This window comes from Shewanella piezotolerans WP3 (genome assembly GCF_000014885.1).
Lineage (GTDB): Bacteria > Pseudomonadota > Gammaproteobacteria > Enterobacterales > Shewanellaceae > Shewanella > Shewanella piezotolerans.
This window is the reverse complement of the sequence record NC_011566.1, coordinates 3,548,599-3,606,269: the sequence shown is the minus strand read 5'-3', so window position 1 is coordinate 3,606,269 and position 57,671 is coordinate 3,548,599. Positions and strand designations below refer to the sequence as shown.

Annotated in this window: 45 protein-coding genes and 4 pseudogenes (2 of these 49 only partly in view); 33 read left to right on the top strand and 16 right to left on the bottom strand. The window is 43.4% G+C overall.

Annotated features, from left to right (window positions below; translation table 11 throughout):
• Positions 1-333: the 3' portion of a hypothetical protein gene (locus SWP_RS15305; protein ID WP_020913465.1), read on the top strand. Its footprint begins 48 nt before the window's first position; 333 of the gene's 381 nt are visible here — the last part of the coding sequence; its start codon lies off the left edge, out of view; its stop codon occupies positions 331-333.
• A gap of 128 nt (positions 334-461) precedes the next feature.
• On the opposite strand, the gene SWP_RS15300 is transcribed toward SWP_RS15305, so the two are convergent.
• The 4 genes from SWP_RS15300 to SWP_RS15285 all read right to left on the bottom strand — a co-directional run bounded on the left by SWP_RS15300 (position 462) and on the right by SWP_RS15285 (position 3,714).
• Positions 462-956 (bottom strand): hypothetical protein, encoded by a 495-nt coding sequence (locus SWP_RS15300; protein WP_020913464.1) that lies wholly within the window; start codon positions 954-956, stop codon positions 462-464.
• Positions 957-1,439: 483 nt separating this feature from the next.
• Positions 1,440-1,772 (bottom strand): DUF3325 domain-containing protein, encoded by a 333-nt coding sequence (locus SWP_RS15295; RefSeq protein ID WP_020913463.1) that lies wholly within the window; start codon positions 1,770-1,772, stop codon positions 1,440-1,442.
• 5 nt (positions 1,773-1,777) lie between these two features.
• Entirely contained in the window at positions 1,778-3,412 is a 1,635-nt protein-coding gene (locus tag SWP_RS15290; RefSeq protein WP_079891952.1) for a PepSY-associated TM helix domain-containing protein, read from the bottom strand.
• Between the two features lie 2 nt (positions 3,413-3,414).
• A complete protein-coding gene (locus SWP_RS15285) occupies positions 3,415-3,714 on the bottom strand; it encodes a hypothetical protein (protein WP_228371072.1) in 300 nt (99 codons plus the stop codon).
• Positions 3,715-4,118: 404 nt separating this feature from the next.
• Here SWP_RS15285 and SWP_RS15280 point away from each other — a divergent pair, with 404 nt between their 5' ends.
• The 3 genes from SWP_RS15280 to hpf all read left to right on the top strand — a co-directional run bounded on the left by SWP_RS15280 (position 4,119) and on the right by hpf (position 12,220).
• Positions 4,119-7,055 carry a TonB-dependent receptor gene (locus tag SWP_RS15280; RefSeq protein ID WP_020913460.1) on the top strand — a complete coding sequence of 979 codons (2,937 nt, stop codon included), beginning with the start codon at positions 4,119-4,121 and terminating at the stop codon, positions 7,053-7,055.
• A gap of 105 nt (positions 7,056-7,160) precedes the next feature.
• On the top strand, positions 7,161-11,495 hold the full coding sequence (locus SWP_RS15275) for an alpha-1,6-glucosidase domain-containing protein (protein WP_020913459.1): 4,335 nt from the start codon (positions 7,161-7,163) through the stop codon (positions 11,493-11,495).
• 368 nt (positions 11,496-11,863) lie between these two features.
• Positions 11,864-12,220 (top strand): ribosome hibernation-promoting factor, HPF/YfiA family, encoded by a 357-nt coding sequence (gene hpf / locus SWP_RS15270; RefSeq protein WP_020913457.1) that lies wholly within the window; start codon positions 11,864-11,866, stop codon positions 12,218-12,220.
• A 233-nt stretch (positions 12,221-12,453) separates the two neighbouring features.
• Here hpf and SWP_RS15265 read toward each other — a convergent pair whose 3' ends face one another.
• The 3 genes from SWP_RS15265 to SWP_RS15255 all read right to left on the bottom strand — a co-directional run bounded on the left by SWP_RS15265 (position 12,454) and on the right by SWP_RS15255 (position 15,921).
• On the bottom strand, positions 12,454-14,394 hold the full coding sequence (locus tag SWP_RS15265) for a monovalent cation:proton antiporter-2 (CPA2) family protein (RefSeq protein ID WP_020913456.1): 1,941 nt from the start codon (positions 14,392-14,394) through the stop codon (positions 12,454-12,456).
• A 2-nt stretch (positions 14,395-14,396) separates the two neighbouring features.
• Positions 14,397-15,014: an NAD(P)H-dependent oxidoreductase gene (locus SWP_RS15260; protein WP_020913455.1), complete on the bottom strand. Its 618-nt coding sequence runs from the start codon at positions 15,012-15,014 to the stop codon at positions 14,397-14,399.
• A gap of 727 nt (positions 15,015-15,741) precedes the next feature.
• A complete protein-coding gene (locus tag SWP_RS15255; protein ID WP_020913454.1) occupies positions 15,742-15,921 on the bottom strand; it encodes a carbon storage regulator in 180 nt (59 codons plus the stop codon).
• 378 nt (positions 15,922-16,299) lie between these two features.
• Here SWP_RS15255 and SWP_RS15250 point away from each other — a divergent pair, with 378 nt between their 5' ends.
• Positions 16,300-17,511, top strand: coding sequence for an NnrS family protein (locus SWP_RS15250; protein WP_020913453.1), 1,212 nt, complete (start codon positions 16,300-16,302; stop codon positions 17,509-17,511).
• A gap of 86 nt (positions 17,512-17,597) precedes the next feature.
• Positions 17,598-18,989, top strand: a complete 1,392-nt coding sequence (locus SWP_RS15245) for an ammonia-forming cytochrome c nitrite reductase subunit c552 (protein ID WP_020913452.1) — start codon at positions 17,598-17,600, stop codon at positions 18,987-18,989.
• A gap of 81 nt (positions 18,990-19,070) precedes the next feature.
• Here SWP_RS15245 and SWP_RS15240 read toward each other — a convergent pair whose 3' ends face one another.
• Positions 19,071-19,952 carry a 1,4-dihydroxy-2-naphthoate polyprenyltransferase gene (locus tag SWP_RS15240; RefSeq protein WP_020913451.1) on the bottom strand — a complete coding sequence of 294 codons (882 nt, stop codon included), beginning with the start codon at positions 19,950-19,952 and terminating at the stop codon, positions 19,071-19,073.
• Between the two features lie 453 nt (positions 19,953-20,405).
• Between SWP_RS15240 and SWP_RS15235 the strand changes: the two genes are divergently transcribed.
• The 6 genes from SWP_RS15235 to ompW all read left to right on the top strand — a co-directional run bounded on the left by SWP_RS15235 (position 20,406) and on the right by ompW (position 24,533).
• Positions 20,406-21,305, top strand: coding sequence for an SDR family NAD(P)-dependent oxidoreductase (locus tag SWP_RS15235; protein WP_044555978.1), 900 nt, complete (start codon positions 20,406-20,408; stop codon positions 21,303-21,305).
• Between the two features lie 63 nt (positions 21,306-21,368).
• Positions 21,369-22,238, top strand: a complete 870-nt coding sequence (gene tesB, locus SWP_RS15230) for an acyl-CoA thioesterase II (protein ID WP_020913449.1) — start codon at positions 21,369-21,371, stop codon at positions 22,236-22,238.
• A gap of 37 nt (positions 22,239-22,275) precedes the next feature.
• The gene (locus SWP_RS15225; RefSeq protein ID WP_020913448.1) at positions 22,276-22,677 is read left to right on the top strand and encodes a YbaY family lipoprotein; all 402 of its coding nucleotides are present in this window, start codon (positions 22,276-22,278) and stop codon (positions 22,675-22,677) included.
• Between the two features lie 369 nt (positions 22,678-23,046).
• On the top strand, positions 23,047-23,187 hold the full coding sequence (locus SWP_RS24770; protein WP_020913447.1) for a nucleotidyltransferase family protein: 141 nt from the start codon (positions 23,047-23,049) through the stop codon (positions 23,185-23,187).
• The gene (locus SWP_RS15220) at positions 23,162-23,596 is read left to right on the top strand and encodes a nucleotidyltransferase family protein (protein WP_020913446.1); all 435 of its coding nucleotides are present in this window, start codon (positions 23,162-23,164) and stop codon (positions 23,594-23,596) included. The genes SWP_RS24770 and SWP_RS15220 overlap by 26 nt, the downstream gene beginning before the upstream one ends.
• Before the next feature lie 286 nt (positions 23,597-23,882).
• Complete coding sequence (ompW, locus tag SWP_RS15215; protein WP_044555977.1) at positions 23,883-24,533, top strand: outer membrane protein OmpW; 651 nt, start codon at positions 23,883-23,885, stop codon at positions 24,531-24,533.
• Between the two features lie 89 nt (positions 24,534-24,622).
• Here the strand turns inward: ompW and SWP_RS15210 are convergent, their stop codons facing one another.
• On the bottom strand, positions 24,623-25,390 hold the full coding sequence (locus SWP_RS15210; RefSeq protein WP_020913444.1) for an SDR family NAD(P)-dependent oxidoreductase: 768 nt from the start codon (positions 25,388-25,390) through the stop codon (positions 24,623-24,625).
• A 216-nt stretch (positions 25,391-25,606) separates the two neighbouring features.
• Between SWP_RS15210 and SWP_RS15205 the strand changes: the two genes are divergently transcribed.
• Both SWP_RS15205 and metA read left to right on the top strand, forming a co-directional pair.
• Entirely contained in the window at positions 25,607-26,008 is a 402-nt protein-coding gene (locus tag SWP_RS15205; protein WP_020913443.1) for a YbaY family lipoprotein, read from the top strand.
• Between the two features lie 72 nt (positions 26,009-26,080).
• Entirely contained in the window at positions 26,081-27,028 is a 948-nt protein-coding gene (metA, locus tag SWP_RS15200) for a homoserine O-acetyltransferase MetA (RefSeq protein ID WP_020913442.1), read from the top strand.
• Positions 27,029-27,499: 471 nt separating this feature from the next.
• Here metA and SWP_RS15195 read toward each other — a convergent pair whose 3' ends face one another.
• Complete coding sequence (locus SWP_RS15195; protein ID WP_020913441.1) at positions 27,500-30,547, bottom strand: TonB-dependent receptor; 3,048 nt, start codon at positions 30,545-30,547, stop codon at positions 27,500-27,502.
• Between the two features lie 1,463 nt (positions 30,548-32,010).
• Here SWP_RS15195 and SWP_RS15190 point away from each other — a divergent pair.
• From SWP_RS15190 to SWP_RS15150, 9 genes are all read left to right on the top strand, one after another.
• Positions 32,011-33,201: an acetyl-CoA C-acyltransferase gene (locus SWP_RS15190; protein ID WP_020913437.1), complete on the top strand. Its 1,191-nt coding sequence runs from the start codon at positions 32,011-32,013 to the stop codon at positions 33,199-33,201.
• A gap of 177 nt (positions 33,202-33,378) precedes the next feature.
• Complete coding sequence (locus tag SWP_RS15185) at positions 33,379-34,878, top strand: CoA-acylating methylmalonate-semialdehyde dehydrogenase (RefSeq protein ID WP_020913436.1); 1,500 nt, start codon at positions 33,379-33,381, stop codon at positions 34,876-34,878.
• 208 nt (positions 34,879-35,086) lie between these two features.
• Positions 35,087-36,244, top strand: a complete 1,158-nt coding sequence (locus SWP_RS15180; protein WP_020913435.1) for an acyl-CoA dehydrogenase family protein — start codon at positions 35,087-35,089, stop codon at positions 36,242-36,244.
• 47 nt (positions 36,245-36,291) lie between these two features.
• Positions 36,292-37,065, top strand: coding sequence for an enoyl-CoA hydratase (locus tag SWP_RS15175; protein ID WP_020913434.1), 774 nt, complete (start codon positions 36,292-36,294; stop codon positions 37,063-37,065).
• The gene (locus SWP_RS15170; RefSeq protein WP_020913433.1) at positions 37,065-38,216 is read left to right on the top strand and encodes an enoyl-CoA hydratase/isomerase family protein; all 1,152 of its coding nucleotides are present in this window, start codon (positions 37,065-37,067) and stop codon (positions 38,214-38,216) included. Before SWP_RS15175 ends, SWP_RS15170 begins: the two co-directional genes overlap by 1 nt.
• Before the next feature lie 55 nt (positions 38,217-38,271).
• Positions 38,272-39,177, top strand: a complete 906-nt coding sequence (gene mmsB / locus SWP_RS15165; RefSeq protein WP_020913432.1) for a 3-hydroxyisobutyrate dehydrogenase — start codon at positions 38,272-38,274, stop codon at positions 39,175-39,177.
• 29 nt (positions 39,178-39,206) lie between these two features.
• Positions 39,207-39,965: an SDR family oxidoreductase gene (locus tag SWP_RS15160; RefSeq protein WP_020913431.1), complete on the top strand. Its 759-nt coding sequence runs from the start codon at positions 39,207-39,209 to the stop codon at positions 39,963-39,965.
• A 141-nt stretch (positions 39,966-40,106) separates the two neighbouring features.
• Positions 40,107-40,340 carry a hypothetical protein gene (locus tag SWP_RS15155; RefSeq protein WP_020913430.1) on the top strand — a complete coding sequence of 78 codons (234 nt, stop codon included), beginning with the start codon at positions 40,107-40,109 and terminating at the stop codon, positions 40,338-40,340.
• Positions 40,341-40,511: 171 nt separating this feature from the next.
• Complete coding sequence (locus SWP_RS15150; protein WP_020913429.1) at positions 40,512-42,548, top strand: S9 family peptidase; 2,037 nt, start codon at positions 40,512-40,514, stop codon at positions 42,546-42,548.
• 16 nt (positions 42,549-42,564) lie between these two features.
• On the opposite strand, the gene cueR is transcribed toward SWP_RS15150, so the two are convergent.
• Positions 42,565-42,954, bottom strand: a complete 390-nt coding sequence (cueR, locus tag SWP_RS15145; RefSeq protein ID WP_020913428.1) for a Cu(I)-responsive transcriptional regulator — start codon at positions 42,952-42,954, stop codon at positions 42,565-42,567.
• Positions 42,955-43,064: 110 nt separating this feature from the next.
• Between cueR and SWP_RS15140 the strand changes: the two genes are divergently transcribed.
• From SWP_RS15140 to SWP_RS15120, 4 genes are all read left to right on the top strand, one after another.
• Positions 43,065-45,308 (top strand): heavy metal translocating P-type ATPase, encoded by a 2,244-nt coding sequence (locus SWP_RS15140; protein ID WP_020913427.1) that lies wholly within the window; start codon positions 43,065-43,067, stop codon positions 45,306-45,308.
• A 243-nt stretch (positions 45,309-45,551) separates the two neighbouring features.
• Complete coding sequence (locus tag SWP_RS15135) at positions 45,552-47,147, top strand: ABC-F family ATPase (protein ID WP_020913426.1); 1,596 nt, start codon at positions 45,552-45,554, stop codon at positions 47,145-47,147.
• A gap of 978 nt (positions 47,148-48,125) precedes the next feature.
• Positions 48,126-48,575: a DUF4265 domain-containing protein gene (locus SWP_RS15125; RefSeq protein ID WP_020913425.1), complete on the top strand. Its 450-nt coding sequence runs from the start codon at positions 48,126-48,128 to the stop codon at positions 48,573-48,575.
• A 114-nt stretch (positions 48,576-48,689) separates the two neighbouring features.
• Positions 48,690-49,190, top strand: a complete 501-nt coding sequence (locus tag SWP_RS15120; RefSeq protein ID WP_020913424.1) for a DUF4365 domain-containing protein — start codon at positions 48,690-48,692, stop codon at positions 49,188-49,190.
• A 373-nt stretch (positions 49,191-49,563) separates the two neighbouring features.
• On the opposite strand, the pseudogene SWP_RS15115 reads toward SWP_RS15120, so the two are convergent.
• Positions 49,564-50,597: pseudogene (locus SWP_RS15115) on the bottom strand (IS110-like element ISSpi2 family transposase).
• Between the two features lie 92 nt (positions 50,598-50,689).
• Here SWP_RS15115 and SWP_RS15110 point away from each other — a divergent pair.
• Positions 50,690-51,019, top strand: a complete 330-nt coding sequence (locus SWP_RS15110) for a hypothetical protein (protein ID WP_044555974.1) — start codon at positions 50,690-50,692, stop codon at positions 51,017-51,019.
• Between the two features lie 418 nt (positions 51,020-51,437).
• Here the strand turns inward: SWP_RS15110 and SWP_RS15105 are convergent.
• Positions 51,438-52,592, bottom strand: a pseudogene (locus SWP_RS15105) (IS110-like element ISSpi3 family transposase).
• Positions 52,593-52,720: 128 nt separating this feature from the next.
• Between SWP_RS15105 and SWP_RS24765 the strand changes: the two are divergent.
• From SWP_RS24765 to SWP_RS15085, 4 genes and pseudogenes are all read left to right on the top strand, one after another.
• Positions 52,721-53,317: pseudogene (locus tag SWP_RS24765) on the top strand (DUF6624 domain-containing protein).
• Between the two features lie 240 nt (positions 53,318-53,557).
• The gene (locus tag SWP_RS15095; RefSeq protein ID WP_020913419.1) at positions 53,558-54,253 is read left to right on the top strand and encodes a type II secretion system protein GspG; all 696 of its coding nucleotides are present in this window, start codon (positions 53,558-53,560) and stop codon (positions 54,251-54,253) included.
• Between the two features lie 12 nt (positions 54,254-54,265).
• The gene (locus SWP_RS15090; protein ID WP_020913418.1) at positions 54,266-54,877 is read left to right on the top strand and encodes a GNAT family N-acetyltransferase; all 612 of its coding nucleotides are present in this window, start codon (positions 54,266-54,268) and stop codon (positions 54,875-54,877) included.
• Between the two features lie 99 nt (positions 54,878-54,976).
• Positions 54,977-55,453, top strand: a complete 477-nt coding sequence (locus SWP_RS15085; protein WP_020913417.1) for a hypothetical protein — start codon at positions 54,977-54,979, stop codon at positions 55,451-55,453.
• A 450-nt stretch (positions 55,454-55,903) separates the two neighbouring features.
• On the opposite strand, the pseudogene SWP_RS24840 reads toward SWP_RS15085, so the two are convergent.
• Positions 55,904-56,080: pseudogene (locus tag SWP_RS24840) on the bottom strand (IS110 family transposase); the annotation flags it as partial.
• Between the two features lie 33 nt (positions 56,081-56,113).
• On the opposite strand from SWP_RS24840, the gene SWP_RS15080 reads away from it, so the two are divergent.
• Positions 56,114-56,401, top strand: coding sequence for a hypothetical protein (locus SWP_RS15080; RefSeq protein WP_044555973.1), 288 nt, complete (start codon positions 56,114-56,116; stop codon positions 56,399-56,401).
• Positions 56,402-56,601: 200 nt separating this feature from the next.
• On the opposite strand, the gene SWP_RS15075 is transcribed toward SWP_RS15080, so the two are convergent.
• Together SWP_RS15075 and SWP_RS24495 are read right to left on the bottom strand one after the other, a co-directional pair.
• Positions 56,602-57,138, bottom strand: a complete 537-nt coding sequence (locus tag SWP_RS15075) for a porin family protein (RefSeq protein WP_020913416.1) — start codon at positions 57,136-57,138, stop codon at positions 56,602-56,604.
• A gap of 344 nt (positions 57,139-57,482) precedes the next feature.
• Positions 57,483-57,671, bottom strand: the 3' end of a protein-coding gene (locus SWP_RS24495) for a hypothetical protein (RefSeq protein WP_228371069.1). Its footprint extends 993 nt past the window's final position; the window shows 189 of its 1,182 coding nt (coding positions 994-1,182); the start codon falls outside the window, past its right edge; it ends in the stop codon at positions 57,483-57,485.

The following is a 57,671-nucleotide window of genomic DNA, read 5'->3' as shown; positions in this document are numbered from 1 at the left end:
AGCTTTGCAACGTCAGCAGCAACACCAACTCAAAATGCCGACGGTGTGGTAGAAATTTACTTAGAGCAACACGGTGGTTACTTCAGTGCCAAAGACACACTAGCGTCATTAAAACCGGGAAAGTACCAGTTTATTATTACCAATAAGGCTGGCAAGTTAGTCGGTTTCCAGCTACAAAACTTTACCACTCATGAAGCGTTAGATATGTTTCCAATTGAACCCGGAAAAACACTTCGCAGTGATGTTGTTGAAGTCACTGCTGAGGGCGTTCGTTTTAGATGCCCGATCAACCCAACACCATGGTATGACATGGATGTGATTAAGGCTGGGTAAGTCTCTGTCTAGGCCGATTGGTATAATAGACCGTGCAAACGCAAGATTAATTGCGAAGTGTATAGGTAGTATTTTAGAGAATAAAAAAGCCGCTATAGCGGCTTTCTTTATTGATAGGGGAGATATGCTTAGCTATAGACATTGATAGTTTGGGTTGTTTCAACGTAGGTTTGCATAACAGCCTGCTGTTGTTGCTGTGCTTTGTTGTTAACTACAGCTTCTCGAGCATCATCATTATTAGATAAGTAATAAGCTGATGCTGGCGTTAGGCTACTGTTTCCAGTGGCTACGCCAGCGATATCGGCATAAAGCTGGTACTGTGCCTTAGCTTTTTTGTACTCAACATAATCCTCTACCTTTTCGCCTTCATTAGGCAACTTGGGTTCTACAGGCAAAATCTCTGCTTCATGGGTTGAGGCGACTGTGTTTGTAGCTGAACTGTCTTTTGCTGCCATTGTCATAGCGTTGGCGGAAAGGGTGACGGTATCGGGTTGTGCCGCTTGAGTGAGAGGTGTGCCTGAGCTTGACTGTGTATTTTGTTGAGCGTTTTTTTGCGTACTTATTTCCGCGCTTTGACTCGGAGACTGAGTAACAGTTTGGGTAAGGGGCTGTGATACTTGCATATAACCTCAGTCATCAGAAAATAGTTTAGTAGTCAGTATTTTAAGTGATTGAAACTGAATGTGAACTGAATCAGCTGTAAACAGGTATTTTTACTAGATTTTTGTGAGCTCAGTTTAGGGGCTGTTGACTTTTCACGGTTGTTTTAGCCAAGAAGCGCGACCCTTCGGATTCGTTTCAATGCTTTTATTCTTTAATGACAGCATGCGTTACGAGCTTTTCACCTATCCGGCTAAGCAGCATCGCTCAAGCCTTGTACTAAAATAACTATTTCTTACGGTAAGTAATCGAACAACAACTAAGCTCGAAAGATCGACAACCCTCAGTGTTTACCGCTTAAAGCTAAGGCGTCTGAGAGGGAGGCGTAAGACTGATGCTGGTGGTGGGTATAGTCCCTCGTTAACAAGTATGCCCAGCGAGAATACTTGCTGGGCATGTCAGAACAATCCTAGACCTATAGTGTCAACTTTAAGGACAGTGGCAGCTTATTGTGATGGGGGAATTAAAAGCAGTAACGAACTGATTATTGCACTTAATCCCATAGCATACGGCATAAACTTAGCCCGGTAGCTTAAAGTTATCACCACCAGTAATCCAGCAACGGCTAATAGACCAAAATAGATGATACTGCCGTATGCAAAACCTTGCTGCAACGTGCAGCCCCAATAGGTTAACGCTAGTCCAAACCAACCTGCAGTTGATAAAACTCTACAGCGCTTTTCACTCGGGGCATAGCCTAAGGCTTCTCTATGATGAGAGAACATAGCCAGAGCTAATAGACTAAATGCGATGTAAGTGAATCCTAGTAAGCTCAACATAGCCGTTATGCCTCTTTATTCATTGCAGAACTGCCTAGGGGTAAACCTGTTCTTGGAGCATCATGCTGTCGTTTTGCAGGCTGCTTGTGGCGTTGAGAAAGCTTGCTACGAGCAAATAATAGGCTTAATCCGATTATGCTGCAGATGATGTCAAATCCTGCCAGCGACCACTGTCCTTGACTCATATTGCTTAACAAGTTGCTATCTGAGGTTAAGGCATTGAGCACTGGAATCGCTATTAAGCTCAGTCCTGATAGTGCTAATACAGCGCGCCAAACGGATAATGTGCGCTTAAAGCAAGCGATGACACCAAGCGTTACCAGTACCAAGAAAAAGCTATTGGCTTCCCATTGCGCGCGATTGACCATATCAAGAGGAAGCAGTCTATTGGCATAGAAAAAAGCACTCGCAGCCAGTGGCAAACCGGCGATAAAGGTGAGGTTTAATCCCTCAACTAACCGCAGCCCTAAAGTAGTTTTGTTGCCTTGCTTTAACTGTTTTTGTTGCTTTTGGCGAATTTTATTGGCCCACAATAGCGTGCCGGTGGCAATCATGGCGCAGCCCAAGATCCCTGAGACAAAGAACAATAGCCTCAAAGCGGGAGCAGAAAAACGGCCAGTGTGCAGTGCGATTAAGGTGTCATGGGTGTTTTGGGCACCAGAATCAGGCTCTACGCCGCTATTCATCAATTTGCCATCTACAGCATTAAAAACAATAGCGGTTCTTCTGTCAGTGACCGTTTCACCGGTATCTTTGTATACGTTAACTCTGCTGTTTCGGTCACCAGGATTGTTAATAACCACTTGTCTAATAGGTGTGTCACCAAGTATTTCATGGATTTGCGGCAGCAAAGAGGTTAGTTGCACCGTATCTGCTGTTTCGCCAATCGGTTTAACCTGTACTCGACTTGGTCTTAACTCCTTACTGAACGTTTTAGAGTCACCGTCGTAGGCAGTGATGACGGCCCACGGCATATACATTGCCATAAGAGTCACAAGCCCGGTATAGGTGATCATTAGGTGATAGGGGAGAGCTAGCACCGAGCTAACGTTATGGGCGTCAAGCCACGAGCGACTGCCTTTGTTGCGTCTAAAGCTAAAGAAATCTTTAAAAATGCGCTTGTGAATCACAATACCGCTGATTAAAGCAATCAACATAAACATGGTACAGAAACCGACAATCCAGCGAGCAATTTTGGCTGGCATATAGTGCAGGTCAAAATGCAATCGATAGAAAAAGTTACCGCCCTTTGTTTGGCGAACATCGGTGATAAGTTGCTCTTGATCCTTTTGCACCACATGTTCAATAAATTTACCGCGACGTTGACCCGCTTCCGGTTGCGTTTGCCAGCTATAGCTTAGATAGGGTTTGCGGTCTGTAGGAAAGCTAATACGCCAATCTCGAGCTCCCTCTGCATGTTGAGATAGGTATTGTTGAGCCTTGTCTAATTCAGGCTCGATGAGGCTCGCATCATAACTTTGGATAACATTTTTATGCAGTTCAGGTTTAGTCCAAAGACTAATATCGTGCCGATAGTAGCTCAACGTTCCTGCAAAGAAAATTAATAGCAATACCCAACAGACAAGTAAACCAACCCAAGTGTGCAGCCAAGTCATGCTGCGAAAAAAGTTCTCTTTCATGGTTAGCCTATCAACTTAATCAATAGATAAAAAACGCCACTCAAGCTGAGCAGATCTCGCCATGCTACCAAATGACTTTTTACGCTGAATACCCAGATGATTGCCGCGGTATAGATTGAAAAAGACAACATCATTGCGGTCAATGTGCTTTGAACTGGGGCGAGAGGAATAACAATAGCAAGCAGAGCAGACCCCGTTGCAGCCGTAAGGTAACCCGCAAATATAGCGGCAAGAGCACGAGAGGTGATATTAAACTTTTCAGAATTAAACAAAGGCTTAAAGTTAAAGGTTAGTGAGAACAAAATGAATGACATCCATATGTTAGACGTAAGTATTGAGAGTCTAAATTTATAAACTGGATGGCCATTCTATACTATTGGTCGCTATTGATAACCATTTTTATTCGCGTTTAGATGTAAAAGTTTAAAGCTTGCGATGTATGTCGCAAAAAATGACTGGCCACTAAAATCTATGCAAGAAGGTATTTGGCGTTATTGAATATTTAATTTAATAAAGTCAAAGCTTTAGGTGGTCACCCTCCATGTTGGTTGTTACTTAAATGTTATGAATACGTATGCAGCGTGTTGTGGTTAAAATTCAACCTTGGCTAGTATGGCTGTTAAAAATAAGCCTAATGTCAGCTTAGTCTGAGTCGTATATGTAGACATTGGGTCACTAAAAAAGTCGCAAGGCGAGGGGAAAACCAATGTCACACTTTAAACCCAGTGTTCTAACATTAGCGCTAGCTGCTGCAGGGGTGGGGGGCGCTTTTTTTGTTCAGCCCCTCCAAGCAGCAGAAGATAATAAAACGGAATCTACGGTTGTGGTTGCAGAAGTCAGCAAACCTGCAACTAAGAGTCAAACTGATGCAGATGAACCAGAAATTGAACGCATTGAGGTGACGGGGTATAGCCGCAGTCTTATCGACTCACTTAACCAAAAGCGTTATGGCGATACGGTCTCAGAGCAGTTAAGTAGTGATGATTTAGGCTCGCTCCCCGATGTCTCTATGGCGGACGCCTTGACTCGCCTCCCCGGTATATCAGCAGTACGTACTGGCGGACAAGCTGCAGAAATTAATATACGTGGCATGTCGGGCGGGTTTGTATTTTCAACACTGAACGGCCGTGAGCAGGTCTCAACGAGTGGCAGTCGTAGTATTGAGTTTGACCAATACCCTTCAGAGCTAATTACATCAGCAGCCGTTTACAAATCACCTAAAGCTTCGTTAATTGAAGGCGGCGTTGCAGGTACCGTGGAGCTCGCCACCGCTAGCCCATTGGCAATTGATAAGCAGCATAGTTTTGTTGCTAACGTACGCGGCATGTACAACGACCGCGCCAGCGAGGTTTATGGCGCCGAGGACTATGGGCACCGCCTGAGTTTTTCTTATCAAGGCAAGTATTTTGACGACACCTTAGGTGTTGCTTTAGGGTACGCCCGATTAGAGCAACCCAGTGTAGCAACACAATTTATCGGTTTGGCTTATAACGACCTTAAGGATGTTGATGGGCTGGCTGATGATAGCAATGGCCCAGAAGGCACTGACTCTGCTAAAGAGTACATCAGCGAAGGTTTTGAAGTGCAGCATTTAGGCGGTGTTGAGACCCGAAATGGCTATATGGGCGCAATAGAGTGGGCGCCTAATGATACGTTTACCCTGAAAGCTGACGCTTTTGTTTCACGTTTTGATAGCGAAGCATTTGCTCGAGGCTACCGAGTCAAACTGGGAGGCCCGAACGCGGCGGTAGCTAATCCTGTGCTGGATGGAAATGCTGTCATCGGTGGTAACTTTAACCGCACTTCGCAAAGCTATACTCGCGTTGAAATCGTCAACGATGATAACCAAGATTATGATGAAGTTGACAGCTTTGGCATAAACGGAACCTGGCAGGCTACCGACAGCTTCAGTGTTTCCGCCGACGTCTCTTACTCTGCGGCAAAAAGTGATTTTAGAAATGGTTTGTTGTGGGCTAATGTCGCTGAAGATGCAACATTAGGCACGCCAATTTTCGATGAAAATGTAGCGATTAATTACCAATTAAACGGCTTAGACCTGCCTAACGTTGGCTTTAATCAAGCTGAAGCTTTTTCTGATCTCGATAAGGTGATGGTAAGTAAGTATGGCATCTACCCTTTTGTAAATGAGGATGAAGTTAAAGCCTATCGATTAGATTTTAAATACGAACTAGATAACGATTACATTGCCTCCATTGAGTTTGGCGCCCGCTACTCAGATAGAACTTACTCCAACGATCGTTCTGTATTTGAATACGGCAACGATGGCGCCTTTTCAGCAACTGAGCCGCCATTACGCTTAACTGATGACATGACGACAGTGGTTGATTGGGAGGGAGACTTTAACTATTTCCCGTCATATTTAGCGATTGATTTAGATAAAGCGCTTGCAGCTTGGTTCCCTGAGGGGACGCCACAACCAGTACAAACTTGGGGTAACGCTGATGGAGTTGATGATGCTAAAGGCTATACCAGCAATTACTCATGGTCTGTACTGCAAAGTGGCGAAGTATACGAAAAAATCTTAGCTGCTTATGTGATGGTTAACTTTGACATGGAGCTTGGCGAGCTACCTATTACCGGTAACTTGGGTTTGCGTCGTGTTGATACTGACCAGTCAGCGACCCTGCTAGAGAACGTGAAAGGCGACCCTAGCTTAGGTGCTCAATATATTGTTGATGGTGTTGGTATTGTGAACAATTATTATGCGCCGACCATTAAAGGTATTGAATACACGGATTATCTACCATCACTGAACCTTAATTTTAAGGTGACGAATGACTCTCAAATCCGGTTTGCTGCGGCGAAAGTAATGTCTCGTCCACCGATCAACCGCTTAGCGGGTGATGCTAGTGCCAATGTGAGCGATGACGGCGTGATCAATGGTTCGAGTGAAAACAATCCGTTTCTCAAGCCGTTCTATGCTGATCAATATGATATCTCTTATGAATACTACCTACCAGATGGCGCCATTGTCGCAGCATTGTTCTATAAAGATATCGACTCATTCATTGAAAAGTTAGCCATCGACAATTTTGACTTTGCTGGTAACGGTTTTAACGTGCCTGATAGCATTGAAGATCCGGTTAGTGGTGAGCAGATTGAAACCACAAATGGCATTTACACCACAGCGGTTAACAACAATAAGGGCGGTTATATACGCGGTTTGGAACTGGCATATACCCAAGTCTTTACTGCACTACCTGATGGCTTAAACGGTCTTGGACTGAACTTAAGCTACTCCTACACAGAAAGTGAAGTTGAAACGACCACAACGCTTGGCGGCGATGAGCAAACGCAATCGCTGCCGGGCTTATCAAACAATGTTGCCAGTGCAACACTGTTTTACTCCTATGAAGGCTTTGAAACACGTGTGAGTGCGCGCTATCGAGATGAGTTCGTTTCTGAGCAGGTTGCGATTAACAATCAGGTAGTAAATTTCGCCGCAGAAACCGTAGTGGATTATCAAGCCTCATATCAAGTCAATGACGCAGTAGGCGTGCTATTTCAAGTGAATAACCTCACCGACGAACCCACCAAAAGTTACTTTGGCAATGAAAGCCAAACCGGCACATTGCAGTACTTTGGCCGCGAGTTTTACTTGGGGATGACCTTCACGCTGTAGTGACAGTTGTAAAAAATTCAATCCAGGCAAGTCGTTGCATCAATCAGAAATAAAAAGACGCGGCTTGCTTAAATCAACGATTAAATAATTTAGGAGAAATCACTCATGTCGAGGATCTCTAATAATATCTCTCTTTTAGCGCTGACTATCAGTGCGTTGAGTTTAGCGGGTTGTGGCGGAGATTCGTCAGAACCTGGTAGCGTGTTACTGACTTGTAATGTACCTATGGTGCCGGATGCAGCTGGTACCAGTTGTGTCGCGCCCGAACCAATTAGTTGCCCAGCTCCAACGGTTCCTGATGAAAACAATGAGCAGTGTATTGTTGGCGCAGATCCCACTTTACCCGCGCCTGTTTTTACCCCCGCAGCCAATCAAGCCGTGGTGTATTACAACAATGTGCAAGACGCTGACAACAGCCCAAGTGACCCAACTTATGATGGTTACCGGTTGCACACTTGGAACAACGATACGTGTGACGCTTATGCTGCACCGTTTGATAGCTCCGATTGGGCTAATGGTCATCAGATTGATGGTATCGATCCCAATTACGGTGCCTACTGGATTGTGAATTTGAAAGAGGGTTATAGCGATTGCGGTAACTTCATCATTCATATTGGCACAGAAGGCTCGGGCAAGGCGCTTGGTGATGGCGACCTAAGCATGCCGTTGATGCAAGATGATGAAGCATTTGTGCGAATGAACTTTACCCTGCACGGGGAGCCTTCGGTTTTTGAATATCCAATATTAAGCTTAGGTGTACAACCGTTATCGATAACAGGAATGAGCGCACATTGGCTTGATGCTGACACACTCATTTGGGATCAAGATGATGCCGATATTAGTAGCTTTAAACTGCACTATGCTCAAAAAGCAGATATCAGCGTTGAAGCGGAACCAGACCGGATCCTCAATAGTGAGACTGTGGCCTTAACTGCAATGGAACTTAGCGACGCGCAAAAAGCACTGATCCCGCATATGGCACACTGGAAAGCCTATAGCACCAATTTAACAGCTGATGAAGCCAAAGCGATTGTCAAAGCGCAGTTGGTTGTCGCTGCCCATAATGGTGATGACGTGCCTGTGGCTGCGACCTATGTGCAGGCAGCGAAGGTGCTAGATGCACTTTACACGGCAGGAGAAAGCGATGCCGATGAAGCTAAACTAGGGCTCGACTATAGCGATGGCAGTGTAACCACTTCGGTATGGGCGCCAACGGCTCAAGCGTTAAAACTCAATATCTACAATGCAGATAAGAGCTTAAATCGTAGCGAAGAGATGAGTTTTGATGCGATGACGGGGATCTGGTCATTCAAAGGCGATATGAGTCTAGATAGACTATTTTACCGCTTTGAAGTAACGGTGTATCACCCTCTAACTAAACAACTAGAGACCGTTGAAGCAACTGACCCATATTCGCTTAATGTGTCAACGAATGGACGTTACAGCCAATTTGTTAATCTAAGCGATGATGACTTAAAGCCTGAAGGTTGGGACGATCATAGCGTAGCGACTATTAACAACCCTGAAGATGCGGTGATCTACGAAGGCCATGTACGTGACTTTAGTATTCGTGATGAAAGTACCTCTAAAGCTAACCGGGGTAAGTATTTAGCTTTTACTGAAGAGGGGACAGCGCCGGTTGAGCACCTTAAAAAGCTGGTGGCGAATGGTTTAACTCACTTCCACATGCTACCTGTAACTGACATTGCCAGTATTAACGAAGACAGTGCAGAGCGCATAGAGTTAACTGATACCTTGGGGATGTTGTGTGAAAAAATTGATAATGCAGCGGATGCCTGCAGCACTCAAGATATGGCTGCGACCATTGAGACTGTATTAGCAGACAGCCTACCAGGTTCAGCTGACGCACAGGCGATTGTTGAAGCTATGCGTGGCCTAGATGGCTTTAACTGGGGTTACGATCCACATCACTTTATCGCACCAGAAGGAAGTTACGCCAGCTCTAGCGAAGGCACTGCCCGAGTATTAGAGCTCAGAGCGATGAACAAAGCGCTGCATGACATGGGGCTAAGAGTGGTGCTTGATGTGGTTTATAACCATACCAGCTCATCGGGTCTTTGGGACAACTCTGTGCTCGACAAGCTCGTGCCGGGTTATTACCACCGTTATAACGAAGAGTCTGGTGTTATTGAACGTTCAACTTGCTGTGAAAACACCGCGACCGAACACCGTATGATGGATAAATTTGTTAGTGACTCTATGGTGATTTTAGCTAAAGAGTACGGCTTTGACAGTTTTAGATTTGACGTGATGGGGCACATGCCTAAGCAGAGTATTCTCGATGCTCGCACAGCTGTGCAAGCGGTCGATGCTGATAACTACTTCTATGGTGAGGGGTGGAACTTCGGTGAAGTCGCTGATAACCGTTTGTTTGAGCAAGCCACACAAGCCAATATGGCGGGCAGTGAAGTGGGCACCTTTAACGACCGCATTCGTGAGAGTGTTCGCGGCGGTAACCTGTTTAAAGTTGAAGCATCAGATGATGCGCTGCGTGATCAAGATACCTTACGTCTGTCGATGGCCGGTAATCTCAAGAACTATATCCTCAAGGATTTTAACGGTAATTCGGCTAAAGGCAGCAGCTTTAGCTGGAATAGCCAACCAACGGCTTACACTCTAGATCCTGCCGACAGTATTAACTATGTCTCTAAACATGATAACGAAACACTGTGGGATAACCTGCAATATAAAAATCCTATTGGGATGAGCTTAGACGAGCGTGTGCGGGTGCAAAATATCGCCGCGACATTGCCGTTACTCAGTCAAGGGATCCCATTCCTACAAATGGGTGGAGACCTACTAAGATCGAAATCGATGGACAGAAACAGTTATGATTCAGGAGACTGGTTTAACTGGGTTGATTTCACTAAAAATAGCCATAACTGGAACGTTGGTTTACCTCGGAAACAGGATAATGAAGCTAAGTGGCAGGAGATAGCTGGGATTTCGGCCAATCCAAATGCGGCAGCATCAATGTCTGAAATTGAGATGGCTTCTAATGTCTTTAACGAGTTCCTAAGCATTCGCAGTCAGAGCCCGTTATTTAGACTGACAACAGAAGCTGAGATCATAGAGCGTGTTGGTTTTCATAACGTCGGTAAGCGTCAAACTCAAGGCGTGATTGTGATGAGTGTTGATGATGGCGCAGACTTAGCCGATTTAGACCCCGCCGTCGATGCGCTGGTTGTGATGGTAAACGCAAGTGCTAATGAAGTCAGTCATACTATACCTACTGCGGCGGGGTTTGAGCTCCACCCAACATTAACGTCGTCGGTTGACTCTACAGTGACTGGGGCAAGTTTTAGCGCCGGAGAGGGCGAAGGTAGCTTTACTGTCCCCGCTTATACCAGTGCCGTTTTTGTTAAGTTGCAGGGAGATGCTCAAGGTTCGGGTTTAGCAGCCAATGCAACCGTTGGCGCACCAGATGTTGTACCTTTTGGTAGCACCGAAGTCTTTGTTCGTGGTGGTATGAACGATTGGGGTGAAACTGATAAATTAACTTATGTTGGCGGCGGTGAATATCGAATTGCGATAACTCTTGCTGCAGGCGATTATGAGTTTAAAGTTGCCTCAGCTGATTGGAGCAGTGTTGATTTTGGTGGACTCTCAGCAGAGGTAGCTCAAGTTGAAGAGGGGATCGATGAGCCATTAACTCTCGCTGGTGCAAACTTACATTTTACCGCGGCCATCGATGCGACTTATGTCTTCTCGTTCAATGCCGCTGATAAAGAGACACCGATCCTTAAGGTCTACAACGAAGAGCCTTTTGTTGGTACAGAAGTGTTTATTCGAGGTGGCATGAATAGTTGGGGCACCGACGATACGTTAACCTACATGGGCGGCGGTATTTATCGTGCTGATATTTCATTAGCTGCAGGTAACCATGAGTTTAAGGTGGCATCAGATGATTGGTCGACAGTGGATTATGGTTCTGGAGAATCAGACGCAGCAGTTTCCATTGAGGTCGCTGAGTTGCTGGCTGTTAGCGGCGCCAACATGACCTTTGAAGCTGAGGAAGCAACGACCTATGCGTTTATATTCGACGCATCAAATCGAGATGAGATCACCTTAACGGTGTATAAAGCTGAAATGTTTGCTGGTCATACTGTTTACATTCGTGGTGGCATGAATGGCTGGGGTGAGGTTGATGCTTTTAGTTATCAGGGCATGTCTAGCTACACCGTCGATATCGCGCTAGAGGCGGGTGATAATGAATTTAAAATTGCTACCGGTGATTGGTCTACGGTTGATTTAGGCGCTGCCGCTGAGCAGGAAAATGTCTCACTTGATGTTGGACAAGTTTTAGCCTCAAAAGGCGCTAATATGCATCTGAATATCACCGAAGCTGGCACGTATAAATTTACCGTTACAGGGCCCGATCCAAAGGCGCCAATGTTTAGTGTCAGTAAAGTCAATTAGTGCTAAGTGTTTGATGTGATAAAAAGCACTCATTTATTTTAAATTTATTTGTCAAAAGCGTGATAAAAACCCAGCTAAAACTGGGTTTTTTGTCTAAATTAGTAGGAGGCAATTTTGATTAAGAGAGTGTAGTTTATTTCTCATTAGTCAGTAATTGTTCAATTCGCATATGTTTTAACCATAGTAAAATGACAAATTTATTAAAAACTGAAAATATTATTTTTTTGACTTTACTGATAGGCTCTGGGCTTCAGCGATTAGTGACAATTTTTAAGCAATTATTTGCGTAAATTTTTATTAATAAAGCTTGTAATTTGGCGCGCTAACCCCAAATGTATTAGAAGAAGTCATTGTAAAAAGGAAAACCTATGAAAATAAATCTTTCTGGTCACCACGTTGATGTAACTGATGTTGTTAGGCAGCATGTCCAAGAGAAGTTTTCGAAGATAGAGAGTCATTTTCCAACCCTGATCGCACTTGATATTATCATTGCTAAAGAGCATGGCGAATTTCAGGTTGAAATTAGAACCAATTATGAGGGAAGTCGAATTTCATCGTCAGATACAGATCCAGTCATGTACCCAGCGATAACCAGCGCAGCTAAAAAACTCGATGCGGCACTAAAGCATCGTAAAGGCCAACTAAAGGCTGATCTTCATTCAAAGCCAGTGGTTACTACTCCAGAAATTGCCCATGAAAAAGTTCAAGAGATGAACTTAAGCTAATAGAGCCGTTTTTAATAAGATCGCCCCGTGCTAATGAGTTAGCCCGGGGCTTTTTTATGCTTATACCAATTGTATTAAGTATTTGCCCAGTTCAGAGCCCCTCACGAAGTGCGAGGTTCAAAACGCTGTATGTTTCGCTATGGGAATGGGTAAAACTATTAGCTCAAATCCCACTACTTGCCTACAGTGTTTTTAATTTCCGCTGAATGGTCAAACTTCTAATTCAATTGGTATTAGTTTTCGACTTCATCAGACTCAGATTGAGAAAATACAGTATGGTTATCTTTTGGTGGTGGTGTCCAGCCACGCTCCATTTTTGAAAAGCTACGATAACGCTCATCTTTCATTGCTGCACTAAGAGTCTCCTCCAACTGAATAAACATATCTCGGTAATGTACTAAGTGTTTATCATCTTCTGCGAACATCTTCCAAGATTCATAGAGTGTATCTTTATGGGTCATTTCAGTTTCAAAAAAGATAGCTCGTTGTTGCTCTGCTTTAAAGGGGTGTACCCCTAGTTTTGTTAGCGCATGTTTACCTAATTGCAATGCCGAATGGAAGGTCTCACTGACCATAAAATCAGCCCCTGCTTTACGCAGGCGGTATAGGTTGCTCCTATCAAAGGCTCTAGCAAGCACAATGACATTAGGATAAGTATGCTTGATATATTCAGTTAGCTCGACAGCTCTATCTGGGTTATCGATAGCGATGACTAGCATTTTGGCTTCAGCAATCCCTGCCGTGTGTAATAAATCCGGCTGTGTTGCATCGCCATAGTAGCTTTTAGTGTTAATTTTCCTCAGATTTTCAACTTGCTGGGCTTCATGATCGAGTACTACTGTTTTAAAACCATTGGTAACAAGCAGTCGGTTGACAACCTGACCGAAGCGACCAACACCTGCGATGATCACAGTGCCCTTCTCATCGATAGTATCTGGATCTCGGGTGTTTTCGGACTGTTCATAACGCGGTAAAATCACTTTATCGTAGAAGATGAAAAGTCCGGGAGTGAGGAACATGGATATCGCAACGACAAGCGATAACATTTGTGCCAAATCAACTGGAATGACGTGGTTTTGCACGGTGTAGCTCAATAGTACAAAACCAAATTCGCCGGCTTGAGCCAGACTTAAAGCAAACAGCCATCGGTCGCTATTCTTGATTTTGAAAATCATCGCCAGCACGAGTAACACGAGTGCCTTAATTAACATCACTGCTAATGTTATCGCCATTACCGGTCCGATATTGCTGGCGAGCACTGTAAAATCAATTCCCGCACCCACAGTAATAAAAAATAGGCCCAATAGTAGCCCTTTAAAGGGTTCTATTACCGACTCCAATTCATGCCTAAACTCACTGTTAGCCAGCACGACCCCCGCTAAGAAAGTGCCTAAAGCGGGCGACAGCCCCACTAGGCTCATTAGCGCGGCAATTCCTATGACTAACATTAGCGCCGTCGCGGTAAAAATTTCACGTAAATTTGAGCTGGCAACATAGCGAAATAGTGGCCGGCTTAGGTAGTTTCCGCCTACGACAACAGAAGCAATGGCCAGTAGCACCACAATGCCGTAAGCCCAGCCTGGTAGCCCTGCAACTAAAGACATCTCTTCATGGTGCTCAGCAGCTGATGCTGCGGCAGATTGCGCCTTCTCGATCAGCTCTGGCAATGCAAGTAATGGGATAAACGCCAACATAGGAATAACGGCGATATCTTGAAATAGCAGTACCGAAAAGGCGTTTTTTCCGCCTTCAGTTTTAGTTAGGTTCTTTTCGTTAAAGGTCTGCAGTACGATGGCGGTGGAGGATAATGAGAAGATCATCCCTACGGTAAGTGCTACGGTCCAAGTCAAACCAAATGTTAGCGCAATTCCCATCACCACAAATGTTGATAGGGCAACTTGCAGTCCACCTAGCCCCATTAGTTTATGGCGCATATCCCATAACATACGTGGCTCAAGCTCTAGACCAACGAGGAATAGCATCATCACCACACCAAACTCTGCAAAGTGTTGCAAGGTGTTGGTTTCACTGCCTACAAGACCGGCAATAGGGCCAATGACAACACCTGCGATGAGGTAGCCTAATACCGAGCCTAAACCTAATCGTTTAGCGAGAGGGACGGCAATAACGGCTGCTGATAGATAGATAAAAGCTTGGATAAAGTAAGCGGTCATTATCAGTCCTTTATTAGCGTGGATAGGTTTTCGTTGAGTTTCGGTAATGTACTGGCTTGTGCTATATCTAACGTGTCATTAGCTAGCGCTGTTAATACCTTTTGCCAATCTTCGATATGAGATTGCAAACGATTCTCTTCAAAGGCACTGCGGGCACAAAATAGCGCAAAAGGCGCTAGATAGGTCATACCGGTAAGGCAAGCTGTTTGCTCTAATGGAGATAACAACTCTCTTAAAGTGAAACTGTTATAACCGTCGTGTTGATAAGCGGATTCACTGCCGCCAGCGCTGATAGCGCATAAGAAGGTTTTTCCTTTTAAGGCATTACCATCAGCGCCATAGGCAAAGTTGTATTCGAGTACAAGATCTTGCCACTCTTTAAGAATCGCTGGTGTTGAGTACCAATACAGCGGGAACATAAATACAATGACATCATGTTCAATCAGACGTCGTTGTTCCTTATCTATGTTGATCCTAAATGTTGGATATTCAGCGTAAAGGTCAACGGTGGTTACATTCTCATGATGTTGAGTCGCTTTAAAGAGCGGCTTGTTGATCTCTGAGCGTTCTTGAGAGGGGTGCGCATAGAGAACCAGGATTTTTCTTATTGCTTCAACCATTGTTAGTCCATTTAAGTCATCCTAACTATTTGTTATCTAATCTAGCACATCGAACTAGAAGCAATAACAATCTTCGCAGATAAACTAGGGGCAGTTGATCTCTCATGGTTGTTTTTGGTGTAGCTTGTTGGCTATTCTAACAAGGTAGATGCAATGGGATTTAGTCATTGTCTACAAATAACCTCAACGCAGCTTTCATTTTGCTAGCTAAGCATCATTGCTCAAGCCTTGCCTTAACAGCATGGAATTCGAACAAAACTAAGCTCGAAAGATCTACAGACCTTAGAAATTCGTTATCCCTATCCCACTTGAAAATGCTTGTTTCAGAGGTGTTGTGCTAGTTCAATGCTAGGCGCGTTAACGTGGACATGGTTATTCCCTTTTAAGTTGCCGCAACAACGAAGTGGGCTTGCACAACCCCTTCTTCGATGGGTGTTTCTTATATAAAAAGCTTGGGCTTTACTCTGTGTTATTGATTTTACCAAAGGAGCGACCATTAGCCGCAATCAATGCCTCGCCTACATGGCCTAGTATGTTCCTGACATGCTCAAGGCATTCCCTCCATCCCTGGAGGTCAGATGTAGGTGCTTAGGTTCAACATGGAGCAATGAACCTGTGACTAAAGCCCATTAAACTCCCACTGAATCCTGCATTTTCAGGTCGGATGGGTGTAAATACACTTCGTATACTCTGGCGCACGATTATTTAAGTACTCTTTAGAGTCTTGTCAATTTCGCTCTGCATCGAGTGCTTCTGCACGCACTATATCAATCGATTTATCGGCTTTTACGCCGATGCGATTATCCTTAAAAATGTTGATTTCGATTTCACCTAACGAGTTGCCATGTTCATCGTAGATATTACTTAAAATTATCGCACTATTTACGGAGCGGGTGAGAATTAACATAATACATCCTTGTATATGAACTGCTGCTTCTAGTCTAGACTAATATATAAACCGTCGAGCTGTAATTTAGAGACTTATTTAGCTATTTCCTCTGCAACATTTAACAGATATTAGTGATTTTGCTAATGAAAACTGCAGATTATAGTTTAATCGATTAGCTGTTTTTTTTGTGAGTTAATCTTTTAACTGTCTTTCGAAAGAGCGATAACTCGATGTTTTATACCTACAAAGGAATAATTAAATCAGACAGATAACTACATAGTTCACAGAAGTCAGAAACAACTTCAATATCATTTGTTATCGAAAATATTGCTCGATACACTAGTGATACTATTTAAAGGTACATTAAAAATACCTGTTAAAGATTAAGGCTTAACAATGCTAAATATTGATGATCCAGCGGCAACAGAGAAAATTCCAGCTTTGTTTCGATTAGGCTTTAGGCCGTTTTTTCTTGGCGGTGCATCGGTAGCGATGTTATTTGTACCGCTTTGGTTGGTGACTTGGTTCTATCCTGATTACAGCCTTTTTCAAACGGACTTTTGGGTAAAAGTGGTACCGCTATGGTGGCACCCCCATGAGATGCTTTTTGGTTTTGCATTAGCAATAGTATGCGGTTTTTTACTCACATCAGTGCAAACATGGACCAACCAACCTGGCATGAAAGGTTGGGCATTGGCGCTGACGTTTGGCTGCTGGCTACTGGCCAGAATAATGTTATTGCTGCCAGTTTCAATTCCGTTATGGTTGCCAGCGATATTTGATTCTCTGTTTATTGGACTAACAGCTATCAAGCTGTGGCGCTGTATCTACAAGGTTAAGCAGTGGCACAATATCGGCTTTCCTATTATGTTGTTTGCGGCATTATCGATAAACTTACTTAGTTATTACGCATTAAGTAGCAGAGATTTCTCCCTTAGCCTACAAATTTGGCAAGCGATGATCTGGTGGTTAGGTTTACTCATCACTATTGTTGGTGGTCGTGTTATTCCATTTTTCACCGCGATAAGGATCAAGCAAACGAAACCAACTCCAATCGCTCTGTTAGAAAAAAGCTTGATTGTGGTAATGATAGCTTTAGTCATTCAAGCAATGACTAAAGTGCTGCCTCAGGACATTGAGCAGGGGTTATTAATGCTTGCTGGTGTGTTGCATCTTGGGCGTTGGTTGCGTTGGTTCCCCCATAAAACGTTAAAAGAGCCTATGCTTTGGTCACTGCATATCGCTTATTTATTCTTGCCAATTACCCTGTTCGCACTTGCTGCCAATATCGATGACTCTATGGCTTACCGCCATTTAATACACCTGTTTGCAATAGGCACTTTGGCTGGAATTTGTTTGTCGATGATTTCCAGAGTATCCCTAGGTCATACAAGTAGAAATATCTATGAAGGTCCTAGGATGGCAGTTGCCTTTTTATGTATACCTATCGCAGCAGTGCTCAGGTCCTTAATGCCGATTATCGCACCCGATTATTATCAATTATGGCTGTGGTTAGCCGGAGCATTTTGGTCGTTAGCTTTTGCGATGTTTGTTTTTAATTATGCTTCAATATTGTCCAAGCCGCGCATCGATGGCCGACCAGGATAGTGCTGTTAATCCGAATTCAACTATGTTGTTTAGATGAAAAATAGAAAATATTAGTCAGGAAAGTCGAGAATTAGATGAGCGTAAAAATGCTAGTAAATGTCGTTAAAACAGTAGGGTTAGTGTCACTTCTTTGCACGGCCTGTTTGACCCAAGCGTCAGAGCCAAGTGCTGCAGCCAAAGAGCAAGCGGCCCGTGATGTGAGCTTAAAACAGAAATTCCCCGTTCAATATAAGAGCTGGCTGGAAACTTCGGAGCAGACCGAGCGTGAAGATATGTTGGCAAGTTATCCTGCTGCCATTATTTTGTGGGCTGGATCTTCTTTTGCAAAAGAGTACAACAGTCCTAGAGGCCATCATTTTGCGGTAGCTGATGTCACTCATACTCTACGCACAGGCGTGCCACCTAAAGCTGGAGATAAAGGTTTGTCAGCCAGCTGCTGGACGTGTAAAACACCTGATGCTCCGCGGTTAATGAATGAGTTGGGGATTGAAGGCTTTTCAGCGAAGAACTTCACGGAAGTGGGTAAAGAGGTCAATAGTGTCGTTTACTGCACGGATTGCCATGTAGATGGTAAGGCTGAGCTAGCATTGCCGCGACCACATGCTCAGGATGCGATGGCTAAAGTACATCTTCCTTTTGATAAGCAGAATAACAACATGAAGGGTGCACAGGTTTGTGGCCAATGTCATGTCACTTATTACTTTCAACCAGAGCGTAGCAATAAAGTTAATATCCCATGGATCTTTGGCAATAATGTCGATGATATTGAAAAGTACTATGATACCCGTCGTTTCTATGAATGGATCCATCCTATATCTCAAACACCTATCTTAAAGGCACGTCATCCAGAGTTTGAGCATTGGAGTCGAAGTAAACATGCTGAGGCCGGTGTTACCTGTATTACTTGTCATATGCCAGAAACTACCGATGAGCAGGGCAATAGCTTTACTAGCCATAAGGTAAGTAAAGCACTGAACCACTTTGATGAGGTATGCCAAAGCTGTCACAAGAGTGAGAAGAAAATCATTAGTGCACTCGATAAAAACAAAGCAACGATCGACGCTAAAGCACGTAAGGTTGAAGGGTTATTAGTTAAGGCACACTATGAAGCAGCCGCTGCTTGGGATGCTGGAGCGACATGGCCTGTAATGAATGATGCCATTATGGCTATTCGTCACTCTCAATGGCGCTGGGACTTTGCGATGGCCTCACATGGTTTGTATGCTCATAATCCTGAAGAAGGTAATGCGCTATTGGATATGGCTTTAAGGCAAGTAAAATATGCCCGTACATCTCTCGATGAAATTTTGAAAAAGTTTGATGTGAAGAGTGTTAACTATCCAGATATCAGTAGTAAAGCCTCTGCCCACGCAGCCGTTGGAATTGAGCTTGAAAAGCTAACTGAAGCGAAGAAGAAGTTTATTAAAGAAGATGTCGATAAAAACTGGTCTGAAGTGACCAAATACGGATACGAGTAACTCAGGTATCGTAAGTGAAATAAAAAAAGCCAGCTTAAGTCTTCACTTAGCTGGCTTTTTTGTGCGTAATAAAACCAAGTGCTAACTAAGCAAATTAATGATCAGTCCGATGCTAAATAGGGCACTGAAGATCATCGTAAGCTTTGCTGTACGTCCAAGTAAAGGATTAAGCGCTGCGCCTGTCACCTCGTTAAAGTCTCTACACAAAGTGCGGGCTAAGATGAAAGCTAACCCGGTGAGTAGTACTGGCATACCAGGCAGTACACCCATTAAAAAGCCAGCGATTATGATCGCAAAAGGCAGATAGAGAAAGCTTTGATAAAAAATACGCGCTTGCGCTAAACCAAGGCGTACTGCCAAAGTCTTTTTACCTGCCTTAATGTCAGTCTCCATATCTCGGGTGTTATTGACCAGCATGATGGCTGCATTTAAGAAGCCAATGGCAGAACCGAGCAACCAAGCACTGCTGCTAGTTTCAGCAGCTTGTAGAAAGTAGCTGCCAACGACAGCAACCAGTCCGAAAAATACGAATGCAGCGACTTCGCCTAAACCATGGGAGGCGAGAGGATAGGGACCGCCGCTATAACCTAAAGCACCTAATATTGCCGCTACTGCAAGAAATGCTATTGGCCAGCCACCATGAGCGATTAAGAACGAGCCCACAATCAATGCAAGTATTAGACATAAAGCCATGGCATTACGTACTGCATTTGGCGATAACATCCCACTCTGAGTGACTCTAACTGGACCTAAGCGTTCATCTGTATCTACACCGCTTTTATAATCAAAATAGTCATTGGCTAAGTTAACTGCGACCTGCAATAGTACAGCGCAAAGCATCGATGTTATCGCGATAAACCAACTAAACTGCTCTAGCTGTAACGCTAGAACATTGCCGACCAAAAGAGGTCCTATCGCCGCAGGTAAAGTACGAGGGCGTATTGCTAATATCCAAGGATTCATTATTTACTTTTACTTTACAAAGAGATACATCGACTGATTGCAATGTAACAAAAGGAGGTATATCACATATGATAGCAAGATTAGCGGCATCTAAAAAGTGGATTTTCTGTCACCCATTACGTCGAAGTTAACATTATTGTCAACTTAAGGCTCTGGTCTGCTTAGCCATTTGAAATTTTAGATCTAGCGCACACTTGTGTCCTAGTATTGTATGCAATATTGAGCAACGTGCTTAAATGTATTTGTTCAGAATTCGCTTCTAAATACTATAAGCTGTTGTTTGTGTTACAGGGAAGTGGCCTACATCCAAACCACTTGTAACTACAAATCTTAATAAATGGAAAGTGATTACGAGCCTCATAGAGAGCTCGTATCTTCGCAGCACTGCAAACCTAGTGTATTGAAGCCGCTTGAGTGTGTAACCAAAATTTTAGATGTTTGAGGGCTAAGGACATGCGTTTTGAAGAGCAAGTTGCCATTGTTACTGGCGCCGCAGCGGGTTTAGGACGAGCTTATGCGATCGCTTTAGCAGAGCGCGGTGCGAAGGTGGTCATTATAGATAGTGAGCCACTCTCAAGCAAAGACTCGGGACTACGAAGTTGTGCCAAAGCTATCACTACCCTAGGTGGAGATGTACAAGTTTTTTGCCTCGATATCAGTGATTCCGCCGCTGTTAACGCTATGGTTGATGACGTGATATCAACCTGGGGAAAAGTAGACATACTCATCAACAATGCTGGAATTCACCGTTCATGTCCATTTGAACAGTTAAGTGAGTCGGCTTGGAAGCGTCAATTTGATGTAGATGTAAACGGTAGCTTTAACATGACCAAAGCAGTTTGGCCATCTATGAAGCGCGGTGGTTACGGCCGTATCATTATGACCTGTGCCAGTTCAATTTTTGGTGATGTCTATGAAACGAGTTTTAGTGCCAGTAAGATGGCCTTGATAGGGCTAGTGAATAGTCTTCATCTAGAGGGGCAAGAGTTCGATATCGCGGTTAATACTATTACACCTCACGCTGTCACTCAAATGACGGCCGAACACTTAGCACCGACCGTTAGACCTCTATTTTCAAAGACAACCGCGCTATCGGCAGTGCTTTATTTATGCAGTGCAAAATGCCCATCAGGTAAACACCTATTCGCAGCTGCCGGTAGCATCAGTGAGGCAGGCATCATTGAATTTTCAGCCAGCCGCTTTACCGCTGAAGAGTGCACTCCTGAGATTATTCATAGCCGTTGGGGAGATATCCATCGAGCGAAGCCTTATCGCAGTCGGTCATCGGGCGAAGCGCAGGTGCTTGCTTGGGCTAAAGCTTCTGCTGAACAACGAGATATTGAGTTAGAGTAACACTAGCGAGGCGAGGGGAACTTGAGTTAAGCTAGCACGAATAGTCACAACTTTTAGGTTCCGATGAGTCAGGTATTAGACGATCTTCTCGCGCTACTTTCCTTAGAGCAAATAGAGGAAGGGTTATTTAGAGGCCAAAGCCAAGATCTAGGTTTTGGTCATGTGTTTGGCGGTCAGGTTATGGGGCAAGCATTAAGCGCCGCCAAGCAGACCGTTTCTCCTGATCGCAAGGTGCACTCTTTACACTCTTACTTCTTACGTGCCGGTGACGAAAAGTTACCGATTGTCTATGACGTTGAAATAATGCGTGATGGCGGCAGTTTTAGCGCTCGCCGAGTCAAAGCTATCCAGAAAGGTCGACCTATATTTTATATGACCTGTTCTTTTCAAGTATTTGAAGAAGGTTATGATCATCAAGCTAAAATGCCTGAGGTTGAAGGTCCTGAGGGGTTGCTTAATCAGCAAGAGTTGGCGATGACATTACAAGATAAAGTGCCTGCCAAAATGCTAGAAAAATTCATGGCAGATACCCCAATTGAGATGCGTTTGGTTGACCCATGTAATCCAATGGCACCTAAAGCTACAGAGCCTGTACGCCATGTTTGGATAAGAGCAAACGGTAAAGTACCTGAGAACTTCTGTGTGCATGACTATCTGCTTGCTTATGCATCAGACTTTAACTTTTTGGTGACTGCTGCTCAGCCTCATGGTGTGTCCTTTTTAACGCCAGGTATGCGGATGGCAACAATCGATCATGCGATGTGGTTTCACCGACCATTCGATTTAAGTCAATGGCTGCTTTATAGTATTGAAAGCCCAAACGCGAGTGGTGGACGTGGCTTTGTTACTGGAAAGTTTTTCAATCAGCAGGGGCAGTTAGTTGCATCAGCAACCCAAGAAGGCCTTATTCGTATGACCGATAAAAATAGATAATTACAGAAGTGTTGAATTTGATATTCAGGAAGAGATAATGATTACTGCATTAAAGAAGTGGGCTGTTTTATTGTGTTTAATTGCATTGACAGGCTGTGTAACGGTTAAAGATGTGCCACCAGTCATGGTCAATGGCGCAGCGGGTTACCTGGAGAAAATAGCGCTACCGCAGGGGAGCTCTATTACAATAGCAATTATAGATTTTGATACACCTGGCTCCATAATTGCGCAAAAAAGTTTTGATATTGTCAGAGCACCCGTGCCTTTTAAGTTTCTGCTACCAGCAGAAACCATTGATAGTTCTATTAACTACGGTGTAGTCGCGATGATCAATTATAAAGGGCAGGTTATTTTCCAAACCTATGATCGCTTCCCTGTCATCAACAATGACAAGTTCACGACCGAAGTGCTAATGAAGGCAGTGCCTGCACCGAGGTAAATCGATAATTTAATCGAGGAGCTGCGGCTCCTTTTTTATTGCCTTTCTTTTAATAGTTAGCGGCTGTAGATCTTTTGAGCTTAGTTTTTGTTCGATTATTTACCGTAAGGAATAATGATTTTAGTACAAGGCTTAGCTGGCTAAGCGAAAAGCTGGTAACGCATTCTAGTCATAAAGGAATAAAAGCATTGAAACGAAGCCGAAGGGCTGTGATTCTTGGCTATTTTGTTTGTGTTGTAGGTTATTTGTGGAGAGTAACCAAACTTCATAACCTCCGCCTTGTCAAAATAGCCAATAAACTGCAGCAAAAACAACCGTGAAAGATCAACAGCCCTAAACTGTTAGCCATCAACAGAGTTTTTAGTCGTTATGTTTGAGCCCCGTAAACAGATTATTAAATGGTTAGAGGAAGATAAGTATCGTTATCAAGCATTATTGATAGCAGAAAGTCTCAACCTTCCTCAATGGATGCTGGCAGCAGGCTTTGTGCGTAATTTGGTTATGGGATAAACTACACGCATTTAACTCTCGCCCCTTAAACGATATTGACCTTATCTACTTTGATGCAGATAACCTAAATCCTGACCAAGATAAGCTCTATCAAGATCAACTCAACACGATAGCCCCGCACTACCCATGGTCGGTAAAGAACCAAGCGAGAATGCATCTGAAAAATCGAGATAGGGCTTACCATTCTTGTCTTGATGCTATGAGTTATTGGCCTGAAAAAGAAACAGCCGTAGCAGCTACGCTTAATAGTGCAACTCAACCACAGATAGAGTTATATGCCCCTTTTGGTTGCGACAGGTTATTCGAACTTACAGTTTCCCATAACCCTATCAAATCAAAGCAACTTTTTGAGCAAAGAATGATGAGTAAGCAGTGGCTAACTCATTACCCCCAATTGATTGTGATATAAACCGTAAATACCTTCCAAATACATGTTGATTAAATGTGATTCAGCCGATGTGGGTTGACTGCTTAGTTTTTGATCTTGCGTGTTGTATGTCACCAAAATTAAAGCTGTAACTTCAATGTACCTTATGGAAATGTGATCGCGATCACTGCTTGGTATCTCTAAATGGGTATTTGGTTTTATCGTTGATCTAGATCAAATGAATGCGACTGGTATTCTGGCAGGCTACGCGCAAATGTAAGGATATTGATAACAAAAACAGCAGCTCATGTTGTATTGATGGAGTAATATGATGAACAAAAATATCGTTTCTGGTTTGATCGCCACCGCCCTACTCACTACCGGTTTTACCTCTTCTGCGCTAGCTCACCAAGCTGGTGATATTATAGTTCGTGCAGGTGTTGCAGCTGTGACACCGAATGAATCTAGTCCTGTTGTTGCTGACATTGCCGAATTCAGCGTCAGCAATAACACTCAGCTTGGCCTTAATTTTGGTTACATGCTTACTGATAATATTGGTATTGAGCTACTTGCTGCGACGCCATTTTCTCACGATATTTCATTAGGATCGCTGGGAAAGATTGCTGAAACTAAGCACCTACCACCAACCTTAGTGGCGCAGTACTACTTTGGTAATGCCAACTCTAAGTTGCGTCCATATGCAGGTATTGGTGTTAACTTTACCAACTTTTTTGATAATGAATTTACTCAAGATGCTAAGGATTTAGGGCTTTCAGAATTGAGCTTGTCAAACTCTTGGGGCGTTGCGGCACAAGTTGGCATAGACTACCAAATGAATGACAACTGGTTGATCAACGCCTCAGTCTGGTATGCACAGATTAGTACTGACGTTACCTTTAACTTAGGTGATGCTCCACAGAACGTGGAAACTGATATCGACCCATGGGTTTATATGGTGAGTGTGGGTTACACTTTTTAATCGTATTGATTAACTTGGAAATCCCTACCCATAAAAAAGGAGCCTAACGGCTCCTTTTTTAGTTTATCTCTGACAGGGCCAAAGATTGGTCAATCCTTTTTCGCCGCCTTCTCAGCTCGCTTCTGCGCTTTGGTTTTCCAGTGGCGAGTATTGTAAACAAACTCAGGCAGTAGCTTGGTCAGCCAGGCGACAAGGCGCCAGCGTTTAGTGACATACACTTTGCGCTTGCCAGCTTGCATTGCTTTGATGACTTGCCTAGCGACTTCAGCTGGTGGAGATAACCAAATACGACTTTGTTGCAGGGCAGCTTTATCAAGCAGTCCCAGTTGGATATCAGTTATGGTGATGGGCAGTTTCAATCTCTGGGCATGCATACTTAAACCTTCGAAATAGTTTTCTGCAAAGGCTTTTGACGCATGGTAAGCAACGTTAGGCCCACCCCTTAAACCAGCAATTGAATTAATCGCGGCTAATTGACCATAACCTTGATCGCGAAATAGTCTGAAGGCGGTATTGCATATCGCTGAAAAGCCTTGCACATTAACCGTGATTATATCTTGCTCTGGCTGCCAAGGCAGCTCAGGGTCATAACTGTTTAAACCTGTATTAACCAATACCAGATGAGCACCTCCAAGAGAGTGCCACACTGCATTGAGTGTCGAAATCACCGCTTGTGGGTCATCGATTTGCAATGGAAAAACCTCAGCCTTTGTTGGCAGAGATTGGCTAAACTCAATAAGAGATTGTGGATCTTGGGCTAATAAGGCGAGCTCTACGCCGTCATCAGCAAGCTGTTTTGCTATTTCACGGCTAAGTAATGAGCTAGCGCCGACAATTATTGCAGTTGCTTGTGTCATAAAGGTATTCGACTTCGAATCGGTAACTTATCATAGGAAGTTAAGTGTATTAGAACAAGATTAATTGTTTGTTGCTGTGACAAGGGTGCCGAGTTCTCTTCAGTGAAATGGTGCAATGGCAGCCTGTGGCAGTGATATACAGCGTGAAGTCATACAAATTTCAAGTGTGGACATATAGACTTCTAGAAGTCTTGATGTATTATTAGGAGCGTTAACATGAAAAACTGCTTTAAATTTTTATTATCTTTTATTGTAGCGGCGAGTTTTCTGTCTGGTTGTGCGACCTCTAATGCCATGGTCGAAATCCAAGGAGAGGTTTGGTACAAAGCGCGTATCGCCTTGCCTCCAGAAGCGGTTATATCAATTAAAGTACAGGACGTATCTTTGATGGATGCGCCAGCGGTTGTAATAGCAGAATTCGAACGCAGTGATGTCAGTACGCCAACACCGTTTCAGTTTTTGATCAACAGAGATCAATTTGAAGCTGGGCATACTTATACCGTCGGGGCTCGTATTACCCTTAATGACAAACTCATGTTTATCAACGAACAAGCTTACAGAATTGATTTAGACTCTTCAGAGCCAATATCAGTTTTATTGCAGAAAGTGGCACGGTAATAATCGACTCGATTACTACTTTTTATCGGCGCCTTTTCTGTTTGATTTTTCTAATTGAATAAGAGGCGCTGTATGCCCGTTAAAATCCCTGATAATTTGCCAGCTGCTGAGATCTTAGAGTCGGAAAACATCTTTGTAATGTCTGAAACGCGCGCTGCGAATCAGGATATACGTCCGATGAGGGTGTTGATCCTCAATCTGATGCCTAACAAGATTGAAACTGAAACGCAGCTATTACGTTTATTAGGCAATACGCCGCTGCAGGTCGATGTTGATCTGCTGCGAATTCACGATAAAGAGTCCAAGCACACTTCGATTGATCACATGAATAATTTTTACCGTGATTTTGAACAAGTGAGAAATAAAAACTATGACGGCCTTATTATCACCGGTGCACCGTTAGGACAGATTGAGTTTGAAGATGTTTCCTACTGGGATCATATTCGAGAGATCATAGATTGGTCGCAGCAACATGTCACCTCAGTACTATTTCTATGCTGGGCTGCTCATGCGGCGCTTTATCATTTATATGGTTTAAATCGCAGCTTGCTAACCAGCAAACGCTCTGGCGTCTTTGCTCACCAAAGAACCCGTGAACATTTTCCTTTATTGCGCGGCTTCGATGATGAGTTTTATGCGCCTCATTCTCGCTTTGCCGAGATGGATATTGAACAACTTAGATCGCACCCTGAGCTACAAGTATTGACTGAATCAGATGAAGCGGGTGCCTATATGGTACTTAGCCGAAGCAACCGCAACTTGTTCGTGATGGGGCATCCAGAGTATCAAAAGTCGACTTTAAAAGATGAGTATGAAAGAGACTTGTCGCAAGGCTTATCACCTGAAATACCACAAAACTATTTTGGCAATGATGACCCAACTCAACAGCCCATTGCCCGCTGGCACAGCCATGGCAGTTTGCTTGTTAGCAACTGGCTTAATTATTATGTTTACCAATTAACGCCATATAACCTTGATGATATGAGTGGCCGCACACCTTGGGAGTCTGCTGTGCTGTAAGCGCTAATACCAATCAGTATAAAGATTTGATCGCTCAGCGAGAGTTTAGCGACTTTGAGGTAAGGCAATGAATGAAGATCATAGTTATTCTACGTTCAAATTCATTAACGCAGCATCAAAGCCGCTAAAACTCGCCTTTAGGAGTGTTTTTGGCTTGCTACTTCTGCGTTGAACAAACTCATAAGGGAATAACCATTATGTCATTTATTCGCCTTGAATTAGCGTGCCAAAAACGCTCTGAGTAGATCAACTTGTTATACTGATTGGTATAAGGTTTAGCTGAAAAAGTCGCTACCCGATTGGGTCGCGGCTTTTTTGTGTTGGTTGATTAAGCGAAGAGGTGTTCCATAACTGAATGAAGCAGTATGTCTGCAATCACTACAAAAAAGCCCAATACAGCTATAGGTCTGTATTGGGCTTTGCCTTTTTAATCTAGACTTCTACATTAAGGGAAGAAAATGTATTAACCCATTAGAAATCGTAACGTACGCTCAGCTGAACATAACGTGGAGTTTGAAATGCTGTTGGTGAACGGTAATTAAGGTTCAGTTCACTAACACCTTCATCATCGGGTGCCAGTTCAGCAACATCGTTATAAGATGTAGGGGTATCGAAATCAAATACGTTGTAGACAGATGCTTTAAATTTCAGTTGGCCGTAATCATCCATATCAACATAATAAGCCGCACTTAAATCTAGGTTATACACCCAGTCTGAATGACCATGGCTACCACGAGGAGAGTCCTCGCCTTGGAAGTAAAACTCTTCACCATTACGTTCGTCGCAGTCAGTTACATCAAGCTCTGGTGCACAAGAACCGGCATCAATAGGGTGGTATCCAAGCTTGTTGATTGGACGGCCTGCTTGCGCATAAGCATTAAAACCTAAGCTCAGTGAATCAGTGACGTCATAGCTGCCGTAAAGCTTGAATTTATGCGGCATATCATTAGAGGTATAACCATAGGCATTATCTTCAAGTTCCGGGTAATCAAAGGCTGAAGCCCAACCAGGATCGGCCTGCACATCCGTGCCACTGACTAAACCTTCTGTCGAGCCCTTAGATTCAGAATAAACATAAGAGAAATTGATTCTAGAATCTTCATTAGGATTGCCCTCAAGAGTTAACTCAATAGCTTTATATGTGCGCTCAGCTTTCGGTAAACCTAGATCACCTAAATTAACATACTCACTGCTACCAACAGAACCGTCGCCGTCCATATCGTAGGCAAGTTTGGCGTCTTGGCCTGGATTGAGCACTAGTGCTAAGTTATTTGAATCAACATCTAGTCCTTGCTCTCTAAGCTTATCAGCTTCTACGGGGTTAGCCGCTGCCCACTGCTTAATAGCGTAAGACATATTAGTGTCTTCAAGGCTAGAGAGTAACTTGTTGTACTTAAATTGAATACCAACCATCCAGTCTTCGTTTATTGTGTGCTGAGCACCGATCGAGTATTCATCACTGTACATTGGATCAACACCAGCACTAACAAAAGTCGATGCGGGTTGGGCTATGGTTCCGTCGCCATAGTCACTAAACCTGAAATCTTCGCCAGTGATAGGAGTATTGGTGGTTTCATCAAATCCAATGAGTTTTGCATAATGGCGCTGGTTTACTTCAGGTACCGTCATACGCACGCTAGTATTTGGTGAGATAGGCATAAAGTAACGGCCATAGTTGGCAAATAGCTTAGTGTGCCCTTCACCAAACAGATCGTAATTAATACTGATGCGTGGTGCCCATTGATCTGTCATATCGACATATTTTTCACCTTCACCCGTATAGGCGTCAAAATTACTGTTTCTCACCCCTAGGCTAACAGTGACTTCGTCAGTAACTGACCATATATCTTCGATATAAACTGCGCGGTAATTTTGTTCTGTACTGCCTGATTTTCTAAACTCTTTAGACCAAGCCCACTCAACACCAAGTTGTAGTTCAGGGTAACGATTAACATCACTTTGGTCTGCATCGTAAAGGTAATAATACATCCCATTCGGGCCTGAATAATTGTAAACATCATCGGTAGTGATATTTTCATCGCTATAGCCAAAACTAATGGCATGATCGCCTACAATCCATTCGGCGTCGATTCGATACTGAGTGCGTTCGTCTTGCGTGTTTGTTGTACCTGTGCGTGTGACCCAGTCACCCAAATTTTCTCGTCTGTTGTAGCGGCGGTCATAAACTGCGCTTAAATCGTTTCGTGGATTGACATTCGATTCATCTTGCTCTGTAACACCGTACTGAGCGGTAATAGTGAGATCGTCAGTGATAAGCCCTGTATAACTCGCTGACCACATAGAACCACCTGATTTGTACACCGAAGCATCGCTCCAATCGCCATCTCGGTATGACTGATCGCCACCTGCAGGATTATAGTTATAATCTGCATTGCGTTTTTCCTGCTCTGTTTCATTACTAAAAGCGGTTACAAGAAAACTGTGGTTTTCAGTTAAGTACCAATCGACACTGGCAAACCAATAATTGTAGTCCTTTTCTTTTTTGGTGATGGTTGAGGTATTGGCGTAGCGAGTTTCTTTACGCTTCGGGTTAAGTAGTGCGTAGAAGAATAATTTATCTTCGATGATAGGCCCACTGGCCCAGACATTATAGTTTTGGGTGGTGATTGAGTCTTCCCCATTAAATGTACTGAGGTAAAGATCATGCTCACTTTGGGCGTTTAAATCATTGTCATAGCGCCAAATATCAGGGGCTTGACTAGCAAGGTCGCCAGGGGTGTAGATGGCCGATGCGCCAAACTCAAACTCATTGGTGCCGGTTTTTGAGGTGACGTTAGTCACTCCACCGATAAATTGCCCATATTGAGCAGGAACACCGCCAGTAATCACACTGGTTTGCGCGATAGCTTCCCATGGAAAGGCGACATTACCAAGGCCTTTGCGAATATCGGTGATATTCATGCCATTCATAAAATAGCCATTCTCAGCAACGGACGAGCCATTGAAGGAGGCCAAGCGGCCATAAGTACCAGCTCCAGCCGCAACAGAACTTGTCGGCGATAATAGCGCAACTGATGTTAAGTCTTGCGCAACAGGTAAAGAATCTAACTCTTCAGCTGAGAGGTGGATCGCATCTTGACTGTTCGCCATGTCAATTCTTTGGATTGATGCACCGACAATTTGAATACGTTCCACATCACTCTCAGGCAATAATTCAACATTGAAAGTGAGACTACTCCCTGCAGTGACTGTCACAGCGGTATCGGTTACAGAATCATAACCCGCCTTAGAAAAGGTAGCGGTATATTTTCCTCGCGGTAATCCCTTTAGGTTAAAGCGGCCGTTTTCATCAGATGTAACGGTTCGAGTGATCCCTTTAGCATTGTGCTTCAGTTTAATCGTTACATTTGCAAGTGAAGTGCCAGATTCCAGTGCGACCTGGCCTACAACTGCACCATTGACTTTATCGGCGGCATAGACCGGATTGATACATAATATCGCGGCTAAAGCACTTGCGACTAGCGATTGCTTAAAAATGCTTCCATTGTGATTATTCAAAATTCAGTTCCTTTATTTATTATATCCAAAGCATGATGATTTTTTATGCTTTAAACTTACTTTGGTGCGGCGACCTTAACAATGAGGATAGGGCGTTTTCAATATATAGAATATCAACCTGAAAATAATTCAAGCTGCTATAAGTGGTTGGGTTTGATTAGTTTTTTTGTTCGTTTTATCATTTAGCTTAAACTTTGATGAGTTAAAAGCGAAAAACTAATAACGTTTTCAAACTCAATTGTTTCAGTATTTGAACTGGCAAAAACAATAAGGTATATCAGCAATTACTGTCTCTTGCTGTATAACCTCTCCAATCATTTGTTGTGAATTAATATTCACTCTGAGTCGTTTTTTGATTTAATTTTGTCTGTGTTCAGTATTTTTGAGGGCTTGTATTAACTGATGGCTTGTGCAGCTAGCATAAAAGTTGTTGATTGTCGGTTAACTGTTTGGCTTGTAGCAGTAAGCTCTGCTATTAGATTTAGACTTAAAAGTAATCACCGGATTTGATAACCATCTCTTTAATGCTATATCGTCAAATCACCGTATCCTGAGGTGTTTTGTTGCTGATATTAGCTGATGTTAGCTGACGCTTGCTGAGCTGTGCTGCGGTTTGCTGATGATTTTCCTAAAAAGCTCGATGCTACAAGAATGCATAGAGTTTGCTTGTGGGAAGTGTAAAAAACATCAGTTTTTTAGCAGCAAAAAATGCACCTTGCAGTTCTGTTTAGTGGCTTTATGAAGTGGATAAAAATGTCGCTTTATTTTGCTATCATCGATTTTAAAAAACGGGGCAACTCAGTCGTGATTTTTGAGAGAAAGTGAACCGATGGCATTTTTTATCGCAAAGTACTTGTTGGGGATTTTCTTAGGCTATTCAGCTACCGATTAGCAAGCTTTTACAATGAAGGGGCAAAGCAGATCACCGTACTACTTGAAGATGCTCGTTTCAGAGACATTGAGCCAGTTCAATTCTAGGGGCATTAATGAAAAATGGTTATTCCCTTTTAAGTTAGTGCTACAACGAAGTGGGCTGGAATAAAGTCTTCTGCAATGGGCTGTTCTTAATATAAGAGCAAGGACTCTACTCTGTGGTTTTTACTAGGGGAACGACCATTAATGGCAATCAATGCCTTAATTAAAGCCCATTAAACTGCTACTGAATCCTGTATCTTTTAGAACGGCTATATAGCCCTGTAAATGCAAAGTGACATTATCAGCTAATACTTTGGTAGATGTTTGACCAGCTAACACTTGCTTTACGTTCGCGTAAACGTCACAGTGTGGAAATGTTGAGCGAGATCACATTTGGCGAAAAATGGATGTGACATCAATGGTTAGCAAATGATGTGAAATCAAATTGATTTTAAGTCGTTGTTAATACGTGTTTTTAAGTTGATGTTTACACAGTGTTGAGCACTGTTCTTGCAAAGAATAAGTCCTAAAGTATTACTGGAGTATGTATGAGTTCAGATCTGTCAAACCAAGATATTGTAATAGTTGCAGCTAAACGCACACCTATGGGTGGATTCCAAGGGGCGCTTGCAACAGTCGCTTCTCCAAAATTGGCGGCAACTGCGATTAAAGGTCTGATGCAGCACAGTGGCTTAGCGGGTGAGCAGGTTGACGAAGTACTAATGGGCTGTGTACTGCCAGCAGGTCTTGGTCAAGCGCCTGCACGTCAAGCGACTCTTGGCGCTGAGTTACCGCTATCGGTTGGTGCAACCACAGTGAACAAAGTTTGTGGTTCTGGTATGAAAACCGTGATGCTTGCGCATGATTTAATTAAAGCGGGCAGCGCCAACGTGGTGATTGCTGGCGGGATGGAAAACATGAGCCAAGCGCCTTATCTGCTAGATAAAGCCCGCGGCGGTATGCGCATGGGTCATGGTAAAGTGTTAGACCATATGTTCCTTGATGGACTAGAAGATGCTTACACCGGCGGTGCAATGGGCACCTTTGCCCAAAACACAGCTGATGATTTTAATTTAACACGTGAGCAAATGGATGGCTTTGCGCTCAGTTCGCTAGAAAAAGCTAACAATGCTATCGCAGCTGGCGCGTTCAATGCTGAAATTACGCCTGTAACAGTTGCAAATCGCCGCGGCGATGTTGTGGTTGATACCGATGAACAGCCAGGTAACGCCCGACCAGATAAAATCCCAACACTACGAGCAGCATTTGCCAAAGATGGCACCATTACAGCTGCTAACTCTAGCTCTATTTCAGATGGTGCTGCAGCGTTAATGCTAATGACCCGCGCACAGGCGAGCGAGCTTAAATTAGAAGTGATGGCTACTATCAAAGGTCACACTACCCACGCTCAAGAACCTTCAATGTTCACTACTGCGCCAGTTGGTGCGATGAATAAACTGTTAGATAAAGTCAGTTGGAGCAAAGATGAGGTTGATCTGTTTGAGATCAACGAAGCCTTTGCCATGGTGACCATGTTGGCCGTTTCAGAGCTTGGACTCGACATAAATAAAGTCAACGTTAATGGCGGCGCCTGTGCACTTGGCCATCCGATTGGCTGCTCTGGCGCACGCTTGCTCGTTACCCTTATCCATGCGCTAAAAGCACGCGGCCTGTCTAAAGGCGTGGCGTCACTGTGTATTGGCGGCGGCGAAGCTACAGCAATGGCAATTGAGCTTTAAGTGCTATTGCGAAGTACAGATTGAATATTAGTAATCAACAAGACTCGATTTAACTAACAGCCTGCAAGCTAGCTTTGTACTCCAGCGCTAGCTTGTAAAACAAAATAATAAAGGCGGTAGTTAAATCATCATTTTGCTCATCACTACCTCAAATAGATGATGAAAATAGGAAGCGATATGACCACTCAAGTTAAGCACTACATCGATGGCGAATGGATTCTAGGTAATGGCGAGCAGCAGATCGCCGTAACCAACCCAGCTAATAACGAAACAATAGCCGTTGTAAATGCAGCACTTCCCAGTGAAGTTGAAACGGCGATAGCCAGTGCAAAAGCAGCATTTAGTAGCTGGAAAGAGGTACCAGTATCAGAGCGTGCTCGCGTGATGCTTAGGTACCAACATTTGCTAAAAGAACACCACGACGAGATTGCAACCATCCTCGCACAAGAGACGGGTAAAACCTTCGATGATGCAAAAGGTGATGTTTGGCGTGGTATCGAAGTTGCCGAACATGCATGTAACATCGCTTCTATGATGATGGGCGAAACCGTTGAAAACGTTGCCCGTTCAATTGACACCTATAGCTACACCCAACCTCTAGGCGTTTGTGCTGGTATCACTCCATTTAACTTCCCAGCGATGATCCCGTTATGGATGTTCCCGTTGGCGATTGCTTGTGGTAACACCTTTATTCTTAAGCCATCTGAGCAAGATCCTATGACGCCGCAACGACTCATAGAGCTGTTTGAACAAGCGGGCGCACCAAAAGGTGTGGTACAGCTAATTCACGGTGATAAGACTGCAGTTGATATTGTTCTGCGTCATCCAGATATCAAAGCTATCTCATTTGTGGGGTCGGTGAATGTTGGTCAGTACATCTATAAAACGGGCACTGATAACCTTAAGCGCGTACAAGCATTTGCCGGTGCAAAAAACCACTGCGTGATTATGCCTGATGCTAACAAACAGCAAGTGATTAATAACTTAGTAGGCGCTTCAGTGGGGGCGGCAGGTCAACGCTGTATGGCACTTTCGGTTGCGGTCTTTGTTGGCGCAGCGAAAGAGTGGATCCCAGAACTTAAAGAAGCGATCGCTAAGGTTAAGCCTGGTCTTTGGAATGACAAAGATGCTGCTTACGGTCCTGTCATTAGTCCGGCAGCTAAGCAGCGTGTAGTCGGTCTAATCGCCCAAGGTATCGAAGAGGGCGCAGACTGTTTACTTGATGGCACAAACTTCACCGTTGAAGGTCATGAGTCTGGTAACTGGGTAGGTCCTACCATGTTCGATAAAGTCACCACAGATATGAGCATCTACAAAGAGGAGATTTTTGGACCAGTACTTTGTTGCATGAATGCTGAAACGCTGGAAGATGCGATTGCGATAGTCAACGACAGCCCATACGGCAACGGTACTTCAATCTTTACCGCCAGTGGTGCTGCAGCGCGTAAATATCAACATGAAATTGAAGTTGGCCAAGTGGGGATTAATGTCCCAATTCCAGTGCCGCTACCTTTTTTCTCATTCACTGGTTGGAAGGGCAGTTTCTACGGCGATCAACATGCTTACGGTAAGCAAGCTGTGCGTTTTTACACTGAAACTAAGACAATTACTGCACGCTGGTTTGAATCAGACATCGCCGTGGCATCAGCGCCAAACATGACCATTGATCTTAAGTAGAACCCAAAGTTAATTGCCACCTCAATGAGGTGGCAATGTTCGTTTAGAGCGCCGCTTTACAGCCTAGCAAACGAACCCTTTAATAATGAATAGAGGTCAGCAGCGGGTGACATACACATCTGCTAGCTAAAGACCCTTAGCCTAATATTGCAGCAGCAATCATAAAGGCAATAGACAGTATTGTAGTAAGTACAACAGGAGTATTCAGATGGATTTCAATCTTAATGAAGACCAGCGCCAGTTTGCAGATCTTGCACAGCAGTTTTCTACCGAAGAGTTAGCCCCTTTTGCAGCCAAGTGGGATGAAGAGCATCACTTTCCTAAAGATGTCATTCAAAAAGCGGGTGAGCTAGGATTCTGCTCACTATATTCGCCAGAATCAGAAGGTGGTATGGGCTTATCACGGCTTGATTCATCGATTATTTTTGAGCAGCTAGCGATGGGCTGTACAGCCACTACCGCAATGCTAACCATTCACAATATGGCCACTTGGATGGTCACTAGCTTTGGCTCGCAAACATTACGTGACGAATGGTCTGAGCAACTCACCACGGGTGAAAAACTGGCGTCGTACTGCTTAACGGAGCCGGGCGCAGGTAGCGACGCGGCATCACTGCAAACCAAAGCGGTACGTGATGGTGATGATTACCTGATCTCAGGCTCTAAAGTGTTTATCTCGGGTGCTGGCGCAACCGAAATGTTGGTGGTGATGTGCCGTACCGGTGAAGCTGGTCCTAAAGGGATCTCTGCAATTGCTATTGCTGCAGACGCAGATGGCGTGAGCTATGGCAAAGCGGAAGATAAGATGGGCTGGAACGCACAGCCAACTCGCCAAATCACCTTTGACAATGTACGCGTACCAGCAAGCAATCTTCTGGGTGAAGAGGGGCAAGGTTTTACCTTCGCAATGAAGGGACTTGATGGTGGTCGAATCAATATTGCCACTTGTTCAATTGGTACTGCACAAGCAGCACTAGAGCGTGCAACTGGATACATGAATGAGCGTAAACAGTTCGGTAAACCTTTAGCAGCCTTTCAAGCGTTGCAGTTTAAATTAGCCGATATGGCAACAGAACTGGTTGCAGCAAGACAACTGGTACGTTTAGCCGCCTTCAAACTGGATCAACAAGATCCAGAAGCGACGGCATATTGCGCCATGGCCAAACGTTTCGCGACTGATATTGGTTTCCAAGTGTGTGACGCAGCGCTGCAGATCCACGGTGGTTACGGTTATATTCGAGAATACCCATTAGAGCGCCATGTACGTGACGTTCGAGTGCATCAGATCCTAGAAGGAACAAACGAAATTATGCGTTTGATTATTTCTCGTCGTTTACTAGATGAAAATGCCGGCGCTATTTTGTAAGCGTTAGATTTTTCATTGTCGAATAAAAATATTTAAAAGGAGTTTCCATGTCACTGTTATTAGAAAAAATTGTCGGCCATACCGCGGTTATTAGCATGAATAACCCGCCGGCAAACACATGGACAGCGCAGAGCTTACAAGAGCTTAAAGCAAAAGTACTCAAACTTAATGGCAACAAAGAAGTGTATGCGCTAGTGATTACAGGTGAAGGCGAAAAGTTTTTCTCTGCTGGCGCCGATCTTAAGTTATTTGCCGATGGTGATAAAAATAACGCTGCAGATATGGCGCGTTACTTTGGTGAAGCGTTCGAGACATTGAGCGCATTTCGTGGGGTATCGATAGCTGCTATTAATGGTTATGCCATGGGCGGAGGTTTAGAAGTCGCACTGGCCTGTGATCTGCGTATTTGTGAAGAACAAGCACAGATGGCATTGCCTGAAGCGACCGTTGGTTTACTTCCTTGTGCGGGCGGTACACAAAACTTAACTGCACTGGTTGGTGAAGGTTGGACTAAACGTATGATCCTCTGCGGTGAGCGAATTAAAGCTACCAAAGCAGAAGCAATAGGGCTCGTTGAAGAGGTCGTGGCCACTGGTGATAGCTTTAACGCGGCCATGCGCTTAGCGGAAAAAGTGGCTAATCAAAGCCCGAGCAGCGTTGCTGCATGTAAACGATTAGTGCAAGCGGGCCGCACAATGCCACGCGCTGAGGCATTGCCTCTAGAGCGCAGTGAGTTTGCTGATCTGTTTGATACGCAAGATCAAACCGAAGGTGTTAGCGCATTTTTAAATAAGCGCAAAGCAGTTTGGAAGAACGGCTAATGACGACAAATTCTAATACGCAGAGTAACAGTGTGGTGTTCCAAACCTTGGGGACATTGTCTGGTAAACAGATCGGTGTCGCCACCCTAAATATTGAGAAAGCACTAAATGCTCTGAATATAGAGATGGTGCAGTCGTTAACTCAACAGTTAACGACTTGGCGCGATGACAATAGCATTGCGGCAGTGGTATTAGATGGTGCTGGAGAAAAAGCTTTTTGTGCTGGCGGTGATGTGAGAGCTATATATCACGCTGCCGTGGCGACGCCTGGTGTTGTGACCGCGCAAGCGACCGATTTCTTTAGTCAAGAGTATCAACTGGACTACCTATTACATACTTTTGCTAAGCCCATTGTTGTATGGGGCGATGGTATCGTCATGGGCGGTGGGCTTGGTTTGATGGCGGGCGCCAGTCATCGCGTTGTCACTGAGCACTCGCGTATCGCTATGCCTGAAGTCACTATTGGCTTGTATCCAGATGTAGGTGGCAGTTATTTCTTAAACCGTATGCCCGGTAAATCAGGGCTGTTTTTGGGGATGACCGCATACAACATGAATGGCGCTGATGCCCATTATGTTGGCATTGGTAACCACTACCTGAATCGTGACGATAAAGAGCTGTTATATGACGCGATGGCAACCATTGATTGGTCAGATGACAAAGCGTTAAACCATGAGATGTTGCATGCGCTTATCGACGACATGCAAGCAGACTGTAAAACACCATTAGCAGAGAGTCAGCTGCGAGTTAATCAAACACAGATCGACGAGTTAATGAGCGGCGATCTGCCAGCCATCGTTGAACGCGTAAGCTCACTTGATAGCGAGATTAAAGAGGCCCAACCATGGTTAGCCAAAGCTTGCAAAGTGATGCTTGCTGGTAGTCCAATCAGTTTGGCATTAGTACACAAACAAGCTCAGCTAGGCACTGATATGACTTTGGCTGAAGTGTTTAAGTTTGAGTTAGGCTTAAGTGTGAATTGCTGCGCCAAAGCAGATTTTGCTGAAGGCGTTCGCGCACTGCTTATCGATAAAGATAGAAATCCAAATTGGCTCTATAAAGACGTTGCCTCAGTACCCAATGAGCTGTTGGTGTCATTGATGCAGTCACCTTGGGATGAAAATGATCATCCACTAAGGCTACAAAGCTAAATTATTAGTACAAAGGAAAGATGACCGCACTTGTAAAAGTGCCCAGGAGCAAAAGATGAGTACTGTTGCATTTATTGGTTTAGGAAACATGGGCGGCCCAATGGCCGTTAATCTAATTAAAGCGGGCTTTACTGTTAGAGTGTTTGACTTGGTTCCTGCGGCGATGCAAGCGTTAGCCGAGCAAGGCGCACTCACTGCAACCAGTGCATGTGGCGCTGCAGCTGGTAGCGATATCGTGGTGACTATGTTACCTGCAGGCAAACACGTGCGTAGCCTTTATGTTGGCGATGCTGATAACAAGGGGCTTATCGATGTGGTGGGTAAGGGAACCTTACTGATTGATTGCTCGACTATCGATGCTGACAGCGCTCGTTTTGTGGCAAACCATGCTGCTGATAAAGGCCTCGAATTTATTGATGCACCAGTCTCTGGCGGTACAGCAGGCGCTGCTGCTGGCACACTGACCTTTATTTGTGGCGGAACAGATAATGCCTTTGAGCAGGCACAAGGTGTACTAACCGCAATGGGGGCGAATATCTTCCATGCAGGTGGTCCAGGCGCAGGACAAGTGGCCAAGATCTGTAATAACATGCTGTTGTCGGTATTAATGGTGGCGACATCTGAATCTTTGCAGATGGGGGTTGATCATGGACTCGACCCAAAAGTGCTTTCTGACATCATGAAGGTCAGTAGTGGTGGTAATTGGACGCTAGATAAATATAATCCTTGCCCAGGGGTAATGGAATCGGTACCGTCATCCAACGATTATCAAGGTGGCTTTATGGTTGACTTGATGGTGAAAGATTTAGGATTAAGCCAAGAAGCGGCATTGCTATCTAATTCAAGTACGCCAATGGGAGCCTTAGCGCGCAGCCTTTATGTGAATCATGCACGTAAAGGCAACGGCAAACGAGATTTTTCGAGTATTTTTGAGCAGTTTGCTCCTAGCTCATCAGAGTAATCAACAAGTAAAAAATAAAGGGTAATTCAATGGATTTAAAAGATAAGGTAGTTGTTATCACTGGCGGTGCTGGTGGACTCGGTTACGCAATGGCGGAAAATTTAGCCGCTGCAGGCGCTAAGCTAGCACTTATCGATGTTGACCAAGAGAAGCTGGAAAAGGCTTGTGCCAACCTTGGAGCAACCACAGAAGTTCAAGGTTATGCACTAGACATTACCGACGAAGAAGATGTTTTTTCTGGCTTTCAGTTTATTAAAGAAGATTTTGGTCAAGTTAATGTACTGATCAACAACGCGGGTATTTTGCGTGATGGCTTAATGCTAAAAGCCAAAGAGGGGCAAGTGATTGATCGCATGTCTTTCGACCAGTTTCAGTCAGTGATTAATGTGAATCTTACAGGCACATTCCTATGTGGCCGTGAAGCGGCAGCCGCGATGATCGAAACTGGGCAGGAGGGAGTTATTATTAACATCTCTAGTCTGGCTAAAGCGGGTAACATGGGGCAGTCAAACTACTCAGCCTCTAAAGCTGGCGTGGCGGCGATGAGTGTCGGTTGGGCGAAAGAGCTTGCGCGTTATAATATCCGTAGTGCAGCAGTCGCTCCTGGGGTGATTGAAACAGAAATGACTGCGGCAATGAAGCCTGAAGCATTAGAGCGACTAGAAAAAATGGTGCCGGTTGGTCGTTTAGGTCAAGCCGAAGAGATTGCATCAACAATACGCTTTATCATTGAAAACGACTATGTAAATGGTCGTGTATTTGAAATTGATGGCGGTATTCGTTTGTAATATCAGTTTTAACAACATTAACGGGCTTAGGCCCGTTTTTTTATGGCTATAGTACCGGCTGAACGGATGCTATTTGAACTTTAGCAAAGGTTTGCGCCATAATATCACTATATGTTGCGATTAAAGGAGTGTGGGGTTTAGATGGAGTGGTTAGAGAAAACGACCAAATGGATGATGCTTATTGTCGGCACTTGTGGCCTGCTGGTGATCTATTTCGGCTTTTTTTATTTAATGTTTAATGGACGAAGCACCGCCGTTATCCCTTGGTATATTTTAATCTCTCCGTGGATATGTATCTACTTTGGTCTCAAACAACGCACCCAAATTGAAGTTATACGCTGGTTTATGAGCAAGTTCAGCCGCAAACAACCTTAAGCTAAAGGTATGCGATTATTTCTTATATTGGATACCAAGTAACAGATCTCTTTGGATTAAATGCATTTAATTGCCGTTTTATTAATGCAGTTGATATAATCGTTATATTAGTTTTATCATCACTATAAGATTGAAAGTAACTTCATCACTCATATGATTTCTAGGCGGCCAATGAGATTTACATTTGCATCTATATTAACTGCTACCTTGTTATTGATCGTTACCGCTTGTGACGTTTCGCCTAAAAAGGACCCAAAAGTCACTCCTGCTGAAGCGCTGCCCGATGGCGTTCAGGTGGCTGATTATGGTAGCTGGAAATCCCCAGTTGATGCGGAGCATGTATACGACCTCTCAGACAGTATTGGTGAGCTGCAAGTTACCACTGGTAGTATCTATTTCACCATACGTGATGAAAGTAATGAAGGGCGACGTGGCGTCCAACGCATAGAAGAAAATGGCACTGTTACTGAAGCCATCCCATCGAATTTTGATATAGGCAGCCGGGTACACGAATATGGCGGTGCTCCTTTCGTTGCCATTGGCAATAGTTTGTTTGCCACTAAATACTCCGACCAGCTGTTATACCGCATTGCGCCCAATCAAACACCGTTTGCATTAACGCCCCCAGGAACACGCCATGCTGACTGCATATCAAACCCTAGAGCTTCCCGCTTAATATGCGTTCGTGAAGACCATCGAGAGGCTGGAAAAGTAACAAATCAGCTGGTGGGCATTAATTTAAGTTATGCCGATGAAGGCGAGGTGCTGGCTACAGGCGCCGATTTTTACTCAACACCAGTACTTTCCCCTGATCAAACCCAATTAGCATGGGTGACATGGCAGCACCCGAATATGCCTTGGGACAACACCCAGTTATGGCTTGGTGAAATTGATAACAAAGGCGCCGTTATTAATGTTAAACAGGTGGCGACGGAACAGTCTGGTTCGATTATTCAACCACTTTTTAGCCCTAGTGGACAGCTGTACTTTATTGCTGATTATAGTAACTGGTGGAATATTTACCGTTTAAATGAGCTGGGGCAAGCTGAAATTGTACTGGCACAGGAAGGGGAGTTTGCCGTTGCTAATTGGCATTTAGGTAATCACAACTATGCATTCGAAAGTGAACAGACGATAGTCGCAAGTTACAATCATGAGGGGCAAGCAGGCTTGGTTCGAATTGATACTGAAAGTGGTGTCACAGAACCTATCGCGGTTGATTTTGCTGATATCGCTTATGTCACCAAAAGTGATAATGGAGTGATTTTTGTTGGTTCTAAAGAGACGCCGGAAAAAGGGATTTATAAAGTGCATGGCCGCGCTGCACAGCTGATGTATGCGCCCAAATTGGCGGTCATGGACCCCAACTTCATCTCAAGAGCTGAAAGTGTTAGCTTTAAAACGGGTGATAGTGACACCGCTTACGGATACTTCTACAAACCAGAGAACCCCAACTTTCAAGCGCCAGTAGGGCAAGAACCACCACTGGTGATGTTTTTGCACCGTGGCCCAACTGCGCAAGCAAGTCGAGTCTTTAGGCGAGATATTCAATATTGGACCAGCCGCGGCTTCGCCGTTTTTGATCTGAACTATCGTGGCAGTACAGGTTTTGGTAGGGATTACCGCAATAGTTTATATGGTAAGTGGGGTCGTTCGGATGTAGAAGATGCTGTTCGCGCCGCAGGCTTCTTAGTTAATCGAGGTGATGTAGACGGTCGTAAATTGGCGATTAGAGGTTCCCGAGCGGGTGGCTTTACAGCACTGTCAGCGGTTGCTTATTACAGTACTTTTGGTGCGGCGGTGAGTTACTCAGGCATTAGTGACGTTCAGTCATTTAGACGACATTCCAATAAGTTTGAAAGTAACTATTTAGAAAGACTGATTGGAACAATCGATAACTATAAACTTCGTTCGGCAATGAATAATTTATCTGGGATCAATGAGCCATTGTTGCTTATTCAAGGGGTGAATGATTCATTGATCCCCGCTGAACAAACATTGCAGCTTTATAAAGCGGTTAAACAAAAAGGAACGCCTGTCGCCTACTTAGAGTTCAATGACGACGCAGCCAATCGCGTCTCTCCTGAAAGTAAAAAACGGGCACTTGAATCTGAGTTATCTTTCTACGGTCAGGTGTTTGGTTTTAAGCCTGCTGGGAAAACACCAACGCTTATCATTGAGAATATCGGTAACTTAAAACGCAGATAATATCCTGGCTAGATCATTAAGGGGTTGGACTAAGCCCCTTTAGAATGGCACAGTTAGGTTGTTTCCCGCCTTTGCAATCGTGAATTAAATGCTGTAATTGTTTTTTCAAATTGCTCAAGTGAGCAATCCTTTGCTCGACGTCATCGAGGTGGTGCTGAGCTAGTGCTTTCACATCTGCAGCATTGCGCTGGCTATCTTGCTGTAGATCTAGCAGCGCCTTACAATCTTCTAAGGTAAAGCCCAATGCGCGGCAGTGCTGTATGAAGCTCAGCGCATCAACGTGACTCTGGGTATACTCTCGGTAGCCATTGTCATTCTTCCCTCCTATCACCAGACCAATATCATGGTAATAACGTATGCTTTTTACTGACAAATTAGTCAGTTTTGCCACTGTACCAATTTTCATTTTTGCTCCGACTAAAAATAATTTGAATTGATGTTTGACTCTCCCCTTATGGGAGACATTACTCTTGATGCATCAAAGATACAAATATTAAACAGACGTGGAGCGGGATTATGAAAACGATAAACCTATACGTGCCCAGTATGAGCTGCGCAAGCTGTGTCTCAAAAATAGAGTCAGCATTTGCACAAGCAAACAAACAAACCGAGATTGGCACTGACATTAGCGCTAGGGTCAATCTTGCAGATAAGCAGGTGCAAGTCTTTGGTGAGATCACCATTGATACTGCGATAGGGCTAATTGAAGACGTCGGCTATCAAGCTGAATTACTAAAAGATCCCCGCAAAGGCGCACAGCAAAAACAGGCTGACGAAGCTAAAGAGTATAAAACTCGTTTATTTCAAGCTGCTGTCGGGCTTGGATTAGGGGTACCGTTAATGCTGTGGGGACTGCTTGGTGGTGAGATGATGGTCAATAACTCGACTCAGCAATTAAGTTGGGGGATTGTTGGTCTGGTGACCTTGGTCGTTATGTTAACCACAGGGCGTCATTTTTACCAAGGCATGTGGAGAGCAATAAAAGCGCGCAGTGCGAACATGGACACTTTAATTGCCTTAGGCACTAGTGCCGCATGGATATATTCAATGTTAGTGGTGGCCACGCCGCAATGGTTTCCAGCAGACACTCGCCATGTCTATTTTGAGGCTAGCGTGATGATTTTGGGCTTAATTAATCTCGGTCACGCTCTTGAGCTTAGAGCACGAGGGAAAACCAGCGAAGCTGTGCAGCGACTATTAGGATTGCAAGTAAACACCGCAATTCGGATAACTGATGCTGGTGATGAAGAGGTCGAGATAAACCAACTGAATCTGGGAGATAAATTACGCTTAAGACCCGGTGACAGGGTTGCACTCGACGGCGAGATAGTGAGCGGACACACCCTGATCAATGAATCGATGTTAACAGGTGAGCCAGTGCCTGTTCACAAAGCTGAGGGTGACAGTGTTAATGCAGGTACTATTAACGGTAATGGTTGCCTAATTTACCGCGTCACAGCGGGTGAAAAAGATACCAAACTTGCCAAAATTATTGAACTGGTGCAGCAAGCGCAAACCTCTAAAATGCCAATTGGCCGCTTAACCGACAAAATATCAGCCTACTTTGTGCCAGCGGTTATCTTAATTGCGCTGTTTAGCGCCGTTATTTGGTATCTTACAGGTCCAGAACCTGCTTTATCACATGCGTTAGTAGTACTAACAAGTGTGCTTATCATTGCCTGTCCCTGTGCACTCGGGTTGGCAACGCCTATGTCAATTATGGCCTCAGTGGGCCGCGCTGCGCAGCTCGGGGTTCTAGTAAGAAATGGTGAAGCGCTGCAAACCGCAAGCCAAATCACCACTGTAGTGCTAGACAAAACAGGTACTATTACCCAAGGCTCGCCAGAAGTTACTGAATTTATTGTGTTACAGCCTAAATATGATGAGCAAAACCTTCTCAGTGATATTGCCGCTTTAGAACAGCACTCTGAGCATCCACTTGCCAGTGCGATTGTAGCAAAGGCTAAGCAGGCGAGTATGACTCTGATAGAGCCCGAACAATTCACTAACCTGCAGGGGCGTGGCATCACTGGCACGGTAAACAGTGCCGAGTATGCTATTGGCAACCAGAGCTTAATGCAGCATATAGGTATCGATGATGTTTCTGCCTATCAACAACAGATTGGTCGACTTGCCCATCAAGGTAAGACCCCTGTATTTGTCGCAAAAAACCAGCGGCTAATCGCAATGATTGCAATAAGCGACCCAATCAAAGAGGATGCAATTGAGGCAATAAGCGCGATGAAAAACAGTGGCCTTAAGGTGGTGTTATTAACCGGCGATAATCAACAAACAGCAAACGCGGTGGCTGATATTGTCGGAATTACCACAGTGTTTGCCAATGTGTTACCTGAACAAAAGCAACAGAAGGTATTAGAGCTACAGCAAAATGGTGAAGTGGTGGCTATGGTTGGTGACGGTATTAATGATGCCCCAGCGTTGATGAGCGCCGATATTGGTCTTGCCATGGGGAGTGGCACTGAAATCGCCATCGAAAGTGCAGACTTTACCTTACTGTCTGCAAGATTGATGGTGGTGGCTGAAACATTGCTGTTAGCAAAGGCCAGCATGCGCAATATCAAACAAAACTTATTTGGCGCCTTTATCTATAACAGTTTAGGGATCCCACTTGCTGCGGGAGTGTTGTTCCCATTTACAGGCATGTTACTCAGTCCCGTGGTGGCGGGCGCTGCAATGGCACTGTCATCATTAACAGTGGTCACCAACGCAAATAGATTACGTAAAGAGAAACTGATGTAATGGATTAGCATTGCGGATCTGTCCTACTAAATTTTATTAGCGTTCTCATCATATCGAGACGATCGCAGTTGATAATTTAGGCTAGAATGCTATAGTATCGCGCTTAATTTTATAGGCTGCACGCGGACTTGCGTGAGCCTTCGACCAGTAAATTGATATAGAGCTAAGCACTCTACTCGGTTTACTGGTTTTTGTTTTTACTATGATCTCTTTAAGTCATATAACCAAAAGCGGAATGTCACTTTGATTACTACAGCTAACATCACCATGCAGTTTGGCTCTAAGCCACTGTTTGAAAACATCTCAATTAAGTTTGGCGGCGGCAACCGTTACGGTTTAATCGGCGCCAACGGTTGTGGTAAATCAACCTTTATGAAGATCCTTGCCGGTGATCTAGAGCCTACATCAGGTAACGTTTCATTAGATGTTAATGAGCGTTTAGGTAAGTTGAGCCAGAACCAGTTTGGTTACGAAGAGTTCAACGTAGTTGATACTGTGATCATGGGACACGCCGAGCTTTGGGAAGTGAAGAAAGAGCGAGATCGTATCTACTCTCTGCCTGAAATGACTGAAGAAGACGGTATTAAAGTTGCCGATCTTGAGATGGAATTTGCAGAGATGGACGGTTACACCGCTGAATCTCGCGCTGGCGAACTGCTAATGGGCGTGGGGATTGGTGTTGACCAGCACTTCGGCCTAATGAGCGAAATTGCACCAGGCTTTAAGTTACGAGTACTTTTGGCACAAGCACTATTCTCAGATCCAGATGTACTGCTACTTGACGAACCAACCAACAACTTGGACATCGACACCATTCGTTGGTTGCAAGAGATGCTGAACCAGCGTAACAGCACCATGATTATCATCTCGCACGATAGATATTTCTTGAACTCTGTATGTACTCATATGGCTGACTTGGATTACGGTGATATCCGCGTATTCCCAGGTAACTACGATGAGTACATGATGGCTGCACAACAGTCACGTGAGCGTTTGATGTCTGACAACGCTAAGAAGAAAGCACAGATTGCTGAACTTCAAGGCTTCGTGGCGCGTTTCTCTGCTAACGCATCTAAAGCAAAGCAAGCGACATCTCGTGCTAAGCTAATCGACAAAATTAAGCTTGATGAAGTTAAAGCTTCTAGTCGAGTAAACCCGTTTATTCGTTTTGAACAAGAGAAGAAATTGTTCCGTAATGCTTTGATTGTTGAAGATCTAGCAAAAGGCTTTGATGAGCAGTTATTTAAAGATCTTAATATCATTGCCGAAGTGGGTGAGCGTATCGCCATTTTGGGTGACAACGGTGTGGGTAAAACCACCTTGTTACGTACTTTAGTACACGATATCCCACAAGATAGCGGTACTATTCAGTGGTCTGAAAACTCATCGATTGGTTACTACGCTCAGGATCATGAGTCAGATTTCGAAAACGACATGACCTTGTTTGAGTGGATGAGCCAGTGGCGCAAGCCAGAAGATGATGACCAATCTGTACGTGGTTACTTAGGCCGTATGCTATTTGGCTCTGACGATATTAAGAAGTCAGTCAAAGTGCTTTCAGGTGGTGAAAAGGGTCGCATGCTATTTGGTAAGCTTATTATGCAAAAGCCAAACATCTTGCTACTTGATGAGCCAACCAACCATATGGATATGGAATCAATTGAGTCGCTCAACAACGCACTTGAGATGTATGAAGGTACATTGCTGTTTGTCAGCCATGACCGTGCATTCGTATCATCACTGGCCAACCGTATTATTGAGATCACACCAAATGGTGTAAATGATTTCAAAGGAACATATGATGAGTTCCTAGTGAGCAAAGGTGTTGTTGAAGGTTAATCCTTTAAACATTACTTTTGATTAAAAGCCCGATGATATCGGGCTTTTTTTATGGGTTTTGTTTAGGGCAAAGCGCTTGTCTCCCATTTGAATATCTGCAACATTTCTTGGCAGCAATATCCATTGAGTGTCCTTTAGAGGACAGTTTTTAAAACAAAAATATTTATAATCAGTTTGTGTAAATAGGCGAGGGGCTTGACTCATTTTGCGCCAAAGTTAGTTGGTCTTTAAATGAAGACTGATTACATTTTTGAGTTGTGTTACTAAGCTGCAGATTCTTGATTGTGGCTGCATCATTGTCAATCGCCTGCAGCGGGACTGGACAGGATGTCCGAATGTCGTGAACACATGGTCGATGATGCTCCCGACATCATTATGACATTTCCCATATCCCTATGGGTCAAATATGAATGAAAGACCGCATGTGCAGACACTGCCGTGACACGCAGCAAGTCCATCCTTGGAAGCTCGGCCATGACGTCCATGTCATGGACGGTCACGGCCGTATCTGCACTTGGATCATTGGTGATTTAATTTGTACTGTAGTAGTAAAGCTTTTAGCACAGAAATGTCCCCAAATTGGTTAGCTTAAGATTAAACGTGGATGACGTATTCTCATGCAGGTTGATTTAATGATGTGTATTTATACAGGTATAACTAAAAGTGAGTAAAAACACTCATTATGGCGCAAATAAAGATGCCAAAAAGGGTCCTGCTAGGCATCGATAATTTTTTAACATTTCACAAAACCGATAAAAATCAGCCTTATGGAAAATGCAAAAAACCGATACAGGGGTCCATTGAACACCCTAGGCTCTCTTTCTCCGCTGCCAGCAAGCCAATTTTCATAGCCCGAATTTAGAAATTATCTATTTACAGCAATGTCTTAGCAGTGATAGTTTGTTAACAAATTACCGAGTTGCTAAGAACGTTATCGAGCGACTAATGAATAAGCTGTTAGGCTTCTAGGTGTTAACTGTGAGCGAATTAGTAAAAATTAGAATTGAGTTGCCGCCTGAGAATATTCTCAATGCATCTTCCGAAACACTTTGGGCTAAACCACTTGGGAAGGGGCTGTTTAAACTCCAAAATTCACCATTTGGAGCTTATGGCTATAGCTTTGAAGATGTTGTAATTGCCGATGATAATGAAGTGCCTACGGTGTTGGGTGTTCATGAAAATTCAGGGCACTCTACCTATCGTATATTGCTAAAGGATGGAATACTAAACACAGATGAGTTTTCCCAAGCTTGGGGGGAATTAGAAAGTATAGGCTGTACCTATGAAGGCTCTCAGTCAAAATTATTAGCTATTGATGTTCCTGCCGATACAGATATTTTCCACGCTTATAAACTACTTGAGGCAGGTGAAGAAGCTGAACTTTGGGAATTCGAAGAAGCTAAATGTGCTCATAATATCGAAGCCTAACAAGTCAATTCAGCAGGACAAAAAACAGTTGGTTTTGCTCCTGCGTCACTAATTTTAACCAACTATTTTTTTTGCCTCTGATTGAGGCGTTAGGTGAATCAGGAGGTGTAGTGTATGCAACGACCGATAATAATTGAAAATAATATGCTAGAAGCTGATTCTGAACAGCATTTTAGGTCTGTGATGCCAAGAGGTTGGACTGCTGATAAGCCGAATCCAGATATTGGTGTAGACTTGGTAGTTGGTATAATTGAAGGCAATCGTGCGTCTTCAAGAGAGTTGGTTGTTCAGTTAAAAGCATCACAAGAATCAAATGTCACTTCTGACGGGGAAAATGAGCGGGTAACATTAGATGTATCAACATATAACTATTTATGGGATCTTTTACCTGTAGCACTACTTGTGAAGTATGTAGCTTCAGAGCAGGTTTCCTACTGGCAGCTTTTAAGTCAAGTGCCTGAACCCAACCAAGAAAACTTAACCATGACGGTTAAAATTCCGCGTTCACAGGTTCTAAATGCTGAGAGCTGGCAAGTAATTAGACGCTACGTTGAAGCTGTTCACTTAAGAAAACTAGGTGCTAGAGAAAGAGTTGATTTAGCACAATTCACCTAACAAGAATTTCAAGCGGGACTGCTAACAGTTTGCTAGGTTTCGCTTCGCTACACAATTTAGCAAACTATTATCAGCCCCTTAAATGGGCTACATGGACTCCCCTTTGTCAAGCAATAGTAATCACACAACAACAGTGGATCTGACAGCAGCTCTACATTCGGCGTTTGATTAGCTTGCTGCCTAAACAGCTTTTGGCTATCGCCCTGATGATTTGCGCTTGAGCAAAGATCTCATTCGTTAAACAGTATTACTTTCTCTTTCAAGAAAGATGTACTTCCCAACTAACCAGATTCTATCGCTCTCGGTCTGACCGTGTTATCGTCAATTGCTAATGCGTCGACTCGGTGGGGTTAACCGTTTGGGTTAATCCTTTTTACGTTTTTACATAGTTAACTTGGTACTCTTGTCCTGATTGCAATAATGACCAAATTAGCCGTGCATTTTTAGCTGCCAAAGCAATGACAGCTCTTTTGAAACCTCTTCGCTCGATAAGGGCTTTAATCCATAAACTAGTTCTATCTATTTTATTGGCACAGTTTGCGATGACAGCGCGAGCACCATGGATTAGCGAGGTGCGGATATGCTTCTCACCGCGTTTACTTATTCGACCTAGTGTTGGCTTTCCGCCAGTGGAATACTGCTTCGGCACCAAACCTATCCAAGCTGCAAATTGGCGGCTAGTTGAGAAGTGTTTTGCATCACTGACTGTCGCGACTACTGCTGTTGCGGTAACTTCGCCAATACCTGGTATGGTCATTAACCGCTTAGCGTCTTTCATCTGGTTAGCAAGGGCATAGAGCTTTCGGTCAGACCTTAATATGTCTTGGTTTTGTTGTTTTATGCTCAGCCATAAATCATGGAGTAGTTCGCGGGCTAAATCAGGCAAACCGTTCTCAGCATCCTCGAGAATTTCAACAATATGCTTTTGAGCAGGATAACGACCTTTAGGCATAATAATACCAAACTCGGATAGTAAGCCACGTAATCGGTTTATCATCGCCGTACGGTCTTTGATTTGGCCTTGTCGAATGCGGTGTAGGCATAAAACGGCTTGTTGCTCTTCGCTTTTAATACAAACAAAGCGTGTTTTTGGTCTAGTCACTGCCTCACAAATGGCTTCAGCATCATTGGCGTCATTCTTTTCACTTTGGCGATAAGGAATAACGAATTTAGATGCCATGATACGTACGTCGTGGCCGTATTTTGTAAACTCTCTTGCCCAGTAGTGAGCGCCAGAGCAAGCTTCCATCCCGATAATACAGGGTGGAATGTTAGCGATTTTTTCTAACAGCTTGTTTCTTTTAACTGTTTGCTTTAGTTTAGTTTAGTTTTACCGTATTCGTCAACACCATGAATACTAAAAACTAATTTGGCTAAATCGATGCCAATTGCTTTAATTAAGGACATATGGACTCTCCTTGATTGAATGTTTGCACTTTCAATATGGCACATAGTGGCCAATTGGTAAGGGGAGTCCATATCATTCGTTAGGTTTCAAGATGATTCCGAGTAAGTTAAAATCGACTTGTTATGAGTTACTTCCACTTTCTATTGCAATCGGTATTCTATTAGCAGCGGCGTTAGGTATTGGTTTGAGTATGGGGGTTGGGATACTCCAGAATTTTATTTATGAAGACCCTAGTGCTGGTGGCTGGACTTGGATCTTAGCATTCCCTTTAACAATACCAGCCCTTTTAGCCAGTTTACCTTGGAGTCAAGAGTTGTTATCCGTAGGTGAAACTTTATCTATAGTAATAGGTGTTTTTATTAATGGCTTTATTGGTCTTATAATTTGGCGAATCTATAGGTTTTATACGAAAGAAACCTAACAAGAAAATAAACAGGGCCAAAATGCAGTTGGCTTTTTGTTCACTACGTTCACTTATTTTATCCAACAATTTTTTGCCCATTATTAGGGCGTTGGTATGACTCCCCACGTCAAGCAGAACATCACTATTTCGGCCTAAATATTTAAGCCTGCTTTTGCTCTTTTGACTAAATTGGATTGAGCTAACACAGTCGATGAAGCAAGTAATTTCGTCGGTTGTCATGCTGATATCCGTGGATTACTTATCTTTCAATAAGCAGCGCCTACCTTACCTTTTGTTATTAATTATGGCGTCGTGACACCTGTCTTCAGTCTATGTTCGTGGTTCAATACAGAGTTAACCGTATTGCCATCCTAACGCCCTCGGTGATCGTGTCACATCCGATGCTTGACCCACTGTATTAGCTCAAAATCGTTTATCATGCAGGTACTCTCGACAACCGTAGTTTAGGGTTAACTTTTGTCAGTACCACCTCTCGTGAAATCGCCCAAATATAAGCAATCATTTCTCTGGCTATGGCTGTCACGACTACGTTGTTATGTTTACCTTTGTACATGAGTTTTTGGTATCGACGACAAAGCCTAAGCTGCGCTTGCCATGCAATATCAATGATTTCTTTCGGTAAACCTTCTTGTCTTATTTGCATCTCGGTTGAGATCTTAGCGGGGTAGCGATAGGAGTGAGCCCCTTCGACTAATAGCCGTCTTGCTCGACCATTGCCGCATTTCGTTATCGCACCCACATGCCGCTTTCCACCACTTGAGTGTTCCGATGGAACTAGGCCTACATAACTCATTAGTTTTCGGGGATGATCAAAGCGAGTTAAGTCTCCCAACTCAGCAATGACACCTGCGGCAACCAGTAACCTCACTCTACGTAATGCTTGTATGGCTTTGATGACCGGATATTAACGCCACTTTTTAACGTGATGCTCAAGTTCATTGTCTAGCCGTTTTAGCCTCGCGATCCGCTCTGAAATGGTTTGTAAGTATTCTTGCAAGACAATCTGTTGACTCGGGTGCGGCAATATCAGTTCAGTCAGCCAGCGTAAGTGCTTTAGCGACCAGTTAGCAGTGCCTCTGTAGTTAATATTGTTTCTTAGCTGAAGCGCTTTAAGCTGGTATTTAGCGTCTTTTAAATCTTTCATCGCGGTCTCACGAGCACGAGATAAATCGCGGATAGCTTCATCTTCAGGCTCTGGAACATAAATCTCGGTAAGATCTTCCGACTTAAGCAGCCTTGCTAATTTAAGCGCATCACGTTTATCGGTTTTAATTTTCTCACCAGGTTTTTTGGGAATAAGTGAAGGGGCTATAACATAGCAACAGTGACCTAGGCTGGTAAGCAATCGGTAGATCCAGTAACCGCAGGGGCCAGCCTCATACACAAAGTGTAAGGTTGCTTCTGGGTACTTAGATTGAAACTGCCTAGCCAGTCTAGTGATAGAGGCTTTCGCACTTGAAACTCGTCCAAAATGAACCGCTTGCGCTCCTCTTTGATCTTCAATATAAGCAATTTCTACAAATTCTTTATGTGTATCAAGGCCAATAAAAAGTATGTTATGTTTATTCATGCTGATCTCCGATTTAGTTTCTTTAACAAAACTATTATGGCTCTGGCTTTCAGCTAACCCACGATTAATTGGAGAACAGCACCTTTTGTGGGGAGTCATTATGTCTATGTACAAGGAATGTTCCATCTATGCGCTATCTAATAGTTCTATTATTTATTCCGCTTTTCTCTTTTGCAGAAGTTAATTTGCCACTTCAGCAACAGTTGCTTGATATGGGAAATAAAGACCAAGAAATTCGAAATGAAATAGGGGCGGCAGGTTGGGGAAATGCGCCAAAGGAATTATTGGAAAAACTAAATAAAATAGATCATAGCAATACAGAAAGGCTTAAAGCTATTATAAAAAAATACTCTTGGTTAACTAAAGAATTAGTTGGGGTTTAAGCTGTCGGAGCTGCCTTTTTAATTGTTCAACATTCACCAGATATCGCATTTAAAGAAGACATGTTACCTTACTTGGAAAAATCATATTTAAATAATGAGGGTGTTAGTGGGCAGCAAGTTGCTCTGTTAACCGATAGGGTTCTTATTGCTCAAGGCAAAAAGCAAATCTATGGTACTCAAGCGGACTTGAGTGAAGGAAAAGTCGTATTTAGCCCTATTGAAGATGAAGCTAATGTAGATAAGCGAAGGAAAAAAATGAATATGCCGCCGTTAGGTTTGTACTTAAAGCTAATGGAGGAAATGTACGGGATTAAAGACCACCCTGAAATAGACCTTGAATAAATGTGTATATAATGATTTATAGTGGCTGGCTTGTGATTTTATTTTACCGTATTAGTCGGCACCATGAATACTAAAAACTAACTTGGCAGTTTTTGATTTAAAAAAGAGTGATGCCAATTGCTTTAATTAAGGACATATGGACTCTCCTTGATTGAATTTTTGCACTTTCAATATGGCACATGGTAGCCAATTGCTAGGGAGTCCAAATCATTCGTTATGAAGCACAGGAGAAGTTCCGGCATGGATTCCAATATAGATTACTCAAAATACTCCCTTGTAGAACTTATCGATGTTCGAGAGAACATAGACCGAGAAGCATATCCAGATCGTTTTAACGAGGTGAACAGGCTAATTACGGAGCAGATGCTAGAGAAAAATAGGACAATTGAGCAAACTAAAGACTCTGCAGGATGTTTAGCATACGTAATCGGAGGTATGTCTTTTATACCATTGATAGGTGTTTTATTTGGAATCATTGCCATTGTATGGGGTTTTAAAGTTAAACATTCAAAGCTCAAATATGTCGGGTCGGCAGGTATTCTCTTTACAGTGATTTTATATGGTTCCCTTGGTTACTTTGGTTTTGTCCAAGAAGACGGTGTTTATGACGAACTTCGAGCAACAATGGCGAAAACTCAACTGACAAGTGCTGTTCAAGCTATCGAATTTTATAAAGTTCAAAATGGAAGTTACCCGGAATCTCTGGAAGTATTGCAGAAATCACTTCCTGAAAATTCAATGGTGTTTTTGAACGACTCTACTCAAGTCAATATGGGTGAGGTGAAACTGTATTACTATGAGGTTATTAACGAGAACTCATATCATATTCGTTCTTATGGAAGAGATGGGCTAATAAATACGCCAGACGATATTTTACCTAACCCAATAATGAATGTTGGTTTAATCGCTGATTACCAAGTGGAAAGTGGTTTATAAAAAGTCAATAAAATGGACGCTGCTCTTGGCTTGCGCTCATTCTTCGCTAATTATAGCCAAGCATTATTACGCCCATTATTGAGGCGTTATACCTTTAAGGATTATATTTTGAGTGTCATGGAGACTGATAGATTAGAATTTCGTGAAATCAATTCAAAAGACTTAATTGATTTACGACTTGTTTTGTCTGACCCTGAAGTTATGAAATATTCAATTGTTGGTGTTCACAATGATAGTGAAATACAAAAATATATTGATAATTGCCAACAACAATATCGTGCTAATGGTTTTGGTCAATGGGCTATATTTTCAAAGTCAGACGCTAGTTTTGTTGGTGTTTGCGGACTAAATTCACATGTGGTTGAAAGCAATGATTTACTGCATGTTAGCTATAGGTTAGCGTCTTCTCAACAAGGAAAAGGTTTTGCTTCAGAAGCTACAATTGCAGTAGCTGAGTTTTGCAAACATCAATTAAAATTAGATAATATTTCAGCTTTAATAGACCCTGAGAACATACCTTCTCTTAAGGTTGCTAAAAGAGCTGGATTTTTATTTAGAAAATCATCTGCAATTCAAGGTTTTAATGTTGATATCTATCAAATGGCTTTTGTCGGTGAGATTTAACAAGGTTTTAAAGTCGGACTGCTAACAGCTTGCCCGGTGCCGTTTCGCGGCACAATTTTAGCAAGCTATTATCAGCCCCTGAATGAGGCGTTAGTGTATATGAAAACTCTCTTACTCTTCATCATATGTCTCTTCTCTACTGCTATTCATTCTGCAGCATTAGTGCATCCAACAATAATGAAAATGGAGCATTCAGGTCTCATTGGCGAAAAGGGTTCATTAGAACCAGTTCCATACAAACTGACAGTAGAGTATGCCGATAAAAAATCTGTTTGGGACTCTAATGACCAAAAGATTAGCAAGTTGGCCTTGGTAGTAAACGGAACTGAGATGAAGTTAAATGATCATTTATATAAAGATTTAGCTGGGGTCCATATTCCAAGTATTACTGTTGCATATGTTCAGTTATGGGGTGAAATGAGCAGCATAAAGTTGTATATACCTTACGGTAAGACAAAATCGTGCAAAAACCATGATAGTGGTGTTACTAACTACTTGCAGTCTAAAGAAATACTGATATTTTCACTTTCAGGTAACTTTAAAGAAGCTATTAAAAAGCATGCCTGCGAATACTAACAAACGTATTAAAAGTGACGTCAAACACTCCAGTTGCTTTGTGTTTCAGCTCCGCTCCAGCCTAACACAAAGAAACTTAAGTATTCGGCTCGTTTAACGCGGCGTTGCCGCATATCCGTTTGCCAAAACTCCCTATTGAAATTCATCACTCCAAGAACTTTAGCTCTAACTCGTTTCTACCCAATAACGAGTTAGGGGCTAGGGTTTACTAGCGACTTATCAGAATTTGGGGCGGGCAAGCTGCTAAATCATGGATGATTTAGCAGAGCCTATAGGGACATATTCACGGCGACTTGCTGAGCATCAATTCAGGTAAGTGAGGGATAAGTGGAGTCACAGTTAACTTATGCTTATCCGCTTATCATGTCCTCTAGGGCAAGAGCCTATGGTTGTATTAATAGATAGATACCCACGGTTAATAACAGAGTTTAGTCAATTCCGTGCTCAGTTGTGTCCGTTCGAGCACGCTTCCATGCTGATAATAATGGCTGAGGTCTTAGCGATTTTTTTGCCAACTTGTTTCTTTTAACTGTTTGCTTTAATTTAGTTTTGCCGTACTCATCTTTACCATGAATACTAAAATATTAATTTGGCTAAATCAGTGCCAATTGGTAAGGCTGAGTCTATATCATTCGTTATATTTCAAGGACTGAATTTTTTATGAAGCCGTTTAAAAATCTAGAGTCTCACAACTTAAGTTTGTTACTTCTCACCGCTCGATTTACAGCTGTGGTGGGAGAGGTCTTTTTGGTCGTAGCCATCATTGCAACAGTTATATCATTGTCTGCAGGGATTACAGGTATTTTGAGTGCAATTGTGTTTATTCCTTCGGCAATTGGAATACTCCTTTTATCTGGTGTTATGGCTGCGCTAGTTTCCTTTGAAGATAATTATCGAAAAAGGACAGAGGCTATGATAGGCGATAGCGAGATAGCGGGGTCAGAGTAAACTCAATACTTACTCCTTATCAAGCCCTCTCGGGCTAGAGCCTATGGTTGTGGTGGCTTGTATTTCTTGACCACTTCAGCAGATACAAAAAAGCCTCAATGCTATTGAAAGTGATTGAGGCTTTAGTTATTTAGGTTTCAAGCTCTTAGGGGCAGAATTTAAGCATTTGCTCAAGCGGGCTGTAATCTACCTGTGAGTGGTTAAAACTTATAGTCGACACCTAGCATGACTGCATCTAGCTTGTAAGCGTCGTGAGACGAAATACGCATCGCTTCTAAGCTGATCCCAAAACTATCCGTTACTGCGTAACGAACGCCAGCACCAAAGCTAGCGCTGCTTTCAGAACCACTCGATTTAGCTTTACTTTGTGGCACTGCAATTAAGATATCTTGTGGTAGATCCGCAGCGGTCATTCCGGCCAATCCATAAACAGATATTGACTCAGTAATAGGGTACTGAACTTTTGCATAAACCGAAGTAAAGCTATTTAGTTCGATATCAGATGAGCGCTTGTTAACGCCGCCATAGCGTAGTTCTGCGCCAAAGTAGTCGTTAAAATCATAGCCAGCCTTAATGGCTGCTACGCCAGTTGTTTCAGCCTTTTTCATTAACTGATGGCTTTGCTGGCCAGAGCCTGCGTTGGCACCTAAGTAAAAGCCCGTTGCATTGGCTGCCATTGGTGCTGCAAGTACAGTAGTAAGCGCTGTTGCTAGTGTCATAAGTTTTACGTTTTTCATAATCAATTCCTCAATAAAGTTTAGTTTTAAAAGCAAGGTAATCCTTGGTTGAGGTAATAATCCCATTAAAAATGAAATACATTAAATGACTTTGTATATGCAATTCGAATACTTTGTCAAGGTGAACACAGAATTAACCTTATACTTATCCCTTTATCAAGCGCTCTCGGGCCAGAGTAGATGGTTTAACTTCGCGCCTCCCTTCAGCAGGCCAACTCAATGTTAAGCAAGATATGCTTCCAATAAAAAAGGCCTGTAGATACAGGCCTTTTTTGGGGGTAGTCTTTAACTATTGATTAGTGCTGCTAACCGTTAAGGTGCATAACCGTTACGGCATCTAACCGTTATGACAATACAGGTAGATAAGTTAGCACGCGTTTGTCTCTGGCGACCATAGGGTCGACGATTAACTCTTTGAAGGTGGCCCCATCGGCATTCATGACATGATCCATCAACGGCTTATTCGTCATTAATTTGTCAAGCTGTTCTAGTTGCTCAATCAGCGCTAACGCTAGCGTGTTTTCGTCAGTGGC

Coding starts and splice junctions, on each gene's coding strand:
- SWP_RS15240 (WP_020913451.1), bottom strand. CDS start 19,952: ATGAATCCTTGGATATTAGCAATACGCCCTCGTACTTTACCTGCGGCG.
- tesB (WP_020913449.1), top strand. CDS start 21,369: ATGAGTCAGGTATTAGACGATCTTCTCGCGCTACTTTCCTTAGAGCAA.
- SWP_RS15245 (WP_020913452.1), top strand. CDS start 17,598: ATGCTAGTAAATGTCGTTAAAACAGTAGGGTTAGTGTCACTTCTTTGC.
- SWP_RS15300 (WP_020913464.1), bottom strand. CDS start 956: ATGCAAGTATCACAGCCCCTTACCCAAACTGTTACTCAGTCTCCGAGT.
- SWP_RS15235 (WP_044555978.1), top strand. CDS start 20,406: ATGCGTTTTGAAGAGCAAGTTGCCATTGTTACTGGCGCCGCAGCGGGT.
- SWP_RS15180 (WP_020913435.1), top strand. CDS start 35,087: ATGGATTTCAATCTTAATGAAGACCAGCGCCAGTTTGCAGATCTTGCA.
- SWP_RS15075 (WP_020913416.1), bottom strand. CDS start 57,138: ATGAAAAACGTAAAACTTATGACACTAGCAACAGCGCTTACTACTGTA.
- SWP_RS15290 (WP_079891952.1), bottom strand. CDS start 3,412: ATGAAAGAGAACTTTTTTCGCAGCATGACTTGGCTGCACACTTGGGTT.
- SWP_RS15160 (WP_020913431.1), top strand. CDS start 39,207: ATGGATTTAAAAGATAAGGTAGTTGTTATCACTGGCGGTGCTGGTGGA.
- SWP_RS15205 (WP_020913443.1), top strand. CDS start 25,607: ATGAAAAACTGCTTTAAATTTTTATTATCTTTTATTGTAGCGGCGAGT.
- SWP_RS15140 (WP_020913427.1), top strand. CDS start 43,065: ATGAAAACGATAAACCTATACGTGCCCAGTATGAGCTGCGCAAGCTGT.
- SWP_RS15185 (WP_020913436.1), top strand. CDS start 33,379: ATGACCACTCAAGTTAAGCACTACATCGATGGCGAATGGATTCTAGGT.
- SWP_RS15295 (WP_020913463.1), bottom strand. CDS start 1,772: ATGTTGAGCTTACTAGGATTCACTTACATCGCATTTAGTCTATTAGCT.
- hpf (WP_020913457.1), top strand. CDS start 11,864: ATGAAAATAAATCTTTCTGGTCACCACGTTGATGTAACTGATGTTGTT.
- metA (WP_020913442.1), top strand. CDS start 26,081: ATGCCCGTTAAAATCCCTGATAATTTGCCAGCTGCTGAGATCTTAGAG.
- SWP_RS15250 (WP_020913453.1), top strand. CDS start 16,300: ATGCTAAATATTGATGATCCAGCGGCAACAGAGAAAATTCCAGCTTTG.
- mmsB (WP_020913432.1), top strand. CDS start 38,272: ATGAGTACTGTTGCATTTATTGGTTTAGGAAACATGGGCGGCCCAATG.
- SWP_RS15090 (WP_020913418.1), top strand. CDS start 54,266: ATGGACGCTGCTCTTGGCTTGCGCTCATTCTTCGCTAATTATAGCCAA.
- SWP_RS15080 (WP_044555973.1), top strand. CDS start 56,114: ATGAAGCCGTTTAAAAATCTAGAGTCTCACAACTTAAGTTTGTTACTT.
- SWP_RS15120 (WP_020913424.1), top strand. CDS start 48,690: ATGCAACGACCGATAATAATTGAAAATAATATGCTAGAAGCTGATTCT.
- SWP_RS15190 (WP_020913437.1), top strand. CDS start 32,011: ATGAGTTCAGATCTGTCAAACCAAGATATTGTAATAGTTGCAGCTAAA.
- SWP_RS15265 (WP_020913456.1), bottom strand. CDS start 14,394: ATGACCGCTTACTTTATCCAAGCTTTTATCTATCTATCAGCAGCCGTT.
- SWP_RS15155 (WP_020913430.1), top strand. CDS start 40,107: ATGGAGTGGTTAGAGAAAACGACCAAATGGATGATGCTTATTGTCGGC.
- SWP_RS15150 (WP_020913429.1), top strand. CDS start 40,512: ATGAGATTTACATTTGCATCTATATTAACTGCTACCTTGTTATTGATC.
- SWP_RS15110 (WP_044555974.1), top strand. CDS start 50,690: ATGATTCCGAGTAAGTTAAAATCGACTTGTTATGAGTTACTTCCACTT.
- SWP_RS15280 (WP_020913460.1), top strand. CDS start 4,119: ATGTCACACTTTAAACCCAGTGTTCTAACATTAGCGCTAGCTGCTGCA.
- SWP_RS15175 (WP_020913434.1), top strand. CDS start 36,292: ATGTCACTGTTATTAGAAAAAATTGTCGGCCATACCGCGGTTATTAGC.
- ompW (WP_044555977.1), top strand. CDS start 23,883: ATGATGAACAAAAATATCGTTTCTGGTTTGATCGCCACCGCCCTACTC.
- SWP_RS24770 (WP_020913447.1), top strand. CDS start 23,047: ATGTTTGAGCCCCGTAAACAGATTATTAAATGGTTAGAGGAAGATAAG.
- cueR (WP_020913428.1), bottom strand. CDS start 42,954: ATGAAAATTGGTACAGTGGCAAAACTGACTAATTTGTCAGTAAAAAGC.
- SWP_RS15170 (WP_020913433.1), top strand. CDS start 37,065: ATGACGACAAATTCTAATACGCAGAGTAACAGTGTGGTGTTCCAAACC.
- SWP_RS15085 (WP_020913417.1), top strand. CDS start 54,977: ATGAAAACTCTCTTACTCTTCATCATATGTCTCTTCTCTACTGCTATT.
- SWP_RS15210 (WP_020913444.1), bottom strand. CDS start 25,390: ATGACACAAGCAACTGCAATAATTGTCGGCGCTAGCTCATTACTTAGC.
- SWP_RS15260 (WP_020913455.1), bottom strand. CDS start 15,014: ATGGTTGAAGCAATAAGAAAAATCCTGGTTCTCTATGCGCACCCCTCT.
- SWP_RS15225 (WP_020913448.1), top strand. CDS start 22,276: ATGATTACTGCATTAAAGAAGTGGGCTGTTTTATTGTGTTTAATTGCA.
- SWP_RS15275 (WP_020913459.1), top strand. CDS start 7,161: ATGTCGAGGATCTCTAATAATATCTCTCTTTTAGCGCTGACTATCAGT.
- SWP_RS15255 (WP_020913454.1), bottom strand. CDS start 15,921: ATGTTAATTCTCACCCGCTCCGTAAATAGTGCGATAATTTTAAGTAAT.
- SWP_RS15095 (WP_020913419.1), top strand. CDS start 53,558: ATGGATTCCAATATAGATTACTCAAAATACTCCCTTGTAGAACTTATC.